Below are 46,158 nucleotides of genomic sequence, written 5' to 3'. Positions count from 1 at the left end.
CCGTCATTCAGCCAATGGCTGGGTATCACCTGAACAATATGAACAACAATATTACCAAAACGAAAAAATGATAGAGGTGGGCACTGTCTAATATTTTTGCGAGAAACACTTATCATACTTAAACAAAGTAAAAAGTGTCGGGAAAAGCAATAACTGAAAGTTTTTCATAGTTTGGAATATAATAAATTTGCCAACAGATAGGCTAAAGCGTAAAATGCCCATCCTATTTTGCTTAACCTATTACTTATAAGTAATACTGACCTGAAATCAGAGGCATTTTTAATGACAAATTTATATGCAAAACCAGAATTACTTTCTCCTGCCGGTTCTTTAAAAAATATGCGTTATGCTTTCGCATATGGTGCAGATGCTGTTTATGCCGGCCAACCGCGATATAGTTTACGAGTTCGTAATAATGAATTTAATCATGAAAATCTAGCAATTGGTATTAACGAAGCACATGCTCAAGGTAAGAAGTTTTATGTAGTTGTGAATATAGCACCGCATAACTCGAAGTTAAAAACTTTTATTCGTGATTTAGAACCCATTGTAAATATGAAACCTGATGCTTTTATCATGTCAGATCCAGGTTTAATCATGTTAGTTCGCGAACATTTTCCTGATATGGAAATTCACTTATCTGTACAATCGAATGCTGTTAACTGGGCAACAGTAAAATTTTGGCATCAAATGGGATTAACTCGAGTCGTTTTATCGCGCGAATTATCACTTGATGAAATTGCTGAAATCCGTGAAAAAGTTCCTGAAATGGAGTTAGAAGTGTTTATCCATGGTGCATTGTGTATGGCATATTCTGGGCGCTGCCTGCTTTCGGGCTATATTAATAAGCGTGATTCAAATCAAGGAACATGCACTAATGCCTGCCGTTGGAAATATAAAGTTGCTGAGGGTAAAGAAGACGAAGTGGGGCAAATTGTACATAAATGTGAACCGATCTCGGTAAAACAAGTTGAACCAACATTAGGAATTGGTCAAACTACTAGTAAAGTATTTATGCTTGAAGAATCAGGTCGCTCAGGTGAATATATGCAAGCTTACGAAGATGAGCATGGTACATATATTATGAACTCAAAGGATTTAAGAGCAGTGGAACTAGTAGATGATTTAACAAAAATTGGTGTACATTCGCTCAAGATTGAAGGAAGAACTAAATCTTTTTATTATTGTGCAAGAACAGCACAAGTGTATCGCCAAGCTATTGATGCGGCGAGTGAAGGTAAACCTTTTGATCCTCGCTTGTTACAAGAGCTTAATGCACTTGCTCATCGAGGGTATACGGAAGGATTTTTACGTCGCCATAAGCATGAAGAAATGCAAAACTACGAACATAGCCATTCAGTTTCGGAAAGGCAACAATTTGTTGGTGAGTTTAGTGGTGAGCGATTAAATGGATTGGCTGAAGTTATCGTAAAAAATAAATTCTCTGTTGGGGATAGCGTTGAAATGATGACACCGAAAGGTAATAAAACTTTCACGATTGAGCGAATGGAAAACAAAAAAGGGCAACCTGTTCCTGCTGGTTTAGGTGATGGTCATATTGTTTATATTCCGATTCCTGAAGAAATCGATTTAAATTATGCTTTATTAATGCGTAATTTTGATTAGTTTGGTTAAGCATAAAAACTGTTCGGGATGTCCGAACAGTTATATTAAACAGAATTTTATTATTGACGAATTAAATTGTCTCCATAACCTATCCATTTATAGGTAGTTAAAGCTTCGAGTCCCATTGGTCCGCGTGCATGTAGTTTTTGTGTACTAACTGCTACTTCTGCACCTAATCCAAATTGCCCACCATCAGTAAAACGTGTTGATGCATTGACATAAACTGCAGCTGCATCAACCTGATTTACGAACTGTTCTGCATTAAGCAAGTTACGCGTGAGAATGGATTCCGAATGCCCCGTACCATACTCGCGGATATGCTCTACAGCCAATTCAAGTGAATCAACAATGATCACGTTTAAATCTTTTGATAACCATTCTTGCCGTAATTCTTCATTTTTTACTGGTAGGATAGTTGCATTACCTGTTTTTAATATGTCATAACAGTTTTGGTCAGTATGTAATACGACGTTATTATCTGCCATGACCTGACAAAGTTTTGGTAAAAACTGCTCCGCAATATTTCGGTGGACTAGTAACGTTTCAAGCGTATTACAAGTGCTTGGACGCTGAGTTTTGGCATTGACAATAATTGGTAGAGCATTATCAACATCAGCACTTTCATCAACAAAAATGTGACAGACTCCAATACCACCTGTAATGACAGGTATTGTTGAATGTTCACGGCATAATTTATGTAAAGATGCACCACCTCGGGGGATAATCATATCGATATACTTATCGAGTTTAAGTAACTCATGAATATATTTACGATCAGGATTATTAATACATTGAACAGCTGTCTGGGGTAAACCAACTTGTTTTAACGCTTTTTGAATAACAGAAATTGTGGCCATATTAGTATTGATTGTTTCTTTACCCCCGCGAAGTATTGCGGCATTGCCTGTTTTTAAACAAAGAGCTGTAATATCAATTGTTACATTTGGTCGAGCCTCGTAAATCGCACCAATAACGCCAAGTGGTACTCTGTGACGGTGTAACTTTAAGCCGTTTTCTAAAGTAGAACCATCAATGATTTGACCAATAGGATCAGTTAATGAAATGATTTTACGGACATCATTGGCAATAGATGATAATCGTTTGGGTGTTAAGAGTAGACGATCTAAAATGGCTTCGTTTAAATTTTGTTTTTTTGCCGCTTGGATGTCCTTTTCATTTGCAATGAGTATACTTGCGCTATGCTGTTCTAATAAATCAGCAATAACCATCAACATGTTGTTTTTCATTGCGGTAGGACATTGTGCTAGTTGATATGAAGCAAGTTTAGCAGTTTTACCCATTTGCTGTAACATTGTTATCACCACGATTTTATATTACTATTTAGTTGTTTTATATTATTTATTTATTTTTTTTAATAATGATTGCTTATCATCATCAGTCATATAATTTAAATCTATCTACTGCTAACCAATTAGCAATTATACCTCCAATAGCTAATCCCATGATTTTCCTTCCTTGTTTATTATTTATTTTATTATCATATCATCACGATGAACAGCAACGTGACCATATTCATAGCCAATAATTTGACTAATTTCTTGAGAATGATGCCCAGCAATTTGCCTTAAAGCATCACTATTATAACGACTGACACCGCGCGCAATGCGTTTGCCAAATTTGTCGCAAATATCAATAACTTCGCCGCGAGAAAAATCTTTCTCTACGCTGATAATTCCTTTAGGTAATAGCGAACTACCATTATTTAAAATCGCATTAACAGCACCATCATCTAATAACACTTTGCCTGCTTTTGGTGCGCCAAACAACCAGTGTTTACGATGTTCTAGTGGTGTTTTTTGTGGTAAAAAATGTGTTCCAATCGGTTTATTATTGACAATATCAATAATAACATTTGGTTTATTTCCTGCAGCGATAATAACTTCTATACCCGCACTTCCTGCTACTTCAGCTGCTTGTAATTTTGTGCTCATACCACCCGTGCCAAGCCCTGAAACACTACCACCGGCGATACTTCGTAAATTATCGTCAATATGATCAATTTCATGAATTAACTTGGCACTTTTATCAGATCTTGGATCGGCTGTATAAAGACCTTCAATATCGGTTAATAAAATCAACTTATCTGCTTCAGCTAAAATGGCAGCTAGCGCTGATAAGTTATCATTATCGCCAACTTTAATTTCTGCGGTTGCAACAGCATCATTTTCATTGATGACAGGAACAATATGATTATCTAACATTGCTTTTAAAACGTCTTGGGCATTTAAAAATCTTTCACGATCTTCAAGGTCTGCACGGGTAAGTAACATTTGACCAATATAGATCTTATAGATAGAAAATAGCTGTTCCCAAAGTTGAATAAGCTTACTTTGTCCAACAGAAGCGAGTAATTGCTTTGAAGCAACAGTATTAGGTAGGGTAGGGAAGTTAAGATATTCGCGTCCAGCTGAAATTGCACCAGATGTAACAATGATAATTTTATGTCCATCTTGATGTAGACTTGCGCATTGTCTTATCAACTCAACTATTTGTGCTCGATCAAGTTGTTTTGTTCCACCTGTTAGTACACTGGTACCTAATTTAACAACCACGGTTTGTTGTTTTTTAATAGTCATAGCATATTCTTATTTTTTCACGTTATATAACAGACTTCATCCAATTTACTGATTGTGTTAACGCCTGATGCAAACTTTTTTGTAACTGTGTTTTAGGTACAGTTATTACTTTATTTTGTTTGATTGAATGAATTAATTTTGCTTCACAAAGATCACTTAACTTATCATCCTCAAAGATGATATTCATAACAGGCACATGACAAGCATGAGTTAAAAGTCCTTGATTTTTTATTGAAAAATAATTTAATTCTGCTGCCAATTGTTGGTTGGATATTGAAGGCAATCCCAAACGGCTAGCTAACATATCTTTATAACTATTCGGTAGATTTTTTTGCAGATCTTTATCAACAAAGATTTGATGAATAAACGGAGTAAAGTTAAATACGCCTTTTATTTTATTTGGCATCAAATAAGCTAAACGTGTGGCAATATGCGAACCAAACCTAAATCCAGCAACAATAATCCGATGATCATCTATCCATGGAACAGAAGACAACTGCTCTAATATAGCTTGATGAATTTGGCTACTATTTTGTGATAAAGCAAAGTTACGGCTATAACCAACAGTTGGTAGATCAACAGTTAGCATGGCAAATCCATGCGGCGCTAAAAATTCACTAAAATAACGATAATAATCGATCTGCAAATTGCCTAACGCATTACAAATCAACACAACAGGGCAAGTCCCTTCGCATTTTGGCAAATGTAAAATTGTTTTGACACTACGATTATCGACTTTAAATTCCAGTTCTTTTATCAAAAATGGCGAAAATTGAAGAGCTTTTGCATAATACTGATAAGCGCATGTTTGGGCATACATTGCTAGTTGGTCATTTTTAAAATGAGGATAACTAGCAATACTTGCATATATGCTGGCTATGAGATAATAATTGTGTAAATTATTTTTATTTTCATCTATAAGATTTGCTTCATCAATTGATTCAGCTTTAGCTTGCCATACTGCCGCTTGATTTAAAAATTCATAGACCCAGTTGCCAGATTGATAACCAGCAACAGTGTCTAGCCAGGTATCATTTGTGTGGCGTCGAGTTGAAGCGGCAATTTTTGATAAAACCGCTTCAGCCTCTAATTTGGGTAATCCACGCCAATGCCACAAAATGGGATTAATAATTCGATACCATCTGGAGTCAACTTCCCCATCTAAGGCGCTAATGCTACTACCATTACTATTATCAATGCGATTGATAAGTGTTGAAGTTTCAGGATAATCAAATTGTGGTTTAAATATCTGTTCAGTTAGATTTTCGGTAGTTGCCATAACAACCTTAACTTCCTTATCAATTATTTATGATCGCTAATAGGTTTAACAAACATAACACCGGTATCCCATGGCTGTTCAATCCAAGTATCTTGTGCAATATCGACAACATAATCATCAACAAGTGGTTTACCAGCAGGTTTTGCAAAAATAGTTACGAAGTGAGCTTTAGGGTACATTTCGCGAATTGTATGAGCAGTGTTACCAGTGTCAACTAAATCATCAACAACAATAAAACCTTCACCATCGCCATTAGCTTGTTTTAATATTAGTTTTTCACGTTGATGATCATGATCATAACTTGAAATACAAACGGTATCGACATAACGAATACTTAATTCGCGCGCTAAAATTGCCGCTGGAACTAATCCACCACGACTAACGGCAATAATACCTTTCCATTGATTTGCAGGTAATAAGCGTTCAGAAAGTTGGCGCCCATAGGATTGCAACATTTCCCAAGTAACATTGAATTTTTTCTTTTCAGCAATAAGTTCTGCTTTATGTTGTTTTTTGGCTTGGATTTCTTCTTCTGTTAATAAAATTTGATCTGTTGACATTGAGTAACCTGCAATTTTAATCGATTGTATGAATAAATAAATATTAATGAACTAAAAATAGATGTAAAATTGCACCTTATTATAATGTGATTCAATAAAAAAAACCACTCATTAATTTATTACATACTTAATATTGAGGTTATATTATGCTTTCTACCTTAACGCCTAAATTTGTTTGGCAGATTTTTAATGATATCTGTAAAATTCCGCACCCATCTCACCATGAACAAATGATAACTAAATATATCGTCGATTTTGCTAAAACTCATGGTATTGATTGCAAACTTGATAAAGTAGGTAATATTTTGTTAAGTAAACCTGCTACCAAAGGTATGGAAGAGTGCCCATCAATTGCATTACAGGCTCATATGGATATGGTGCCACAAAAAAATGAAGGTACTAGTCACGACTTTTTAACTGACCCAATTCAAGCTTATGTTGATGGCGAATGGGTAAAAGCCAAAGGAACGACATTAGGTGCTGATAATGGCGTTGGGTTAGCATCTGCATTAGCTGTTTTAATTGATCCTGCTGTTGAACATGGAGCAATTGAAGTATTGATAACAGTATCAGAAGAAACTGGTATGCACGGAGCCTTTGGTTTACAACCTAATTGGCTAAAAAGTCACTATCTAATTAATACTGATTCTGAAGATGAAGGCGAAATATTTACAGGTTGTGCTGGCGGCGTTGACTTTACTACAACCTTTGCTGTTACTTATGCAGTAATGCCAGAAAAGCATGATTGTTATATGAACATTTCACTTAAAGGATTAAAAGGGGGGCATTCAGGTTGTGATATTCATCTTGGCCGTGGAAATGCAATTAAATTGATGGCTCGCTTTTTAGCGCAATATGCACAAGATATCTCGTTTAGATTAGCTGATATAAAAGGTGGTTCACTACGTAATGCGATCCCAAGAGAAGCCTTTATTGAAATTACACTAAATAAACAAGATCTGCCAAAATTAGAAGCCATTGTTAAACAGTATCAAACAATTTTACACAGTGAGTTAGGTTATGTAGAACCTGCTATCGAAATAACGTTATCGAAAGTTGAATCAAACAAAGTAAAACGCGTATTAACTACAGAGCATCAAAATAAAATCATAAGCTGGTTAAATTCAGCGCCTAATGGTGTAGTTAGAATGAGCGATCAACTTCATGGTGTGGTTGAAACATCGCTCAATTTAGGTATTGTTAGTATTGAGGACAATCAACTGAATGTCCATTTTCTTATTCGTTCTCAAGTCGATAGTGCTAAAGATGCGGTTGTATCAACATTGACATCACTTAGCCAATTAGTGGATGCTAATTATGAAATAAGTGGCGGTTATTCAGGTTGGGAACCTAATTTAGATTCACAGCTTTTAAAGCTTGCTAAAGATAAATATCACGAAATTTTTTCTCAGAAAGCCAAAATAATGGTGATTCATGCAGGCCTTGAATGTGGTTTATTTAAACAAAGTTACCCAAATCTGGATATGATATCAATTGGACCAACGATTGTTTCGCCACATTCACCAGATGAAAAAGTTAACATTCAAAGTGTTTATCGTTATTGGGAATTATTGATAGCGATATTAAAATCAGCAACTTTATTAAAATAATCCAACACCTCACCTGCCGATCTTTATCGGCAGGCATTTCGAACAGATTACTCGTGTTTATATTTACTAAAAAATAATTTAATACAACATAATACGTTAGAATATTTGGGTGTCTGCAAAAAATCTTTGAAATTAAATTCACAAAAAGTGAATAAAAATTCATTTTGTGCTTGTAATAGCCTTATAAATAACCTACTATATGCACATTATTGCATAAAAAATAGATAAGGGTAGGGTATGTTAAAAGCAATTATTGTTGGTGCAAGTGGTTATGCAGGGGCAAAATTAGCTCATTATTTACACAAGCATCCGCATATACAACTTATTGCTTTAACTGTGTCTGAAAACAGCCAAGACGGTGGTAAGCTTATTTCTGATTATGATTTACACCCTCAATTAAAAAGTGTTGTTGACTTACCACTTATTGCCACTGCAGATTATTCTGCCTATATCAATGATCTTGATATAGTTTTTTTAGCTACTGAACATGCAGTCAGCCACAATATAGCTCCTTATTTTTTAGAACATGGTTGTACAGTTTTTGATTTGTCGGGTGCGTTTAGAGTTAACTCTGCTTCTTTTTATACCGATTATTATGGTTTTATCCATCAGCACCCAAAATGGTTAGATAAAGCAGTTTATGGCTTAGCAGAATGGAATAGTGAACAAATCAAACAGGCACAACTGATTGCTGTACCAGGATGTTATCCTACAGCATCACAATTACCATTAAAACCATTAATCGAGGAGGGGCTATTAGATAATTCACAATGGCCTGTTATTAATGCTGTGAGTGGGGTGAGTGGAGCAGGGCGAAAACCTTCGCATAATAATATATTTTGTGAAGTAAGTTTACATGCCTATGGACTTTTTACTCATCGGCACCAACCCGAAATTGCAACACACTTAGGTCAAGAAGTGATCTTTACACCTCATTTAGGCAGTTTTAAACAAGGTATCCACGCCACAATTACTTGCCGAGTAAATGAAGGTGTTACATCACAAGATATCCTCAAAGCTCTAAATAAATATTACAAAAATAAGCCTTTGATTAGAATTTATCAAAAAGATTGGCCAGCATTAAAATCTGTCATTGGTTTGCCTTATTGTGATATTGGATTTGTATTAAAAGATCGTCATTTAATATTAATTTCTGTTGAAGATAACTTATTAAAAGGCGCAGCAGCACAAGCTGTGCAGTGTATGAACATTCGATATAATTTTGATGAAACCACGTCATTATTATAAAAATGAGTGAATTATTTCAAAAGCTCTGTACAAAATTTTTAATGAATTAAAAGTAGGTTAAATTAATAGGAAACTAAAATGAAACCATTAATTATAAAACTTGGAGGCGTATTGCTCGACAATAAAGATGCCTTAAGTAAATTATTTGACGTTATTAGTGAGTACAAAAAAAATTTTCAACGATCATTAATTATTGTTCATGGTGGTGGTACGGTAGTTGATTCATTAATGGATAGGCTTTCTTTACCCGTAGTCCGTCGCAATGGATTACGGGTAACTCCTGCTGATCAAATTGATGTTATTGTTGGTAGCCTTGCTGGCAGTGCCAATACTACTTTATTGTCAGAAGCAAAAAAACAGCAAATAGCAAGTGTAGGACTCTGTTTAGCTGATGGTAATAGTGTAGAAGTTAAACAAATTTCAGAAGATTTAGGTTATGTTGGTGAAGCCAAAGCTGGCGATCCTACATTAATCAATCTACTTATTAATTCGGGTTACCTTCCCATTATTAGCTCGATTGGTATTACTCAAGCGGGACAAATGATGAATGTTAATGCCGATCACGCAGCGGTAGCACTAGCTAAGACCTTAAATGCAGATTTAATATTATTGTCTGATGTAGTTGGCGTACTTGACGAAAACAAACAACGCATTGAATCATTAACTCAATCACAAGCGGAGCAACTGATTGCTACAGGTGTTATTACAGACGGTATGGTTGTTAAAGTGAATTCAGCTTTCGAAGCCGCCAAGGCCTTAGGACGACCAATTGATATTGCTAGTTGGAAAGAATCCCACCAACTCATCGAATTATTTAATGGGCAATCAGGCACTACAGGCACAAGAATCATTGCTTAGATATTGAGCAGCTATTATATTAAGCTAGTTATCTATATCTAACAATTAATAAAAAAATGTCTTTAACTCATTTTTATCGTCAGTTAATTTAGAAAGGGTATAACATGAAAAAAAGTGGAACAAAAAAGGTTGTGTTGGCTTATTCGGGTGGCTTGGATACATCAGCAATTATTCCTTGGTTGAAAGAAAATTATGGTGGATGTGAAGTTTATGCCTTTGTTGCTAATGTAGGTCAAGATCCAAAAGAACTAAAAGATGTAGAAAAAAAGGCTAAAGCATCGGGTGCAGTTGCATGTAAAGTTGTTGATTTAAGAGAAGAATTTGTTAAAGATTACGTATATCCGGTCTTAAAAACAGGAGCCTTATACGAAGGAACTTATTATCTTGGTACCTCAATGGCTCGTCCAATTATTGCAAAGGCGCAAGTTGAATATGCGTTAGAAGTTGGGGCTGATACACTCTGTCACGGAGCGACAGGTAAAGGCAATGACCAAGTGCGTTTTGAAACAACCTATACTGCACTTGCACCACAACTTAAAGTGATTGCTCCTTGGCGTGAATGGGATCTGCGTTCACGCGAAGCATTAATTGATTATTTAAAAGTCCGTAAAATTCCAACAACTGCAACCGTTGAAAAAATTTACAGCCGTGACGAAAACGCATGGCATATCTCCACTGAAGGTGGTGTGTTAGAAAGCACATGGAACCAAGCTAATACAGATTGCTGGGCTTGGACTGTTTCGCCTGAAGATGCTCCAAACCAACCAGAATTAGTAACCATTGGTATTGAAAAAGGCGAAGTGGTTTCAGTAAATGGGAAAAAATTATCACCATATAACTGTGTTGCAACATTAAATAAAATTGGTGCAAAACATGGTGTTGGTCGAGTTGATATCATTGAAAATCGCTTAGTCGGTATCAAATCGCGTGGTTGTTATGAAACGCCTGGCGGCACAATAATGATGACAGCATTACGTGGTTTAGAACAATTAATATTAGACCGTGACAGCTTTAAATGGCGTGAACAGCTAGGTATTGAAATGGCTTATGTTGTTTATGATGGGCGCTGGTTTGCACCATATCGTCGATCAATTCAAGCTGCGGCTGAAGTTTTGGCACAAGACATGACGGGTGAAGTAGTGGTTAAACTTTATAAAGGTAATGCAACTGCCGTGCAAAAGAAATCACCAAATAGCCTATATAATGAAGAATTTGCTACATTTGGTGAAGATGAAGTTTATGATCATAGCCATGCAGGAGGATTCATTCGTCTATTCTCATTATCATCACGTATACGTGCTTTAAATGAGGAACAGCAAAAACAAACTGCCAAAAAAGCGAAAAAGTAAACGCCAATTTGCAAATAAAATAGCGATAATAATAAATATATACAGGCAATGTCCTGTATATATTATTTTTATTCTTGATTAAATTTAATTTTATTATAAAAATAAATATATAAAACGAAAATTGAAATTGTACAGCTAATCATTAAGATAACATTTATTTAAGATAATATTGAGGTAATTATGGCATTATGGGGTGGGCGTTTTAGCCAAGAAGCAGATCAACGATTTAAGCATTTTAATGATTCATTACGCTTTGATTATCGTCTTGCAGAGCAAGATATCATTGGCTCAATTGCTTGGTCAAAAGCATTGGTGACGGTTAACGTTATATCTTATGATGAACAAAAAAAATTAGAAAAAGCCTTAAATGAATTGTTGCTATTGGTTAAACAAGATCCTAACCAAATTTTACAAAGTGATGTCGAAGATATACACAGTTGGGTTGAACAAAAACTGATTGAAAAAATTGGCGACTTAGGTAAAAAATTACACACAGGACGAAGCCGTAATGACCAATCAACAACCGACTTAAAATTATGGTGTAAAGACAAAATTCCTCATTTAATTAATGCGATAAATCACTTACGCCAATTACTAGTTACAACCGCTGAACAGCACCAAAAAGCTATTATGCCTGGTTACACCCACTTGCAACGAGCACAACCAATTACATTTGCGCATTGGTGCCTGGCTTATTTTGAAATGCTAAGTCGTGATGTCAGCCGTTTAGAAGATACATTGCAACGTTTAGATGTTAGTCCATTAGGCTCAGGTGCATTAGCCGGAACTGCCTATCCAATGGATCGTGAACAATTAGCGCATTGGTTAGGATTTGCTCAAGCAACTAACAATAGTTTGGATTCGGTGTCTGATCGTGATCACATTCTTGAACTATTAAATAATGCCTCAATAGGTATGATACACCTATCGCGTTTTGCTGAAGATCTTATTATTTTTAATAGTGGTGAAGCCAATTTTGTTGAACTATCAGATCGAGTGAGTTCAGGATCTTCACTCATGCCACAAAAAAAGAATCCAGATGCATTAGAACTGATTCGTGGTAAAGTAGGGCGGGTTGCGGGTGCATTAACAGGTGCCTTAATGACCTTCAAAGGTTTACCGCTTGCTTATAATAAAGATTTACAAGAAGACAAAGAGCACCTATTTGATGCACTTGATACTTGGCAAGAATGCTTAGATATGGCAACACTAGTACTAGAGGATATTAAAATTAACTACACAAATTGCCAAGAAGCTGCCAAACAAGGTTATTCTAATGCAACTGAACTGGCTGATTATTTAGTAGCCAAAGGCATACCGTTCCGTGAGGCACACCACATTGTTGGTGAAGCAGTTGTTGATGCTATTGCAAAGCAAAAAGCGCTCGAAGAACTTTCGCTTGAAGAACTACAAAAATTTAGCCCAGTTATTGATAATGATGTTTATCCAATATTATCGTTAGAATCATGCCTAGCTAAACGATGTGCCAAAGGTGGGGTTTCACCACAACAGGTAAAATCAGCGATTGAAGTTGCCAAGCAACAACTTTATAAACGGCTATATTAATCTAATACAACTATACTGGCGTTAGCCGGTATTTTTATACTGAAACACATAGTTACCGGAGACTTTTTAACAAAAATCTGATTGTATATCTGTTTATACAGTGTAAAAATAGAATTCTTTTTTGAATGGATTAAAGTGAAGTATAATGAGTAAAAGTTATAATTTTAGTGCAGGTCCAGCAAAATTGCCTGCTGAAGTATTAAAACAAGTTCAAACTGAATTATTAAATTGGCATAATACAGGCGCATCAGTCATGGAATTAAGCCATAGAGGTAAAGATTTTGACGCCTGTGCTATTGAGGCCACCAACGACCTACGAGAAATCTTAAACGTTCCAAACAATTACAAAATTCTTTATTGCCAAGGTGGAGCTAGAGCACAATTTGCTGCAGTTCCATTAAATATTTTAGGAAATAAAACCAATGCCGACTATATTAACAGTGGTTATTGGAGCCAATGCGCAATCAAAGAAGCCAGCAAATATTGCCAAGTGAATGAACAAAATGTTGTTATCAAACAAAACGGACTAACGGCTGTTAAATCTATGTCAGAATGGCAATTAAATGATAATTCTGCCTATGTACACTATTGTCCAAACGAAACAATTGATGGCGTTCAAATCTTTGAAGACCCCAACTTTGGTGATAAAACCGTTGTAGCTGACTTATCATCATGTATATTATCGCAACCTATTGACATAAACCGATATGGCATAATTTATGCGGGTGCTCAAAAAAATATTGGTCCATCAGGTATTACCATTATCATTGTGCGAGAAGATCTAATTGGCCATGCAAAAAAAATGTTACCATCAGTACTAGATTACAAAATCTTAATGGACAACGATTCAATGTTTAACACTCCACCTACATTTGCATGGTATTTGTCGGGGCTAGTGTTTAAATGGATAAAAAGTCTTGGTGGACTAAAAGCAATGCAGCAACGAAACCAAGCTAAAGCACAATCACTATATCAATTCATCGACCAATCTAATTTTTATCGAAATAATGTTGCAGTAGCTAATCGGTCAATTATGAATGTTACTTTTTTATCACCAAATGAAGAGTTGGATAAAAAATTTGTAAGCGAAGCAACTCAAGCTAACATTATTGGCATTAAAGGTCACCGAATTGCAGGAGGCATGCGAGCATCAATTTATAATGCTATGGATCAAGAAGGCGTTAATTATTTAATTGATTTTATGCAGCGATTTGAAAAACAAAATAGCTAAATTAACTCAAAATATTACAAGTCATTACTATCAGCAAAAAGGGAAGGAAAAACTTCCCTTTTTCATTTAATCAGCATTATTTACAGCTATAAACCTCACCAACCATAACCGCATCTGTTGGTGCAATATCAGAAATATATTGCATTGAAGTATCCTGTGCATTATAAATCACATTACCACCCATTGCAGCAGCTTTATTCATCAGGTCAGAAGCCGCATCACGAATAAGCTCACTATGTGTTTTAAGACCAGAAAAAAAACTACTACGACGTCCCTCTGCTTTACCTAATAACTGACAAGAAGCAGCTGGTTTAGTATCAATAAACTGAACTTGACTACCGGCAGAAGTAGTTTGATAGTTAGAACTACTACAAGCACCTAAAAGCAAAGTCGCAACCATCGCAACACTAATAAATAATAATTTTTTTATAAACATAATATTTCCTCAACCAATAAAACAACAATCAATAATAAACTAAATTATTGTAGCAGTTTAATTAAACAAAAAATATCAGTAATTAAACTTGTATAAAATCCAACAAATCACAGGACAATAAATAATCAAACCGACCTATTTTATTAATTAACTATAGCAAATTCGATTTAACTCTATTATAATCGCAAGCCTACTAACTAAGTAGCACATCCAAATGGCCCCTTAGCTCAGTTGGTCAGAGCAGTCGACTCATAATCGATTGGTCACTGGTTCAAGTCCAGTAGGGGCCACCATTAAACACTATGATTTATATAAGCTTTTAACCATCTTTAACGTTTCTCATTGTGTCGTTGAGCGAGCCTTGTGCCGTAAATGTGACATTGTTTGCAAATTCAAGCATATGATCTGCGTTTAGATGAGCGTATTTATTCACCATCTCTAACGTTTCCCATCCGCCAAGATTTTTGAGCGTATAGAGCGGTGTACCTGCTTGAACGTGCCAGCTTGCCCAAGTGTGGCGTAAATCATGAAAGTGAAAATTATCTATTCCTGATAATTGACAGGCTTGTTTAAAATCTCGCCGATCAATATCACGCACTCGCTTTTTAGTTGAACGAGTGAATACATATTCACAATTATTCCTGAATCTTAACTTACGTACTAACTCCATTGCGTCATGATTTAGTAATAACGCTCTTGCTTTTCCTGATTTTGCGTTTTCGTTAGTGACGGTTGCTACACGATTAACAAGATCAACATTGTGCCACGTTAGCGTAAATATCTCACTCATACGCGCACCTGTTGATAGCGCAAAAAAACAAACGTCTTTCATCCATTGTAATTTTAGATTCTGTATGAGTAAGCTTGCTTTTTCCTTTGTGATCCACCTTACTCTGACTTTAGGCTCACCATAACGAGGAATGTAGGGAACAGCATCAATCCAGTTCATTTTATGAGCTAAACTAAACGCCCTGAGAATCGTAGAGCGATAACGGTTTTTTGTACCATTTGCTATTGGTTTCTTAGTTTTTGCATGAAATGTTGGTATACTGTTCGTTAACTCCTCACCAGTTATACTTGATAAATCTCTGCCCGAAAAGATATTTAAAAAATATTCTGCGTGAGCCTGTTTATAGTCAAATCTTGCTTGATGTTCTCCATCTTTTAACATCAATATAATAGCTTCCTCAAAAAGCCTAGTTGGCTTTTTGTTGATTCTTGACGTTTCCCACAATTCTACTTTTAGTCTATCGTGATATTCTAACGCCTGCTTTTTGTCTGCCGTACCAGTAGAGCGCCTAATTCTTGAGCCATCTGGCGCGACGATGTCAATATGCCAAACTTCTCCCCGTTTTTTAATTGACATTTTTTTACCTCCTTAATTTCAGAGGTTAGCCGATTTGCATTATGATTCGCTTTGAACTTTTCTTCAAACTCTTTTTTATCAGCTAACCATTTTCCAACTCTATTTTTTGATTTAGATTGAAAAGAAAATCCGTATTCTTTTCTTTTGTCATAAAGATACGTGTAAGATAATTTTGTCATTCTTGCCGCATCTTTTAATGTAATCATTTCCATAATTACCTCTGATTTTCATCTCTCGCTGTGCTTTAGTGTAGTTAGTCATGTTTGCCTCTACTAATAAAGCAATGTTATAATTTCAGTCACATCATCTAAATTCATAGCCCACTCTACAAAATCATTCGAATGCATAGCAGGCACAAAATAGCCGTCGCTTTCTTTACTAATTAAAGCGCAACTGATAATTAACTTATCTTCACCACTTTTTACATATGCGAAACCATTGTGATTTATAAGAATCTTTTTTAATTGTTTAGTCATTATTGTTTCCTTGAGATATTGGTTATCGCACGCCAAATAATCAGCGTGATTATTTTCTTTTGATTACAGCTTTTACTGGTTCGACCATACAGTTATCAGCAAACACTTCTCCTTGACCGCTAATAAGATTGATTGCGCATCCGTTAGTTATTTCGTGTACACCTTTAGATGAGCATTTGAAAACAAACGACAGAATAATCGGGTCTAATTCAATCTTCATATAAAGCTCGTTATCAAACAAGAAAACATAACCATAGTCGATATGTTGAAATTCGATTTTGCCGTGGTTAAATACGGATTCATCAATTTGCATAATTATTCCCATAAAGTATCTACGCCAAATAATCAGCGCAGATATTTGTAATAAATTAATAGAATAGGGTGGTTGTTCAGTGAGTTATTAACAGATTTTGTTGGTAACTTTGTAACTTATTGATTAAAAAGGAATCTCATCATCTATAAACTCATTTTGCTGAGCTGATGTTTGTGGTTTGGATTGTTGTTCTGACTGATTACTGCTTTTATCGAACGTTAACGCTTCAAAATCATCAACTATAAAATAAATAGCTGTTTTGTTGTTGCCTTGTTGGTCCTGCCATTTATCTGTTTTGTATCGAGTTGTAACACGAATAAAAGCACCTTTGCCTTTATCTCGCACTTTCTCAGCAATCTTACCGAATGCTCGTAAGTTAGCCCAGTCTGTGACGTTTTCGTAGTTATCACCATTCTTCTTGTAGCTACCGATTGCCATAGTGAAATTAACGATTAACTTGTTATCAGAGGTGTAACGCTCCTCGATTTTCCCGATTCTGCCAGTGAATAGACACTGATTTAAATTATTTGCCATTTTCTTGCTCCAGTTGTTTATCAATTTGTTTTTGCATTTTTTCAATTTCTTTAACGCAAGCAATAGCCTCTTTTAATAGTTCAGTTCGTGTTAATGGGTTTTTATCTTTAATCATAATTACTCCGTTTTTTCAGCCCAATAACATGCTGAATAATAGCCATTATTCGAGCTTTCACAATGCACATAACCTGTAACGCCAAGTTTTTTATTAACAATAGCGATCCTGTCTTCACCGTCTATATTGCTTAAATCTGGAAATTCGCAAAACTCCCAATCAGTTAGATCATCATCTGTTATATTCTTACCGTTATTATCATGAACAGTTATACTTGCCCAGTCACAACAGCAACCACCACAATCATAGCCGACTAAATACTTATTTTTATCATCTATTAAATTGTTGTCTATCCATTGCATATTATTTAACCTCTTTTAACTCAAGCACTGCATCATTTGAATACACAGACTCTTTTATCTCACCCCAACAAATATCAACGAAATCATGATTGTCGTTTTGCAAATAAAAATCCAAGCATTGTTCAGCATAGCTTTTTGCTTCTTCTTCTGTGTTGTGATATTCAAAACCATCGCCGTTGTGGTCATACGTAAAATATTTCATAATTACTCCTCCGGTAGCGGTAGCTCATCTGCATAAATCCAGTGAGTTATTTCATCGTGATGTATATCCCATTCATTTTTATTGTTGTCGTACCAGTCATAACAGATTGTCCGACATAGTTCGCCCAGACTGTTTTTAAACTGAATTACAACAAAACACAATTTACTGCCGATCCCACCATCATTTTCGGGAGATTCTTTGCTAGCATCACGCCAATTAATCATCACCCACCTCCGTTAAATCAGTTTCTGGTACTAATTGAATGCTAATAAAATCGCCCATAAGGACAGGAACGTGATACCACGGGCACATAACACCCGATTCATCATATGCATAATAAATATCATTATTTGCGATTTCTGTTCTCATGCCGTTATATAAAACAGGGTCGAATAAACTAAATTTTGGTATCGGTAAATCAACGTCATATACTTTTTCGCTCACTTAAACCTCGCTTATAATTAACTCTTACATTCCCACAGCGAAACGGAACAAGCAGAATTAGACACGTATCAAAATTACAGTTATTTACAGACTTTTCACCGCTCGGCAATAGATACTGATAACGACCATCCGGAACATAAATAATACAGTTTTGTCCGTGTACGTTGTCACTCCATGCTTTTGTTGCAGGAGTGTAGGGCAGGACCATTAATACTTGTTTGCTAAATTTGTTTACTTGTTCAATCGCTTTTTGGAAAAACCCCCATTTCCGTGAAAAAGGAGGGTTGCAAAATGAGGTATTACTTGGATAACTAGCTAAAAACCATAAATTACTCTCTAACGCATTGTCAGATTCTGTTATATAACAAGTTGCGCTATTTATTTTCACATCTTCACTTGAGCAACATACATCAGTATCAAAGCCTTTTATATTCAGCAGTGTTAACGCATCATTGATCAATAATTCTGACGTTCGCCAGTAATCTTTATTCTGCTTCTCTGTTTGTGATTTGTTTAGAATAGCCATTATTTTTCCTCTAAAATTAATGTCACTCTGTCGCCAACGGCGTGACTACCGTCATGTCAAACAATATGACTTGTATATTTCAAACTAGTGCGCTAACTGCAATTGCGGACAGTGTCTCTGCTAACACTAATCATCAACGCATATACCAGACGTTATTTTTTTAGCTTGTTGTTATGCTTCGACTACAGAAAAATCAGCATCTAAAATCATTTCATTATCTTGACTTATGCCAGCTTCTGCTTTTTCGTCAAGAATTACAGCTTGCTGAATTTCAATTGAAACAGGTAAATACTTAAATAATCGTCGAATGACTGTTTTCTTTGCCATTTCTTCCCAGTGAGTTATCCAAGGTCCTTTATCACCAGCTTTACTTTGTTTGCGAACCGATTCAATTTGGTTGAATGTCATTACTTCAAACTGAGAACCGCCATCTTTCAAGCGGGCAACAGCATAAACATAGGTGATTTGTGCTGATTCGTCGGCTTTTGGAGTGTGTTTTAAATCTTCATTTAAACCATACTCATAATGAAAATCATCGCCCTCTCGAACAGTTCTTGCTGATATGCTGATGATTTGCCCTGAACGTCTGGCAAGATCAATCATGCCTCTATAACCAATAATTAACTGTACGTTAGATTTTCCATCCTTCGCTTTACCGTTACCAAATGGGAGTAGGTAGGCATGCCCAAGTGCACCTCCCGGTTCTAAACCCAATTGCGAGCATTGAACAACTGCTCCTAAAAAACTTTGAATGTTTGAATCTGCTAATGCTGGTGTTTTCCGAATTTCTGTTGTAACGATTCTTGCCATTCTGTCGGGGTTCATGTGTTTTGGAAGTGCCATGGCAAGTTGGTTTTTAATTTTTGGAGAGTTAACTAATTCAGCTAATGTTGCTGGCTTTTTGTCTTGATTTGTTAGTTGAGTTTTTTCTAGGTCAGATTTAGCAATAGGTGGTTGATTTTGTTCACTCATTTTTTAATTCCTTAGCCCAATAAGGCAATGATAATGTTTGAAGTGCTGGAAAATTGTTGTCTTCTGTACATTGTTTGAATCTAAATAAATTAGCTTTATAAGCTTGACGGCCAATGTTTTTAGCGACCTCATCTAACATGAAAGTTTTTACAGGGTATCTTCCACAATTGATAGTTGTGCTAACTACCAAGAAAACAAAAGTAGGTTTTTCTCCAGTAATAGATTGAACGCCGTCGCTATAAAACGAGTCTTGCACATGATAACGATAGTCATATGAATGAGCATAAAAGCGATCAATATCAGCAGATGTTTTTATATCCGCTACCCAGTTAAATTTTTCTATAAATTTATCAGGTCGGCATCGGCATAAAATATCTGTATCAATATCATTCCAATATATAGATGATTCTGTATACCCCCGCTCTTCAATAATCCATTTCGCTAATGGATGAGCCATTGCACTATCACGCATTAGAAGCAGCTTTCTGTAATCTTCATTGGTGATGATTGCTTGATTAAATTCTTCGGCTTCTTTGAGTAACTCTTGGTACTCGGCTTTTCCTGCGTTGGTTCTTAAATTGATTGGCTTTGGTATTATGAAACGCCTTTTAAATTCTTCAGGCTCTAATAGTAAACAATGAAAAGCTGTCCCCATGTCCAGTGATGACATTTTACTTTTATCAACTGGCGCATTTTTTACCCACTGATAAAGAGCGGGACTTTCTTCAATAAAATCTAGTTGCGATTTACTAATACCTGCGCCATTGTGATAATCTTCGTTAGATATATCGTAATAAATACCTTGTTTCATTATCTTTACTCCGTCGCCACTTCTAACATCCATCGAATCAGCATAAACAATCCGCCGAATGTCACAATTAAGACACAAAAAAGGGCGTATAGTTGTTCGCCCTTTGTCATTCTGTAATTAATATTAAATCGGTCTGTGTCATGTACATTACAGCCAACATGATCAATCGGTATTGTGTTCATGCTATTTCCTCAGCTCTTCGAAAAACCAATCTGTTATGTCACTATAGTGCTTAAAATATTCATCAGTTAAATCGCTACAAAACCACAAGCCGTTACTCCAACGGCGAGATGAACGCCCATTAATATGGGGACAGGGATACTACATCTAAGACTTACTACACTCTTTTTATTAGTCCAACCTACATTTGCATCAAGACACGCATTTAACAATAATGCTAGTTCATGCTCAGTTTCACACTTAACAAACCAATCTTTTTGCTGTAACCGCTCAATAATCTTTTTACTTGTCATTGTTTAATCCTCATGAATTCTAGCCGCTAAATCTGTAAAAAAGCCCGTTACTCAATTCACGGGCAAAGGATTTGCATGTACTCGTCTTTCCGAGTTGTCAGAATCTTTTGTTATACTCAGCTTTAGCTTGTGAGTAACACATATCGGTTATAAACTGATTGTAAATATCAGCGTCAATGCTTTTACTTTCTAGCTTTATTTTTAACAGCTCTACTATTTGCCAATCGTTGTCGTTACTGAAATTTTTAAGCAATTCTTCGGCTCTAGCTTCAATCCAATCATCTTTAGCGTCTTGCATTTCGACATCGCTCATCATGTTGCAATATGCTCTTTCGTAACCGTTCTCTACAGTTCTATGTAATTGCATAACTCACCTCTATTATTCTTATCAACCTCAAACTCAAGCGCACTTGTTTAAATGCGCTTTGATTTGAATACTGGTACATACCCCAGTAGGTGTTGCGCTCCCTTACTCCGTGTCATCCTTTCATCAGCTTAGAGGGAGCTAGGCATTTCGTTCTAAGATGAGCTTCGCTTTCACACTGTCTACTTGAATAACACTTTATAAGTTGTTCCGACTTTCCGAGTTTTTAAAGAGCTTCAACTTTTTGGTTAAGTTGATTTGTTTTGATGTGATTATTACAACATAAGTTGTTATTAATATCAACACCTAAAGTTGTTATTATTTTTGATTAAGTTGTTAAGTTGTTGTTTTTGTGTGATTGATTGTTATTCGTTTGCTTATTTTTTAATCAATGAATTGTTTTAAAGCTGTGGTGGGGATTTTAGATGTGAAAAAAGCCCCGAAAGGGACTTTGTTATTTTTGGTATATATTAAGCGACTTTAGCTAAGCTTAATGCAAATTTATACCCATCATTGTATGCGGTAAAAGCATCTTTGTGTCTGACGCTACCAGCTTGACTGTACGGGATGCTATCTAAAACTGAATCATCAGTCGCTTTAGGTATTCCATTTACTGCATGAAAATACCCTAACTCAAATGCACAGCCAGCGCATTTATGTCGGCTAAATGTACCTTGATATTCAGGTAATGATTCGAAGTGAACATCGTAACGGTGTGCCTTATAGCATATAGGTGAATAACCCATTTTTAATACCTCTCTGAGTGATAAGCATTAAATAGGGCTTTACTTAAAAAGAAAACGAATATAGAATAACTATCGAGATCTCGCAATAAAGCCCATAATGCTTTATTTTTTTGTATTAGCCCGATACGCCAATATCGGGCTTTCCCATATCTAGTAGTTTATTATGTTGCCAACCACTAAATATAGATCAAATTATACCCAATAAAATAAAAAGCTTCAATAAAAAGATCAGCTTAAAGAGGTCTATTATCGATAATAAGGCTATTTTTTATTTTTTGCTGAACAGGTCATGTGGAAAATAAGAAACATCCTTAGAATGTGATTAATGAATGATTAGCGGTATGTAAAAAAGTACAGTTAATTTTTAGATAAGTATGAAAAAACCCGCTTAGCGGGTGATATTGATTTTGTATAATAAATAATGAAAATAACCTGGATAGTAAATAATTAAACTTAGTTAGAAAAAGTTTATCAATTGTTAATAGCGTTGGTAACTAAAGACTTGATGGTCTTTTCTCTTAATGTTCGTTCTTTTAAATTGTTAACCCCTTCTTTTGCAGCTAGTTTATATTCTTCCGATGGTTCAAAATTATTTAAAATGTTTTTAAGCTTTTCAATATTAAATGTCTCACCTATTTTTATTAAATTAGCTAACACCAGGAAAAGAGAAAAAAAGTTTGCCTTTTTGTGCCAGATGGATTTTTTTGTGAGCTTAAGTTGATTAAATATAATAGACGTTTTCTCAAACACCTTAACCACATCATCTTTTTCTTTAAATCTATCTTTATATATGTCTGCAAACTCCCATGCTCTTTCGTTTCTGTTATAAATTCCGCACAAAAATGTTGTAACCAAATTAATTGTGTACATTAGGTTTACTTTTTTAGCCATTTCATTTGGGGTAAATATCGAATCGTTAGTAATAATCTTTTTATAATTAGATATTTTTATAGTTTTACTCCAGGATTTAAAATCATCAGTTATATAAGGATTTGATCTAATATTGACTATTTCTTCATCCTCATCCTCATCCTCATTTTCAATATAATTCAAATGATCAGTTAATAATTGACACACAAGCATATATTCTGATGAATTATATTCAGAAGCTTTCTTTTCAATACCAGTTAATGAATTTGATGTTCTATTTATTCTTTGAAATATTTCTTGAACCTGGGGGGAATCATTTTCAAGATCTAATTCTATAAAAGCAATTTCATACTTGTAAAATGACTCTCTCTCTGCATCTGTTAACTCCGAAAAAAATTTTCCATTAACATTGAATTTATCTTCCAGAAATTCTGTTATCGCATTAGTTCTTTGTTGTCCATCTACTATGGATGCAACACTAATTTTTTTCTCTAAATCTATTTTCCCTTTTGATAAAAATATTTGAGGGAATGGATAGCCGAGTAATATTGTTTCAATAAATTCTTTTTTATGGATTTCTCTCCACACCAAGTTTCTTTGAAAAAATGGATTGGTCACTAATCTTCCTGCATTGATATCATTGACATAATTTAATAGTTGATTTGCTCTTATTTTATAATCTATTTTCTTTAACATATTAATTTCCTCGAGGTTGTTGGGATTTAAAATATTTAATATTATATTCTTGTTTCAATCTAAAGCATTCTTCAGATAAAAATATACATGCGGTTATCTTTTGAAAGATGTCGGTATGTTTGAATGTAATCTCATAAAAAAATTTATCCCAACTTTCTTTTGTCTCTCCAATTGGAAAATATCTGGGATGAATGATTCCTTTGGCTAGATTTTCTTTGTAGGATTTGAAGTCACTATATTCTTTCTTTTCGCCATCTATGATTTCATGACGAATTTTAAACCCCTGCTGTTTTTTGTAATAATTAGTTTCTTCTAATATAGCAATCATATATTTATTGAATAAATGTTGATCAACAATTGCAACGTCTAAATCAGAAACCCCTTTATTAAACGGATGATTATCCTTTATACTAAATCCCATATGGGCTGAACCTACAGTGTATATGTGTCTAAATGGGACGGTTAATTTTTTACTAATTGAGTCAAAAATTGAATGAATATTATTAATATATTTCTGGGCTGTTACAGCAGAATTAATAAGATATAATTTTTCTACCATTATCTTATGAGAATCGCTTGTATAATCATAATACATTTTATTTTTATTTTCGTTTTTCATTGGCAATTTATTATCCTGGATAATTTACATTATTATTAATTACAAACAGCAGTTACCAAAAACGCTACAACATAATTTCCTATCATGATTAGAAAATTAAACTGTTCAGGTTATCTATTTTTTATTTTCAAAAAATCGCCGAAGCGGTTGTTACGGATAATCTTTACCGCCATTTGGTGGTTTACATCTCATTAATCTACCTAGTGTCATTTTCCATCCTTTAAATACGCCATATTTTTCTATTGCTAATAAGGCATATTCTGAGCAAGATGGCTCAAATCTACATGCAGAGCGAATGCGATTGGGGGCTATCGCTCTATATAGATATATTAATTTAAAACTAAGCCACTTCACGTCTAAAGATAATCACATAATAAATAGAATATTCTTCTTTCTTTCCTAAAAGAGATGCAAGACACCCTGGGGATGTTCTTACTCCAACGCTTTCAACGCTTACAAATTCCCAATTATCGTTGGCTTTGTTATTTATTATTTCACGCAAATAAGCTCCAGCTTCATTGCCTTTATCCTTTTTTCCGACATTAATATTTGGTGGAATTTGAACTGTTTCATAAATATAACGCATTGTTTTCTCCTTGAATTATTATTTAATATATATCTAATCATGGTTATCTGTTTTATTCACTAGAATAACCTCTAAGCGGTTAGCCGTGTTTTCTTAATAGCATTGATTACATTTCAAACGAACAATGAAATACTCGCCCGATTATTTGTATATTTTTTGCATCATCGATTTCATCAGGAAATTCTTCAGAGTTGTAAGAAACAATTCTTATTTTTCCTGCTGGTAATAAATACAATCTTTTTAGCCGACACAATCCGTCTTGGCATATTGCATAAACATCGCCATCACGAATATCTTTTTGTAGTGTGTTTACAGCGACCGTTGCACCATTTGGAATAACTGGCTCCATGCTGTTTCCTTTAGCTGGAAAACAAATGACAAATTCTTTTTGTGCGTTTTTTCTTCTAAAAAAAGATTTGCTAAATCTGAGCTTATATCCGTTGTGATCTTCCGTGCTTGAACAACCATGTCCTGCTGCAAGTTCAATTGATTTGAAATATGGAACTTCAACTTCATCATCATTTAATGGGGTTTTATCATCCCATTCGTCTACGTCTCTTGTTGATAATTCATCCATCGGCGTTCCGTCTCGTTGCTGTTTAAGCTGAGGACCTTCTCCTTTAGCTAACCATTCAACCGAAACACCTAAATAATCAGCGATCTTCAATAGATTTCTATTTGATTTTGTTTTGCCTGTCATTAATTTCCATATTGTGGTTTGAGACATACCAATAGCCTCTCCCAATTTCGCTTGAGAAATCTTCTTTTCTTTCATTATTGAGGTTAGTCGATCTGCTAATGTCATTTTTTAAGCTCCTTTTTCATTTAAATAAAATACAACCAAAGTTGTATAAAGTAAAACATCTTAAGTTGTTGACACAAGCAAAAACAAAAGATAATATTCACAACATAAGTTGTTAAAAGAGAGTTTGTATGAAAAATAAAGCAATTGAGAAAGCTATTTTAATTACGGGAAGCCAGAAAAAATTAGCTGATGCGTGTGGGAAAACTCAGACATCAGTATGGAAGTGGCTGCACGGATTGTCTGATGTTAGTCCTGAACATGTTCATTTAATAGTAAAAGCAACCAATGGGGAAGTTGCAGCTTGCGATATTAGACCTGATTTACCAGAACTTTTCCCAAGAAAGAGGGTAAGCAATGAACGCAGTTGAAATATTAAAACTAATAGGGCGTCCGAATGCCTATTATCCTAAGCTAGCTAAGCCACTGGGTGGTGTGAGTCCTGCTGTTTTATTCTCACAATTATTTTATTGGCAAGACAAGGCTACGTCTGATTTAGGTGTGTATAAAACACGTGATGAGCTTGAAGATGAAACTGGTTTATCTCATAACGAACAAAGAACGGCTATCAAAAAACTAAAAGAAAAAGGCGTGTTAATTGTTACAGAAAAGAGGTTAGAGCATAAGACTTTTTACAAGATTGATAATGAAAAAGTTAATCAAGTTTTAAGCGATTTCGCCAACTCTATAACTCAATCATCACGACAAATGAAAAGTAGTTACCCCGATCTCTACAATGTAGATGTCGAGACGACTACAAAATCAAGTTCGTTATATCAAGAGAATACTACAAAGACTACTACAGAGAATACTACAAATATTATTGCGAATAAATCGCAACAGCCAAAGCGACCTTGTCAGTTTCCTGATGAATTTAAACCGAACGATCATCATCGAGATATAGCGATGAATGAAAACATCAATTTGGATAATGAGTTTGTTAAATTCAGGGATTACTGCTTGGCGAATGGCAAAAAATATATTGATTGGAATGCGGCTTTTAACAACTGGTTACGCAATGCTAACGGTTATAAAAAATCAAATAAACCACCATCTAAATTCATGACCCTTGCCGAGCGTAACAGGGCAGTTTTAGAGAGTATGAGGGCTTAACCATGGCAAAGATTACAGATGAATTTTTAGCGGTTATTGGTGGATTACTTGAGGTTTACGGACAGCAAGCAAGCACAGTCAAGGTTAATATTTACTGGTCAACACTTGGGCAATATCCGATTCAATCGTTAAAAGCCGCTGCACATGCTTGGGTGCTTAAAAGTCAATTTATGCCTAAGCCTGCGGATTTAATCAAGCTAATGGGTGGTTCAAGTAATCATTTATCACCAGATGAAGCGTGGTCGATTGCAATACTTGCTAGCGATGAAACCAATACGGTTGTTTGGACTAATGAAATAGCAAAAGCGTGGGCACAAGCTGAAATTGTCTACCGAAATGGCGACAAAATTGGAGCAAGACGAACGTTTATTGATGCATATGAGCGAATGGTTGATGAATCGATGATGTACGGGCGTACCGTTGAAGTGTTTGTTTCGCCTGGTAGCGATAAAGCAAAGCGTGCTGATGCTATAAACCATGCTGTTTTTACTGGGCTATTAACACAAGAGCGAGCTAATCATTATCTACCAAAACCAGAGAATACGTTTGCAATGTTGGAATGCAAAACTGAGCAGGGAGCATCAAGTAAAAGCATGATGCATATTGCTAGCATTAAGCAAATGTTAAAAACGGGTAGAGCTTGTGTTGCGGAGAGTTAACCACTGCCCACTCGGTATTAATCACATGCTCGACAAAATAGCATACGACTATGTGAGAGCGATACGAGAACCAGGAGCAAATACGGCAAAGATTAAACAGCAATTAGCAGAACGAGTTAAAAAATATTCAGAAGAAGATAAGGCAAAATTGAGGGAGTTGATACAGAAATGGCTTACAAAATAACAGCAACAGTACAAGTAGGGCTTCAGGAGCAAGTAAACATTACCATGTTTCGTGTTAACAAGATAACTGAATCAGACATCAAGAAGATATACAAAGGCGCGACAGTTGATAATTATTCTTGTGTAAAGGTGGCATAAATATGGATTATTTTTTTGCTGTAATGATTTTTATAGCTTTAACTTTAAATTTTACTTTACTGTGCGGATTAGTTGGATCAGGTGCAAGTTCATCAATTCTTGATTTATTTGACAAAAAATTTAAGCAGTATCGATTAGCGGGAACGTGTGGCGTAGGTATGAAACCGAATGATTTGCAGGGCGCATGGGCGTGCTCAGCTTGTCATGATGAAATCGACCGCAGAACACGAGTATTTGAGCATGATTTTGTTAGATTAGCTCACGCTGAGGGAATAATTAGAACTCAGGACATGCTAATCAAAGAGGGGAAGATTAAATTATGAGACCAGCAACTTTTGCGCTCGGTAGATTGAAATCTGGGCAAATGAATAAAACTGAAACTGAATACTATCAGTATCTAAAAACACTTGAACAAGCTAACGAAATAATTTGGTTTAAATTCGAGGGCTTAAAATTCAAATTAGCAAATAACACAACATACACGCCTGATTTCGTAGTGATGAATAAAGATGGATTAATTGAATTACACGAAGTAAAGGGTTTTTGGATGGATGATGCAAGAGTAAAAATAAAAGTGGCTGCCGATATGTATCCGTTTAAGTTTTTAGCGATAAAAAAGAAAGCGAAAAAACTAGGTGGCGGTTGGGAAATTGAAGAGTTTTAAGGATAACAAATGCTAGCAGAATATGTATACGTTGATGATGAGCCAGATGTTAAGCAATTTGAAAATTATCTCAATAGTAAAAATTTATTTATTGAGAAAGCTAATGAGAACAATTTACTAGCCAAAGCTATTGATTTGTTAAAAATGTGGGGTGCATGCAATGCATATTCTAGCAGATGTGGCTATAAAAATGTTAGCGCTATGTTTTCAGAATTATACCCTAAACATAACCTTGTTTATATAGAAAACGAGCTAGAATTTATTGATGAATGCATGAAAGAGGCGAAAAACTCAAAAGATGCAGCAATGAGAGAGAAGCAAGAGCTGGCCGAACTGTATTATCGAGGTGTTGATATTGTTGCTGAGGGCACAGATTGGAGTGAAAGACTAACATTAAGAGATATCGCACACATGAAAGATATGTCTAAAAATTCAGTTGATAGAAGACTAAAATCTTTTGAAAGTTTTATTGTTGCTAAATTGTCGAAAAGAAATGATATCTTTTATTAAAAAGTGTTGACGTGGGACAGAAACTGTACTAAATTAACCATGATAGGATTTTTATATATAAAGCTCGCAATTGCGGGCTTTTTTATTTTCATTTTGTAATTTTTTATATTAAACTGCGTGATTTTTAAACGCAGGTAATATTAAATTATGAAAAAAATAGCTTTAATTTTGGTTTTATTTTTATTATTCCCGTCGATTTCAAATGCTAAGAATTGCAGAAAAGGCATACCATGCGGTAATTCTTGCATATCAGCGTCTAAAACATGTCGAATTGGAACGTACTCAGTAGCACCGACATCTAAGCCGAAAAAGTCAAAATCAGTGCCGACAGCCGAGCAGGTTGCAATTAGTAAGCAAAATTTTGACAATGCAAAAACTCAGCTTACTAAGCTATACAAATCAAATCCCGCGCAAACCGAATTTTATTGCGGATGTGAATTCAGTTTTAACAATAAAAAAGGTATTGTTGATTTCAGTAAATGCGGTTATAAGTCAAGAAAAAATCAGGCTAGGGCTGAACGCATTGAGTGGGAGCATGTCATGCCAGCCGAAAACTTCGGTCGTCATCTACAATGTTGGCGAGACGGTGGGCGTAAAGCGTGTAAAAAAGATGTTACGTTCAACTTGATGGAGGGGGATATGCACAATCTACAGCCCGCTATCGGTGAAGTAAACGGTGACAGGTCTAATTATCGCTATTCGCAATTCACTAAAGAATTTAATCAATATGGGCAATGTAAAACTGCTGTAGATTTCAAAGAAAGAAAATTTCAGCCGCGCGATGAAATTCGAGGGGTGATAGCACGCACATATCTATATATGTCTGATAAATACAAAATTAATTTATCTAATCAAGAAGAAAAATTGATGGCGGCGTGGGATAAAATGCTTCCGCCTGAAAAATGGGAATGCGAGCGCAACAAGCTAATAGAAAAAATTCAGGGTAATGATAATAAATTCATTACTCAACAGTGTAAATAGTTACATATAAGCCTCAATTAAGAGGCTTTTTTGTTTTCTCTGTAGAATTTAATTGCTTCTACTACAAGTTTGGCTTCTGATATATTTAAGTCTAAAGCCGTTTGTTTAATCATTGCGATATCGTCTATATTTAATTTAAAGGCTTTATTTTTAATGCCTCGTTTTTCATTGCTTCGTTCGTTAATTTCGGCTCTTGTTAATGCCATATAACCACCTTGATTTATTAAATAATAGTTGATATATTTAAGGTCATCGGAGAGGTTTCCCTCTCCTTTGAACTACTTTAGAATGCTGGCGAGCTAATCAAAAGTAGCAGAATTAAAATGAGTATTTTGAACTTCATTTTACTTCTCCTTAAGCCCTCGTCTTAGGTCGGGGGTTTACCTTATCAAGTCCCTTACTTGATGGTTATTATTGTAAGGTATCCTACAGTAAAAGTCAACACTATTTATCAAAAAATATTGTTTTTTTATATATTTATTACCGAATAGAATTATTAAATGAAGCCGCTTAATTGCGGTTTTTTCATGTCCAAATTTCATGCATGTCGGCGACATTGATGTCGTCGAGTCGTGACCGTGCCTAAACCTCTGTAATCATGTTTAGGTCTATTTATTTCTACAGAATCGACAGCAAAGCTAGACACACATATAACTAACATTTAGCTAGTACGCTGTCACATCATTAACTAACAAGAAGAATTAATTATGGAAAGATACTCATCACCGATATCTTATTTCTGGGGTGTTTTATGCACGCTTTTAGGTGCGCTTAGCTTAAATGATATTGCCATTATTGTCGGTATTATTTTATCAATAGCGACATTTATCATTAACTGGTTGTATAAACGCCGAGATTTTTATCATAAAAAGAATTTGAGAGAACAATACTATGAAAAACACAACAAAAATAGCGACGAGTGCGATTTGTAGTGTTTCGGTAATCATTGGTATTGTTATTGCTAATTACTCAGACGAAATCAGAACGAGCAAAGCAGGGCTTGAAATAATCGGCAACGCTGAATCATGCGTACGGGAGCCGTATTATTGTCCTGCTAATGTATTAACGGTTGGTATTGGTTCAACGGGTAACATTCAACAAAAAGTCTACGCAGACGAGGAAATAGCTCAGCGTTGGGTAGATGATATCAAAAAAGCAGAAATGTGTGTTAATCGTTACGCTAATGGTTTTCATATACCACAGCATGTTTTTGATGCTGTTACTTCGATTACATTTAACGTTGGGTGCACAAAGATGCGTACTTCAACAATGTATAAACATCTGAACAATGGCGATTATAAAGCGGCTTGTAATGAGTTCCCAAGGTGGAATAAAGCAGGCGGTAAAGTTTTGAATGGCTTAGTAATCAGACGAGAAAAGGAGAAAGCGTTATGTCTATCTTATGCTTCATCATCGCTTCAATAATGGCTGTTAATGATGTGAATGGCTGGGGTTGGTTTTTATTTGTATCGTTATTGTTGAGTGATTCGTCATGTTCAAATTGTCTAAAGTAAAAAGAGGTAAGTATGAATATAAAAATGAGTAAGTTCGATGATTTATATAGAGCTATTATTTTGTTTCTCATATGTCTTGGTTTGTTTGTGTTTGGTTCGGGGTTATTTATTGGTTGGTTAATCTGGGGTTAGCTCTATGTCTAATATGTCCAAGCTGAACGCATCGCTTTTGGTGATTCTTGTTTTAATTAGTTATTTTGCATACAACAATTATCAAGAGAAAAAGCAGCTCAAAAAAGATAAAGCTGAACTGTTCGGAAAAATCGAACGGTTAGAGCAGAACATTGCTAAAAACAATCAAATCATAGCAGATAATGAGCAAAGCAAACGCGAGCTAGAAAACCAATCACTAGAACGTCAGGAGCGAATCAATGAGCAACTCAAGAATAATGACTGTGCTAATCAGTTTGTGCCTGTGTCTATTTCTAGTAGCCTGTACAACCGAGCGAAAAGTTTACGTCAATCGACCGATACCAGCAAATCTATTAAATGACTGTTTACCGAATTTACCACCCAAATCGATGACGTTCGGCGATAGTCTCAGATATAACGAGCATTTGCTAAATGTTATTGAAAAGTGCAATGCGGATAAAAGGGCGATAAGGGAAATTAATAAATAATTATTCACTTTTACCGCATAAAGTATAAAAAACCCTGGGCGGTTATAAAAAATAACTGCATATTTAATCAAATTAATGTAATTAGTAAATTGCAAAAACATATTATTGATATTAAAAAATAAAGTATAATCTTCCTCTATTAATTAAAACTATGAGAGGAAAAAATGAAACAAGAAAATAATTTTTTATTTAATTTAGCTGAAAATGTTATTAATATTTTTAATAAATTATTTAATTTATCTTTTATATTAGCTTTATTCATTTCGTTGTCGGAAATTCTGGATAATAAAAAATTATACGTTTTAGCTATATTAATATACGTTTTAATTGCATTTTATATAATCCGTTCTAGCTATTGTTTATACGCAATAAAAGAAAAGAAATTAAACTTTAAAGGTTTTATCAAAAGCGTGAGAGAACATTTTAGAGAGCTTTGTGGTTTTCTTTTATGCATACTTTTCAGCATGGCTCTTTTAAGTTTAACCTTTTCTGCAACAGCTTTTCTCAATATGCTATCTTTTAGCTCATAGCATTTTAATGTTGCTAATATAAAATTTGCTAAACCGCCTCGTGCGGTTTTTTTATATCTAAAATGTTTGAAACACCACAAACCCAATTCAATTTTCAATCAATCATAATGCCATCACACGGCAAATATTAACCAAGAGCTTTACAGAATGAGCCTAAGAGAATGACAGCTAATGTCTGAACTCTTGGGGCTGTTTATTCTGTGTGACTTAGGCTCATTCTATAGAGAGACATAATATGACTATAACTCAATTCAAATTTGAAAACATGGTTACTTTACAAGGTAATCAAGTGATGACCACATCTTTAAAAGTTGCCAAATATTTTGGAAGAAAGCATAAAACAATATTAAGGGCAATTAGAAATCTAAATTGCTCGAAGAAGTTTAACGAGCGCAATTTTGTGCCCGTTAATTATATTGATGAAAAAGGCGAGGCTAGGGAAATGTACAACCTTACCAAAGATGGCTGCATATTTTTAATTATGGGGTTTACTGGAGAGAAAGCTGCGCAAATTAAAGAGGCTTACATCGACGCATTTAATTGGATGTCTGAACAACTTACTAAAATGCAACATAGCTACATGAAACAACATAACGACTTAATGCTTGAGTACATGAAAGAAAAAGATGTAGCTAGTATGTCAGGTCGCTTATTAAGACGCTGGGGTAAAGAGAAAAAGCCAGAGTTAACAAATAGGATGCAAAAACTACAAGAACAATCACAAATTCAATTATTGATTTAAGGAAAGATTATGATAAAGCCAGACTGGGAGGCTATCGAATCAGCCTACAGGGCTGGTTTGTTGTCCATAAGAGAGATAGCAAGCAAAAACGGGATAACCGACGGAGCTATCAGGAAAAGGGCAAAAAAAGAAAATTGGTCCAGAGACTTATCAGAAAAGATTAAAAATAAATCTGATGAATTGGTACGCACTAAAGAGGTACGCACAAAGGTACGCACGGAAAACTCATTATCAGAAAGGGTATTAATTGAAGCTAACGCCGAAGTAATAGCCAATATTCGCATGGAACACCGAGGCGATATTCGTAAAGCTCGTAATATTACCAACGCCTTATTTGAAGAGCTTGGCGCTGAATGTGCAGATATAGAGGCATTCAAAAAACTTGGTGAGTTATTAGCAAATCCAGACCAAAACGGTAGGGACAAACTCAATGAAGTTTATATGTCCGTCATATCAATGCCAGAAAGAGTGAAATCAATGAAAGCATTAAGTGAAACACTTAAAAACTTAATCACTTTAGAGCGACAAGCTTACAACATAGATGACATACCAAAGGACAACTCGATTAATCAGCTATCTGACTTAATGGATAAATTATCGAGGGAGGGGTAATGTTATCCCCTGAACATTTAAGAAAACTCAGCAATAAGCTTTGGCGTTTAAATAATCTCTACCGAATCACAGATAAAACAGGTAAACAAATTCGTTTCACAATGACACCTGAGCAGCTTGAATACTTCAAAGGTATGCACACTCGAAATATCATCCTAAAGGCTCGTCAATTAGGATTTACTACCGAGGTGTGCATTATTCAGCTAGACGCGGCATTATTTGAATCAGCCAAGTGTGCGTTGATTGCTCATACTCTAAATGATGCTAAACGATTATTTAGAGAAAAAGTAAAATATGCGTATGACAGGTTGCCAGAAGAAATAAAGCAAGCGAATCCTGCTAGTAATGATGCCGCAGGTGAGTTGGTATTTAAAAAAGGTGGCTCGCTTTATGTATCAACTTCATTCCGTGGAGGCACGCTCCGTTATCTGCATGTTTCTGAGTTCGGTAAAATTTGTGCAAAGTTCCCAGATAAAGCTAAAGAAATTATCACCGGTGCTTTTGAAGCTGTTGCTACCGGGTGTTTCATTACAATAGAAAGCACCGCAGAGGGTAAAAGCGGTTATTTTTATGATTACTGTAATACCGCAGAAAAAGCGCATATTCAAGGCAAGCCGTTATCATCACTTGATTGGAAATTCTTCTTTTTTTCATGGTGGAAAAATCCGTTATACGCAATCCCCCCAGTTGAGCAATTACCATCTAGGTTGGAAGAATATTTTAGCGAGATAAAAGCTAAGCATGGCATTACATTGACCGAACAGCAAAAAGCTTGGTATCACGCAAAAGAGAAAACACTTGGTGATGATATGAAGCGTGAGTATCCATCCATTCCAAGTGAAGCCTTTGAGCAATCAATCGAGGGTGCTTACTATGCAAGGCAATTCAGAGAGCTATACAAAGAAAAACGCATTACCGTACTACCTGATAATAGTCATTTACCAGTTTATACCTATTGGGACTTAGGTATTGGTGACTCAACCGCTATTTGGTTTGTGCGCAAAGTGGGTGAAGAATTTCACATCATCGACTACTACGAAAATAGTGGCGAGGGTCTCAGGCACTACATGAAGGTCCTAAAAGACAAATCACAAAATCTTGGCTATGAATATGCCGAGCACTGGGCACCGCACGATATTGATAATCGTGAATTATCGGGTGATGGTAAGAGCCGTAAACAGATAGCAAAAGAAGGCTATGAAATTGACGGTGAGAAATACAGCATTAAATTTAATGTAGCACCAAGGCTAAGTGTTGATGATGGCATCGAATCAGTTCGTGAAATTCTTCCTCTTTGCGCATTTGATTCTAGCAGGTGCGAACAAGGTATTGCTTATTTAGAAGCCTATCGAAAAGCATGGGATGATAAAAACGGCTGTTGGCGAGATAAACCGCTACATGATCACACATCGCACGGCGCGGATGCGTTTAGATATTTTGCTGTGGCTAATCGAAATAAACGCAAACGCTCAGCAGGATTATTTATGAGGTAACAATGGGTTATTCGAATTTAACAGACAAGCAGTTATTAAACGCTGCTCAAACCGCAATTAATAGCAATCAGGATATAAGCCGACAACGGTTAGCGTATGCATCACAAGGATTGGTTAATAACACCAAAAGGGCATTTATCGATCGCGAGTTTGGTTATCCAGAAAATCTCACTTTCTCAGATTTCTATAAACTATATAAGCGAAACAGTGCAGCCCGTGGCTTTGTTGAACGATTAAGTGATATTTGTTGGCTAGATTACCCTAAATTTATTGATGGCGACATCCGAGAGCAAGATTCAAAGCTAACAACGTGGGAGCAAATAGTTACTGATTTATTTAACGATAAATTGTGGTCAGCTATCACCGAAGCGGACAAGCGTGGAATTGTCGGTAGATATTCAGGACTCATTATTCAATTACGAGACGGTAAAAAATGGGAAGAGCCAGTTGATACGGTCGTATTGAACCGACTTGAACCAAAAGATGCCATTGTTAAGCTAATCCCTGCTTGGGAAGCTCAGTTAACGGCTTGCGAATGGAATAATGACGAAGCCGACGAAAACTATGGCCAAGTCACAATGTACCAATTTAATGAAATAGCGGTAGGTGACAAGTCAGGTAAGCCCAATATCTCTCGCAGAATACATCCAGACAGGGTGATCATACTCAATGAAACATCCGTTATTAATTCAATGGATGATGGCGAATCACAGCTTGAGGTTGGCTATAACGATTTAATCGACATGATGAAATACTCAGGCGGTAGCGCAGAGGGCTTCCTAAAAAATGCTAGTAGGCAAGTTCATCTGAATTATGACATTGATACTGACATGGAGGAGCTGGAGAAAGAGTTAAGAAAGCGAGGCTTTGAAAAGCCTGCTGATGCATTAAATCGACAAATAGCATTGTTAAATTCTGGCACTGATAGCGCGTTAATTACAGCAGGTGCGACAGCTAATATTCTATCGGTTGCTCCCGCTGACCCTAGCGCTGGATGGTCAGTATCCGCAAATAGCTTTGCTGCCTCCGCTAGAATACCATTTACCATTATTTTTGGCCAACAAACGGGGCGGTTAGCATCAGATGAAGATAAGACAGATTACGCAAAACGAGGAATGTCTCGACGTAATGGTTTTTTGAGCACATTAATCAAAGAGTTTGTTAATCAGCTTATTACGCTAAAAGTTATTCAGCCACTAGTTAACGGTACGCTCACTCTTAAATGGTCCGACTTGTTAGCACCGAGCCAAGCTGAAAAAATCGAATTAATGCTCAAAATGTCAGACGTGAACGTCAAAGCGCAACAATCTATAGGCATTCCTGTGTTTACACCAAATGAAATACGAGAAGTTGGTGGTTATGAGCCCGATCCTGATTTAGAGGATATCGATATTGAAAAGACCGAAGATAATAAAGCCGATTCCAAAGAATCCGATACTACCGAAAAGTAAAAACAACCCTACACTCACCAACAAACAAATTCTCCAAATGCGTAGCGAAATACAAAAACGCTACAAAACAATCAAACAATCAATTATTGAGCATATCGAATTAAGCTTAGGCTACTATGCTAAAGAGCCGATTAAAACAGCGATATTCGTTGATAATACACTCTATGTCGTTAATGCCAGTGTTAATTACACTGTTGACGGCAATCAACTTGCTAGGGTGTTAACTCGCATTCAAGAAATTGTTGATGAAAACTTAATTGATGGCGGTATTGAGAAGTTTTGGGCAGGTAAGTTTGTTGCTGATATGTATCAAATGGGGACTAATCGCACTTTTCATAATCTATCTACTCAATCAACACTCTATTCACAAGCTACATCACTGGAATCATTGTTATTTAGTGATGCTTATATTCGCCGAATCGGGCTTGCATATACAGCAACATTCAACGACTGGAAAGGGCTTGCGGATAATCTAAAAAGTGATTTAGGTACGGTTTTAAGTAGCGCTGTAGCCCGAGGGATTAACCCACGAGAAACAGCCGATATTATCAGTAAGCGTATTGATGTTTCATATAGCAGAGCTAAAGCCATAGCGCAGACTGAACAAGTAGGCGCTCTTCGTCAAGCAACGTGGGATGAAACTAAACGAACGCAAGAAGAGTTAGGGTTAAAAACAGGCTTATTACATATGTCTGCTTTAAAGCCTAATTCTAGGTCAACACATGTCGATAGGCACGGTAAGGTTTATACTGTTGAGCAAGTGGCTGATTGGTATGAAGAGAATGGCAACCGATTTAATTGTTATTGCGCTCAAGTAACGGTACTGCTTAATGAAAAAGGTGAGCCATATAATCAAGCTAGTATTGATAGATTATTAAAAGAATCTGATGACTGGCGTGAGCAAAACAGACCGAAACAACAAAGTTTAAATTCTGTCGAAGAGGCTAATGAGTGGGCAAGAAAACACATTACTGAAACCTCAAACCTACCACAGGATATTGATACTAAAGAATTGGCGCCGTGCTTACAGTTGGTATCAGAAATACAGAAACGATTTGATTTACCTCAATTTAGATACACAGGCTCGATAACAGGGGATGTCTATAAATATAGAGAGCCTCCTAAAGAAATGCTAGCCGCATACTCACACGAAGCTAAAGCGCTTCTTATTACATCAGATAGTGTTGATAAAAAAGCATTGCTAGAATCTGATTTACACAGCAAAACGAAAGGGTATAAGCGAAGTTCTATGCTGATAGCCATCAAAGGTAAGAATGAGCAATTAGCTAAAATAATTCACGAAATGGATTATATGCCGTGGAGTGCTGTATCCACACCAAGAGGTATTTATGCTCACGAGATGGGACATGCATTGCATTATCATTATCGAGAAGAAATTGACGACATCATCTGGAAAGCGTGGGATCGCGGTTGGGCGCATGCAATTAGTAAGTACGCTCAATATAATAAAATGGAGTTTGTTGCCGAGTCGTTTTCGTTGTATATTGAAAATCCATTTGAAGCAAAAAAACGTTTATATCCAGAATTATTTAAGTTTTTTGAGTCATTAGATAAGGGGTTAAAGTGAAAGACGATGAATCATTAGTAGATATTGCCTCTGAACTCATTAATATGGAACCACTTCCAGATGACGCCGAGGAGCAATTAAAGCGTTTAATTGAGCAGGCAAGCACTAGTTACGGAAGATATCAACTAGGCTGTTTAGCGGAAGCGCTTTTCGTTATCAGGCATTCATAACCGAATCACCCAAACCGCTTCGGCGGTTTTTTTACATCTAAAATCCACACGAGGTAAAGCATGACACTTAAAAGTGTAAATGTTTTATCTGTCGTTAATAGTAAATCCAAAATATCAACACAAATCATCGACGGTAAAGAGCACATTGTTATTAATGATGTGGTCCCTATCGTGGATGATATTGTCATGAATGGAATTTTCTACCCGGCAGATGAAATTAACAAATCGTACATGACATTGAATGATAATTTAATGCCACTTGACCATCCACGAATAAATAACGAGCACGTTTCCGCATTAAATCCTCAGGCTATCAATAACTTCTATATCGGTGCTTGGGGTAGAAATGTTCGCAAATCTAACGATAGGGTACTCATGGATGCGTATATCGATAGGAAATTTGCTGAAAGTACCGAGAAAGGTCGAATGCTTGTGAATCGGCTTGATGACATGATGAGCGGGAAAAACACTACACCAATTCATGTATCAACGGGGCTAACTTACACGCCCGATAATCAATCAGGCACATCAAAAGGCAAACGGTATAAGTCAATAGCTCGAAATATGAAGTTCGATCATGTCGCAATACTACCCGATAAACAAGGTGCTGCCACGCCAGATGACGGAGTGGGCATTTTTGTTAACTCCAACGGTGAAAAATCGCCAATTGAAAATGTAAGTCTTATTGAGTGTTCAGAAGATTCAATAAGCAATGTAATTAGTAAAACCATTAAAGAGGTTTTAAGCGTATTTAAATTTAATCAAAAAGAGGAAGAAGACTTAATGAAAGAAAAAATCTTACTAGCTCTAAATGCTGCAGGTATTAAGACTGACGGCTTATCAGATGAGCAACTGTTAAAAGCCTATAACGAGCAAACAACCAAAGAAGCAATTGGAAAAAAGAAAACTTCTGAGGAAGAAGAAAAGAAAAAAGCTGAACAGGAGAAGAAAAATGCAACTAATGCCGAAGATGCACCAGCATGGGCTAAAGCATTGATGAACAAGGTTACAAGTCTTGAATTAGCAGTAAATGCAAACACAGAAAAAGAACTCTCAGTTAAGCGAGAAGCAGTAAAAAACAAGTTCAACATGACACAAACCGCAGTCAATGCGCTATCTGGTGAGCCGTTAGATGCCTTATACGCACAGTGCGTTAAAACAGCACCTATTAGCGGCGGTTTTGCTAATAATTCAGATAATTCACTATTAAACATGGAGGCTCCAGAGTAATGATTCGATTTAAAACAGTGATTGGTGGTCCTGCACGCAAAAACGACCCACAAACAATTGACTTAAAAACAGGTGAAGCGATTGCGCCATGCTCTTTGGTTGCTGTGGTTAACAATAAGTTAATGAAACACTCAGCAGCAGGTGAGCAAACCCAAGCTTTAGTCATCACAAATGATTATCTAGGTGGTCATGATATCCGTGACAATGTACCGAATGACACATCAGGTATCGCCATTATTTGTGAGGATGATGTTACTTACCATGTTTTAGTAAAAGCAGGTGAAGCGTTAACAGTTGGTGACAAATTAGCATCTAACGGTGACGGAACACTAAAAAAAACAAGCGGTACTGATGCGGTGCTGTTCTATGCATTTGAAACCTATACCGTTGGCGCAACCGCTGAACAAGTTCGAGTTCGTAAAGCTTAAGGAGCAATAATGAAGAACGAAAAGATTATTTTTAATAAAAAATTAATTACCAACTCTGCCCAAGTGGCACAGGCTTGGAATCAGTTAAAAGCAAGCCGTCAAATCTTTAACAATGCTCAAAACCAAATGAGCGCAACACACGGCAATGCTATTGAAGTTAATCAAGCCGCAATCTTAACCCACGATTACTGGCGTGAAGTAGATAACGTGACCACCCGTGTTATCCGTGATGACGAGGGCGCACCATTACTTGATGATTTGTTATCGTTAGGTACGCCTATCTCCATTGGTAAAACAGCTGCGCTATACCGTGTTTCAAGCGATGCAGGATATGTTAATCGTTCAATGTCAGGGCAAGAGCCAGAAACGCTAGATAAGGTTGTTTATGACCATTACGGCGACCCTGTACCAATCTTTAAAACAGGTTATGCTCGTGAATGGCGTGAATGGTTAGGTTTACAAACGGAAAACATCGACGCAATGTCAGATGACCAAGAAGCGGCAGTGGCAGCATTACGCCAAGATATGGCGCAATACATTTTAACAGGTGATGAAAAAATCAAAGTACAAAACTTTGAGGGTAAGGGTATTACTAATCATCCGCACACCAATCAAGTAGATTTAAGTGCATCTGGTTTGAATATTGACTTAACATCAACAGCCACAAGTAACGACGATATTATTAATTTCTTCACAAAAGACCTTGTTGTTATTCTTGATGCTAATTTAGTGTCAGAACAATTAAAAGTCTTTATCTCTCCCGAAATTGAGCGCCGTCTAAATCTTCCGTACTCTAATTCAAATGGATTTAAAGAGGGGACAGTAAAAGACTATATTTTACGTTACTCAGCGCACATTGGTTCATTCACTAAAACATTTGAGTTAAAAGGCAACCACTTCATTGGTTACGTTCGCAATGCTCAGTACATTAAAACCCGTATTGCTGCGCCGATTGGCTCGTTTATGAAGCAACGAATCAACCCGCATGACAACTATCAAACATTGGTTTGGTCGGCATTTGGCTTGCAAATCAAACGTGACTTTAACGGTAAAAGCAAAGTCTTTAACGCTCGGGGGTAATTGATGAAATTACGGGTAACTAAACGCGGCTGTTTCGGCCGCATTGATGGCGCGGTAACTGAACTACCTATTGGGTATGAATTCCATGCTACAGACATTCCTACTGCTTTTATGGGGCGTGTAATTGTGTTAGAGCAGCAATCTGTTGAAGTTGAAGCAGACAAAAAGAAAAAGGGTAAATAATCATGTCAGTACAGGTAACCGCAGAAGACGTTAATCAAATGTTATCAGAGCTTGGTTATTCTGTACCGAGCATTGTTATTAACGCAATCCTTAACAAGGTGAATTCAATCAGTGATTGCTTGGTTACTCATGGTTATTCAGAAGCCGACCAACTTTTGATACTGATTTACTCAGCTTGTTTACTGGCTCAAATGCAAGGAGCAAGAAAAATCGCATCACAATCAGCACCAAGCGGTGCGTCAAGGTCATTTAAATATGATGATGTGGGCTTTAAATCTATGTACTCATTACTAAAAAATCTTGATGTTCACGGATGTACTGATTGTCTAGGTATTTCTTGCTCAAAAAAACCATTTTTTTTAGTTGTTGGAGGTAGGGATGAGTAATACCGCGAATTGGAGCTATACAAATGTTGCAACAGTATATCCTCACATGGGATACGACGGAGAAAACAATGTTGATACTTACGGTCAACCTTATTTGGTGAAATGCACATGGAAAGATGAAGTACCAAACGCACTGGGTGCTTACATTGATTCTCTAGGTGTTGAAAGGGTAAGAAAAACAACTTTTTACACCGAAGATAACCGAATTAAACAGGGCGACTTCATAGCAAAAGGTGATAAAACTTCGTTATCGTTAGAAGCCTCAAACGCTGAAAAAGTAGAGTTTGTGCTTGAATATGATATGAGCGCTTTCGGTGAAATCCCTGATTACGAGGTGGTTACATAATGGCAGTTAAAGGCGTTTCAAAGGTGAATAGAAATATTCACAGAATAACTAATGAAATTGCCAACATCAGAACTCAAAGGATTATCCAGCAAGTTATGATTGTTGGTATGTCTTTTGTTGCTCCACTTACTCCAATCGACACGTCCAATCTTATTAACTCGCAGTATAGAGAGCTAAAACCAATCTCAAAAGGTTGGGTTGGTCGAGTTGGTTATACGGCTAATTATGCTGCTTTCGTTAATAGCGCTAAAGCAAAATTAAGAGGGAAACCGAGAACGGGTAAAAAATCAAAGGGTAATTACTGGTCTCCTAATGCTGAGCCTGATTTTATCAAAAAAGGGTTTGAACGGGACGGTAAGGATGTCATACAGCAGGTTATTAGGGAGAGTTACAAAATATGATTTCTGATACATATAACTCAATAAAAAGCTGGCTGAATTCACATAATTTACTTGATGATTACATTTTACAATTTCGGAAGTGGGTTGAAGTAAAAAACACAAAATCCAATAGATATATTGTGATTGTCCCTGCTGGTGGCGGTAATGCTAGTGAGGCGATAACGCGAGATTATTTCAGGATTGTAATTATTTCAGCGATCAATGATTCGAATATCGTAGCGGTTAACGATAAAGCAGATGAAATCAGGCAGTTTATGCTAGATGATTTTGAATCCAACAATGTTATTTCAATGAGTCCAGTCGGAGGAATAACCCAAGCAAATACAGAAGAGGGGCGGTTTATTTTCGAATTTACCGCTCAAATGATTATATCAAGATAAGAGGTACATTTATGGCTAAAAGTAATGCAGGAACTGGTCGAAAGGTCGGTGTTTATTATTCAATTGGTAATCCAGACAAAAAACCAAATGATACGGATTATAAACGACTTGGCATGATTCGGGGTAAATCACGTGGTGTCAACTGGAACACAATTGATGTTACAGCCGATACATCCGAAGATGGTACAACTGAATCAATGGTTACAACCAAGGAAAAGACGGTGTCATTTGACGGTATTTCTAGAGGTGATGACATCCAGACTCAAAGCGCTTTATTAGATCACATCGAAAGCCCGTCTCAGGACACCGATGGACAACCGTACGCTTGGATTAAAATTGTCAATCCAACTATTAACAGGGTGATCGAGGGATGTTATTTGTTGTCATCATTAACCGAAGAATACCCGTATGATGATGTTTGCACATGGTCAATTGAGGGCACAAGTGCAGGTAATGTAACAAGAACCGTTATCCCAGAAGTAGGATCAAGGAAGGCGTAAATGAAACCAGTAATAACAGAAGTTGGGGAATTTGTTATTTATGTCAATAATGAGGCTTTTATTTTTATTCCGTCATTTTTGAATATGACAAAAATAGGCAATTCCAAAGAGATAGTAGAGTCTTTCGCTATTCTTTTTGGTGCTGAACATATCGATTCGGAGCAATTAATTATTGATACCGCAGATAAGGTTCTAAATGCATGTTGTGAAGCGGACTGTTCTGTTATTACTGGGTATTTGAAGGGTGATGAAAACAATTTAGCGGAAATCGATGGGGTTATACCCATTCAGGACAGAATTATACTAGCTCAGCATTTATTAAAACACGGCTTAATAGGTGATGTTCCGCCTAAAAAAACTAGCGAAGATGCAGACTATAGTAATGAATTTCATGCCAAAAAATTTGTTTATCTAGCCGTGGCCCATTTGGGGATGAGAGAGCTTGACGCGTGGAATATGTCAATGACAGCATTTCAAGAGGCGATGGAAGCAAAGTTCCCAGCTAACGATAAAGATATCATCTCACAAGATGATTACGATTCTGCCATGTCTTATGCGGATTCTGTTGTCGGATTAATCAGCTAATAATAACTGTCAAGCCGCTTTTGGTGGCTTTCGCGTTTAGATTTCTATAAGAGGTTTTTATGTCATTTGAAGCAGGAAGTATATATTACACAATAGAGGCGAAAACTGGTGATTTATTAACGGCAGATAAGCAAGTGTCTAGTTTTAATAAAAGAGCACAGGAGGGGTTCGATCGGACAGCCGCGTCAATGAGCAAGATAACACAGATTGCCAAGGCTATATCTGCTGCTTTAGTTTCTAGCCAAATCATTGCATATGCTCAAAGTTGGAATGAGCTAGAGGATCGTATACAAAATACAGGTGCTACGGCATCACAAACTAAAGACATTTTAGACCAACTTTTGGCAACTTCTGATCGAAACGGTCGTACAATTGAAGAATCATCAGAGTTATATATTCGCCTTTCAAATTCGATGGGCGAGCTAGGATATAGTACTCAGAGTACATTGTCTTACATCGATACGTTATCTAACTTGATGACAATTAATAAAACTAACGCGTTAAGCGCAGAATCAGCCATAAACGCCCTCACCAAAGCACAAATGAAAGGCAAGCTAGCCGGTATTGATGCGATGTCTGTTTTTAATGCAATGCCTAGCGTACTTAAAACCCTCGGAAAGCAGTTAAAGAAAACTGAGGCAGAAGTTAGACAAATGGCTTCTGATGGCAAGTTATCTATGTCAGACTTTACTGATGCAATGATAGCCGCACAAGAAGAAACTGCTGCGCTTGCTGATAACATGCGCAACACAGTAACCGATGGTATTAACCGTGTTACCAACAATCTTAAAAAGTACCTTGGCGAGCTTAATAACTCAACGGGCGCAACCAAAGTTTTAGTTGATTCGTTGATTCTAATGTCTCAGCATGTCGATATATTGATGACCGGTGTTGGTGCGCTTGCCGCTATTTATGCAGGTAAATATATCACATCATTAGCTAATGCGACTAAGCAGAGTGCTGAGAAAGTGATTAATGATATAAAACTTGCTCAAGCTGAAAAAGCGGCAGCACAAGCAGCGCTACAGCAAGCACAAGCGGAGGTTGTTCATTTAAGAGCTGTACAACAATCATTATCTGCACAGCTAAAACTTGCACAAACAGAAAAAACTAGAAACGCAATTAGAAAACAGTTAAAAGCTAACACTGACGCCTTGACTGCTGCTACAAATCAGCAGACAGCAGCGCAAGCAAGACTTGATGTAGCAATGAAAGCAACATCTTTTGCCGCAAAAGGTTTGCGTTCAGCTATGGCTTTACTGGGTGGTCCTGCTGGTATGTTGTTTCTCGCGGCAGGTGCATTGACAATGTGGTCGAATAAAGCCTCTGAAGCTCGACAAAAAGCATTGGATTTTTCAGATTCTGTTGATTCAATGAGCGATTCATTAAAGAGTTTAACGTTAAATCAGTTGCTAGATAAGCAGCAAGATTATTGCGATAACTTAGAAAATATTGAAGATCAGATTGATAGTGTTAAAAGTGAAATTAAAAGACTTAATCAAGAAATTATTGCGCAGGAAGCTGAGCTTGGCGGTTCTATACAAATAATCGAGGAAAATCGGAAAAAAATTGTAAAACTAAACGCATCTTTAGATACATTAATTCAGAAAAAAGAAAATGCATCAAAAATAATTAGCTATATCAATACGTTGTTAATAAACACAAGCGCAGGAGCAGAACAAGCTGCTACAGGAGTTGACGGCTTTGCTAAAGCGTTAGAAAAACTCGGCAAAAACAAAGTTGACGATAAAGTCAAATCGCTTTCTACGCAACTCGAAATAGTTCAAATGAAAACCAAAGGAGCGAAAAGAGAAGCTTATATCTATGAAAATGCGTTAAATGAGCTTGGTGATGCTGGCGAGCAGTACAAAACAACAATTTTGGGGTTAATCGATAAAACAAAAAAATGGTCAGAAGTATCTGAAGAAGTTCGAAAAGTGCTACAACCATTATTTGATACTCTTGGTAAAATTTATGACGAAAACGAAAAGCTAAACGCTAGTAAAAAGAAAGGTACAGGCACAACAAAATCATACGCCGAAGAAGTCAAAGAGCTTAGTGATAAATTGGAAGTTGCTAAACTTGAAGCAAAAG

Annotated in this window: 63 protein-coding genes and 1 tRNA gene; 36 read left to right on the top strand and 28 right to left on the bottom strand. The window is 36.2% G+C overall.

Features of this window, described 5'->3' with window-relative positions; genetic code table 11:
- The first annotated feature begins 282 nt into the window (after positions 1-282).
- Complete coding sequence (yegQ, locus tag J6569_RS07205) at positions 283-1,626, top strand: tRNA 5-hydroxyuridine modification protein YegQ (protein ID WP_296318144.1); 1,344 nt, start codon at positions 283-285, stop codon at positions 1,624-1,626.
- Between the two features lie 59 nt (positions 1,627-1,685).
- Here the strand turns inward: yegQ and proA are convergent, their stop codons facing one another.
- From proA to gpt, 4 genes are all read right to left on the bottom strand, one after another.
- Positions 1,686-2,939: a glutamate-5-semialdehyde dehydrogenase gene (gene proA / locus J6569_RS07200; protein WP_296318143.1), complete on the bottom strand. Its 1,254-nt coding sequence runs from the start codon at positions 2,937-2,939 to the stop codon at positions 1,686-1,688.
- Between the two features lie 174 nt (positions 2,940-3,113).
- Entirely contained in the window at positions 3,114-4,217 is a 1,104-nt protein-coding gene (gene proB / locus J6569_RS07195; protein ID WP_174798573.1) for a glutamate 5-kinase, read from the bottom strand.
- Between the two features lie 28 nt (positions 4,218-4,245).
- Positions 4,246-5,502 carry an alpha/beta hydrolase gene (locus tag J6569_RS07190; RefSeq protein WP_296318142.1) on the bottom strand — a complete coding sequence of 419 codons (1,257 nt, stop codon included), beginning with the start codon at positions 5,500-5,502 and terminating at the stop codon, positions 4,246-4,248.
- A 23-nt stretch (positions 5,503-5,525) separates the two neighbouring features.
- Positions 5,526-6,062, bottom strand: coding sequence for a xanthine phosphoribosyltransferase (gpt, locus tag J6569_RS07185; protein WP_081296839.1), 537 nt, complete (start codon positions 6,060-6,062; stop codon positions 5,526-5,528).
- A gap of 146 nt (positions 6,063-6,208) precedes the next feature.
- Here gpt and J6569_RS07180 point away from each other — a divergent pair, with 146 nt between their 5' ends.
- The 6 genes from J6569_RS07180 (at position 6,209) to serC (ending at position 13,924) form a co-directional block, all read left to right on the top strand.
- Positions 6,209-7,672, top strand: a complete 1,464-nt coding sequence (locus tag J6569_RS07180) for an aminoacyl-histidine dipeptidase (protein ID WP_296318141.1) — start codon at positions 6,209-6,211, stop codon at positions 7,670-7,672.
- A 237-nt stretch (positions 7,673-7,909) separates the two neighbouring features.
- Positions 7,910-8,920 carry an N-acetyl-gamma-glutamyl-phosphate reductase gene (gene argC, locus J6569_RS07175; protein ID WP_296318140.1) on the top strand — a complete coding sequence of 337 codons (1,011 nt, stop codon included), beginning with the start codon at positions 7,910-7,912 and terminating at the stop codon, positions 8,918-8,920.
- 78 nt (positions 8,921-8,998) lie between these two features.
- Positions 8,999-9,778, top strand: coding sequence for an acetylglutamate kinase (argB, locus tag J6569_RS07170; RefSeq protein ID WP_065590521.1), 780 nt, complete (start codon positions 8,999-9,001; stop codon positions 9,776-9,778).
- 104 nt (positions 9,779-9,882) lie between these two features.
- Positions 9,883-11,127 (top strand): argininosuccinate synthase, encoded by a 1,245-nt coding sequence (locus J6569_RS07165; protein WP_034912769.1) that lies wholly within the window; start codon positions 9,883-9,885, stop codon positions 11,125-11,127.
- A 180-nt stretch (positions 11,128-11,307) separates the two neighbouring features.
- Positions 11,308-12,693 (top strand): argininosuccinate lyase, encoded by a 1,386-nt coding sequence (argH, locus tag J6569_RS07160; RefSeq protein ID WP_296318139.1) that lies wholly within the window; start codon positions 11,308-11,310, stop codon positions 12,691-12,693.
- A gap of 145 nt (positions 12,694-12,838) precedes the next feature.
- Complete coding sequence (gene serC / locus J6569_RS07155) at positions 12,839-13,924, top strand: 3-phosphoserine/phosphohydroxythreonine transaminase (protein ID WP_296318138.1); 1,086 nt, start codon at positions 12,839-12,841, stop codon at positions 13,922-13,924.
- Positions 13,925-14,000: 76 nt separating this feature from the next.
- Here serC and J6569_RS07150 read toward each other — a convergent pair whose 3' ends face one another.
- On the bottom strand, positions 14,001-14,360 hold the full coding sequence (locus J6569_RS07150; protein WP_296301375.1) for a DUF4156 domain-containing protein: 360 nt from the start codon (positions 14,358-14,360) through the stop codon (positions 14,001-14,003).
- A gap of 216 nt (positions 14,361-14,576) precedes the next feature.
- Here J6569_RS07150 and J6569_RS07145 point away from each other — a divergent pair.
- Positions 14,577-14,653, top strand: a tRNA-Ile gene (locus J6569_RS07145).
- Positions 14,654-14,679: 26 nt separating this feature from the next.
- Here the strand turns inward: J6569_RS07145 and J6569_RS07140 are convergent.
- The 22 genes from J6569_RS07140 to J6569_RS07035 all read right to left on the bottom strand — a co-directional run bounded on the left by J6569_RS07140 (position 14,680) and on the right by J6569_RS07035 (position 25,580).
- A complete protein-coding gene (locus J6569_RS07140) occupies positions 14,680-15,726 on the bottom strand; it encodes a site-specific integrase (RefSeq protein WP_366941248.1) in 1,047 nt (348 codons plus the stop codon).
- A complete protein-coding gene (locus tag J6569_RS07135) occupies positions 15,621-15,932 on the bottom strand; it encodes a hypothetical protein (protein ID WP_296318136.1) in 312 nt (103 codons plus the stop codon). The genes J6569_RS07140 and J6569_RS07135 overlap by 106 nt, the downstream gene beginning before the upstream one ends.
- A gap of 66 nt (positions 15,933-15,998) precedes the next feature.
- Positions 15,999-16,202, bottom strand: coding sequence for a hypothetical protein (locus J6569_RS07130; RefSeq protein ID WP_296318135.1), 204 nt, complete (start codon positions 16,200-16,202; stop codon positions 15,999-16,001).
- A gap of 49 nt (positions 16,203-16,251) precedes the next feature.
- Complete coding sequence (locus J6569_RS07125; protein ID WP_065609673.1) at positions 16,252-16,527, bottom strand: hypothetical protein; 276 nt, start codon at positions 16,525-16,527, stop codon at positions 16,252-16,254.
- Between the two features lie 111 nt (positions 16,528-16,638).
- Entirely contained in the window at positions 16,639-17,049 is a 411-nt protein-coding gene (locus J6569_RS07120) for a single-stranded DNA-binding protein (protein ID WP_296318134.1), read from the bottom strand.
- The gene (locus J6569_RS07115; RefSeq protein ID WP_296318133.1) at positions 17,039-17,164 is read right to left on the bottom strand and encodes a hypothetical protein; all 126 of its coding nucleotides are present in this window, start codon (positions 17,162-17,164) and stop codon (positions 17,039-17,041) included. Before J6569_RS07115 ends, J6569_RS07120 begins: the two co-directional genes overlap by 11 nt.
- 2 nt (positions 17,165-17,166) lie before the next feature.
- The gene (locus J6569_RS07110; protein WP_174798449.1) at positions 17,167-17,466 is read right to left on the bottom strand and encodes a hypothetical protein; all 300 of its coding nucleotides are present in this window, start codon (positions 17,464-17,466) and stop codon (positions 17,167-17,169) included.
- Position 17,467: 1 nt separating this feature from the next.
- On the bottom strand, positions 17,468-17,668 hold the full coding sequence (locus J6569_RS07105) for a hypothetical protein (RefSeq protein ID WP_296318132.1): 201 nt from the start codon (positions 17,666-17,668) through the stop codon (positions 17,468-17,470).
- A gap of 2 nt (positions 17,669-17,670) precedes the next feature.
- Positions 17,671-17,892, bottom strand: a complete 222-nt coding sequence (locus J6569_RS07100) for a hypothetical protein (RefSeq protein WP_296318131.1) — start codon at positions 17,890-17,892, stop codon at positions 17,671-17,673.
- Entirely contained in the window at positions 17,885-18,112 is a 228-nt protein-coding gene (locus J6569_RS07095) for a hypothetical protein (RefSeq protein ID WP_296318130.1), read from the bottom strand. Before J6569_RS07095 ends, J6569_RS07100 begins: the two co-directional genes overlap by 8 nt.
- Positions 18,093-18,638 (bottom strand): DNA N-6-adenine-methyltransferase, encoded by a 546-nt coding sequence (locus J6569_RS07090; RefSeq protein ID WP_296318129.1) that lies wholly within the window; start codon positions 18,636-18,638, stop codon positions 18,093-18,095. Before J6569_RS07090 ends, J6569_RS07095 begins: the two co-directional genes overlap by 20 nt.
- 171 nt (positions 18,639-18,809) lie before the next feature.
- Positions 18,810-19,610, bottom strand: a complete 801-nt coding sequence (gene recT, locus J6569_RS07085) for a recombination protein RecT (RefSeq protein ID WP_174798442.1) — start codon at positions 19,608-19,610, stop codon at positions 18,810-18,812.
- On the bottom strand, positions 19,603-20,421 hold the full coding sequence (locus tag J6569_RS07080) for a PD-(D/E)XK nuclease-like domain-containing protein (protein ID WP_296318128.1): 819 nt from the start codon (positions 20,419-20,421) through the stop codon (positions 19,603-19,605). Before J6569_RS07080 ends, recT begins: the two co-directional genes overlap by 8 nt.
- A 5-nt stretch (positions 20,422-20,426) precedes the next feature.
- Positions 20,427-20,603, bottom strand: a complete 177-nt coding sequence (locus tag J6569_RS07075) for a hypothetical protein (RefSeq protein WP_296318127.1) — start codon at positions 20,601-20,603, stop codon at positions 20,427-20,429.
- A 66-nt stretch (positions 20,604-20,669) separates the two neighbouring features.
- A complete protein-coding gene (locus J6569_RS07070; protein WP_296318126.1) occupies positions 20,670-20,894 on the bottom strand; it encodes a hypothetical protein in 225 nt (74 codons plus the stop codon).
- Between the two features lie 97 nt (positions 20,895-20,991).
- Positions 20,992-21,261, bottom strand: a complete 270-nt coding sequence (locus tag J6569_RS07065) for a hypothetical protein (RefSeq protein WP_296318125.1) — start codon at positions 21,259-21,261, stop codon at positions 20,992-20,994.
- A gap of 467 nt (positions 21,262-21,728) precedes the next feature.
- Positions 21,729-22,004, bottom strand: a complete 276-nt coding sequence (locus J6569_RS07060) for a hypothetical protein (protein ID WP_296318124.1) — start codon at positions 22,002-22,004, stop codon at positions 21,729-21,731.
- Between the two features lie 471 nt (positions 22,005-22,475).
- On the bottom strand, positions 22,476-23,570 hold the full coding sequence (locus J6569_RS07055) for a DUF262 domain-containing protein (RefSeq protein ID WP_296318123.1): 1,095 nt from the start codon (positions 23,568-23,570) through the stop codon (positions 22,476-22,478).
- Position 23,571: 1 nt separating this feature from the next.
- Positions 23,572-24,189: a hypothetical protein gene (locus tag J6569_RS07050; RefSeq protein WP_296318122.1), complete on the bottom strand. Its 618-nt coding sequence runs from the start codon at positions 24,187-24,189 to the stop codon at positions 23,572-23,574.
- A gap of 150 nt (positions 24,190-24,339) precedes the next feature.
- Positions 24,340-24,543 (bottom strand): membrane protein insertion efficiency factor YidD, encoded by a 204-nt coding sequence (yidD, locus tag J6569_RS07045; protein WP_080702292.1) that lies wholly within the window; start codon positions 24,541-24,543, stop codon positions 24,340-24,342.
- Positions 24,530-24,775: a hypothetical protein gene (locus J6569_RS07040; RefSeq protein ID WP_034910092.1), complete on the bottom strand. Its 246-nt coding sequence runs from the start codon at positions 24,773-24,775 to the stop codon at positions 24,530-24,532. The genes yidD and J6569_RS07040 overlap by 14 nt, the downstream gene beginning before the upstream one ends.
- 106 nt (positions 24,776-24,881) lie before the next feature.
- Entirely contained in the window at positions 24,882-25,580 is a 699-nt protein-coding gene (locus J6569_RS07035) for a helix-turn-helix transcriptional regulator (RefSeq protein ID WP_296318121.1), read from the bottom strand.
- Positions 25,581-25,708: 128 nt separating this feature from the next.
- Between J6569_RS07035 and J6569_RS07030 the strand changes: the two genes are divergently transcribed.
- From J6569_RS07030 to J6569_RS07000, 7 genes are all read left to right on the top strand, one after another.
- Positions 25,709-25,948, top strand: coding sequence for a helix-turn-helix domain-containing protein (locus J6569_RS07030; RefSeq protein ID WP_034910089.1), 240 nt, complete (start codon positions 25,709-25,711; stop codon positions 25,946-25,948).
- Positions 25,935-26,690 (top strand): hypothetical protein, encoded by a 756-nt coding sequence (locus tag J6569_RS07025; protein ID WP_065610566.1) that lies wholly within the window; start codon positions 25,935-25,937, stop codon positions 26,688-26,690. Before J6569_RS07030 ends, J6569_RS07025 begins: the two co-directional genes overlap by 14 nt.
- 2 nt (positions 26,691-26,692) lie before the next feature.
- Positions 26,693-27,349, top strand: a complete 657-nt coding sequence (locus tag J6569_RS07020; protein ID WP_296318120.1) for a hypothetical protein — start codon at positions 26,693-26,695, stop codon at positions 27,347-27,349.
- 323 nt (positions 27,350-27,672) lie between these two features.
- On the top strand, positions 27,673-27,993 hold the full coding sequence (locus tag J6569_RS07015; protein ID WP_296318119.1) for a nuclease domain-containing protein: 321 nt from the start codon (positions 27,673-27,675) through the stop codon (positions 27,991-27,993).
- Entirely contained in the window at positions 27,990-28,334 is a 345-nt protein-coding gene (locus tag J6569_RS07010; RefSeq protein WP_065575894.1) for a DUF1064 domain-containing protein, read from the top strand. The genes J6569_RS07015 and J6569_RS07010 overlap by 4 nt, the downstream gene beginning before the upstream one ends.
- Before the next feature lie 9 nt (positions 28,335-28,343).
- The gene (locus J6569_RS07005; protein WP_296318118.1) at positions 28,344-28,844 is read left to right on the top strand and encodes a hypothetical protein; all 501 of its coding nucleotides are present in this window, start codon (positions 28,344-28,346) and stop codon (positions 28,842-28,844) included.
- Positions 28,845-28,991: 147 nt separating this feature from the next.
- Positions 28,992-29,825 (top strand): endonuclease, encoded by an 834-nt coding sequence (locus J6569_RS07000; RefSeq protein WP_296318117.1) that lies wholly within the window; start codon positions 28,992-28,994, stop codon positions 29,823-29,825.
- Positions 29,826-29,842: 17 nt separating this feature from the next.
- Here the strand turns inward: J6569_RS07000 and J6569_RS06995 are convergent, their stop codons facing one another.
- The gene (locus J6569_RS06995; RefSeq protein ID WP_160413105.1) at positions 29,843-30,031 is read right to left on the bottom strand and encodes a ribbon-helix-helix protein, CopG family; all 189 of its coding nucleotides are present in this window, start codon (positions 30,029-30,031) and stop codon (positions 29,843-29,845) included.
- Positions 30,032-30,532: 501 nt separating this feature from the next.
- On the opposite strand from J6569_RS06995, the gene J6569_RS06990 reads away from it, so the two are divergent.
- The 21 genes from J6569_RS06990 to J6569_RS06890 form a co-directional block, all read left to right on the top strand.
- Positions 30,533-30,757 carry a phage holin family protein gene (locus J6569_RS06990; RefSeq protein WP_091123748.1) on the top strand — a complete coding sequence of 75 codons (225 nt, stop codon included), beginning with the start codon at positions 30,533-30,535 and terminating at the stop codon, positions 30,755-30,757.
- The gene (locus J6569_RS06985; protein ID WP_296318116.1) at positions 30,717-31,250 is read left to right on the top strand and encodes a lysozyme; all 534 of its coding nucleotides are present in this window, start codon (positions 30,717-30,719) and stop codon (positions 31,248-31,250) included. Before J6569_RS06990 ends, J6569_RS06985 begins: the two co-directional genes overlap by 41 nt.
- Before the next feature lie 225 nt (positions 31,251-31,475).
- Complete coding sequence (locus J6569_RS06980) at positions 31,476-31,832, top strand: hypothetical protein (protein ID WP_296318115.1); 357 nt, start codon at positions 31,476-31,478, stop codon at positions 31,830-31,832.
- Between the two features lie 291 nt (positions 31,833-32,123).
- Positions 32,124-32,489: a hypothetical protein gene (locus tag J6569_RS06975; RefSeq protein ID WP_296318114.1), complete on the top strand. Its 366-nt coding sequence runs from the start codon at positions 32,124-32,126 to the stop codon at positions 32,487-32,489.
- Positions 32,490-32,724: 235 nt separating this feature from the next.
- Entirely contained in the window at positions 32,725-33,231 is a 507-nt protein-coding gene (locus J6569_RS06970) for a Rha family transcriptional regulator (protein ID WP_296318113.1), read from the top strand.
- A 9-nt stretch (positions 33,232-33,240) separates the two neighbouring features.
- A complete protein-coding gene (locus J6569_RS06965) occupies positions 33,241-33,843 on the top strand; it encodes a hypothetical protein (protein WP_366941247.1) in 603 nt (200 codons plus the stop codon).
- The gene (locus J6569_RS06960; protein ID WP_296318111.1) at positions 33,843-35,336 is read left to right on the top strand and encodes a hypothetical protein; all 1,494 of its coding nucleotides are present in this window, start codon (positions 33,843-33,845) and stop codon (positions 35,334-35,336) included. Before J6569_RS06965 ends, J6569_RS06960 begins: the two co-directional genes overlap by 1 nt.
- A gap of 2 nt (positions 35,337-35,338) precedes the next feature.
- A complete protein-coding gene (locus tag J6569_RS06955; RefSeq protein ID WP_296318110.1) occupies positions 35,339-36,787 on the top strand; it encodes a phage portal protein in 1,449 nt (482 codons plus the stop codon).
- The gene (locus J6569_RS06950) at positions 36,729-38,375 is read left to right on the top strand and encodes a phage minor head protein (RefSeq protein ID WP_296318109.1); all 1,647 of its coding nucleotides are present in this window, start codon (positions 36,729-36,731) and stop codon (positions 38,373-38,375) included. The genes J6569_RS06955 and J6569_RS06950 overlap by 59 nt, the downstream gene beginning before the upstream one ends.
- The gene (locus J6569_RS06945) at positions 38,372-38,545 is read left to right on the top strand and encodes a hypothetical protein (RefSeq protein ID WP_167349246.1); all 174 of its coding nucleotides are present in this window, start codon (positions 38,372-38,374) and stop codon (positions 38,543-38,545) included. Before J6569_RS06950 ends, J6569_RS06945 begins: the two co-directional genes overlap by 4 nt.
- A 231-nt stretch (positions 38,546-38,776) precedes the next feature.
- On the top strand, positions 38,777-39,775 hold the full coding sequence (locus tag J6569_RS06940) for a DUF2213 domain-containing protein (RefSeq protein ID WP_296318108.1): 999 nt from the start codon (positions 38,777-38,779) through the stop codon (positions 39,773-39,775).
- The gene (locus J6569_RS06935; RefSeq protein ID WP_296318107.1) at positions 39,775-40,203 is read left to right on the top strand and encodes a hypothetical protein; all 429 of its coding nucleotides are present in this window, start codon (positions 39,775-39,777) and stop codon (positions 40,201-40,203) included. The genes J6569_RS06940 and J6569_RS06935 overlap by 1 nt, the downstream gene beginning before the upstream one ends.
- 9 nt (positions 40,204-40,212) lie before the next feature.
- On the top strand, positions 40,213-41,283 hold the full coding sequence (locus J6569_RS06930) for a major capsid protein (protein WP_296318106.1): 1,071 nt from the start codon (positions 40,213-40,215) through the stop codon (positions 41,281-41,283).
- A 3-nt stretch (positions 41,284-41,286) separates the two neighbouring features.
- A complete protein-coding gene (locus tag J6569_RS06925; protein ID WP_296318105.1) occupies positions 41,287-41,466 on the top strand; it encodes a hypothetical protein in 180 nt (59 codons plus the stop codon).
- Positions 41,467-41,468: 2 nt separating this feature from the next.
- Positions 41,469-41,852 carry a hypothetical protein gene (locus tag J6569_RS06920; RefSeq protein ID WP_296318104.1) on the top strand — a complete coding sequence of 128 codons (384 nt, stop codon included), beginning with the start codon at positions 41,469-41,471 and terminating at the stop codon, positions 41,850-41,852.
- A complete protein-coding gene (locus J6569_RS06915) occupies positions 41,845-42,198 on the top strand; it encodes a hypothetical protein (RefSeq protein ID WP_296318103.1) in 354 nt (117 codons plus the stop codon). Before J6569_RS06920 ends, J6569_RS06915 begins: the two co-directional genes overlap by 8 nt.
- A gap of 23 nt (positions 42,199-42,221) precedes the next feature.
- On the top strand, positions 42,222-42,599 hold the full coding sequence (locus J6569_RS06910) for a hypothetical protein (RefSeq protein WP_296318102.1): 378 nt from the start codon (positions 42,222-42,224) through the stop codon (positions 42,597-42,599).
- Entirely contained in the window at positions 42,596-42,979 is a 384-nt protein-coding gene (locus J6569_RS06905; protein ID WP_296318101.1) for a hypothetical protein, read from the top strand. The genes J6569_RS06910 and J6569_RS06905 overlap by 4 nt, the downstream gene beginning before the upstream one ends.
- A gap of 11 nt (positions 42,980-42,990) precedes the next feature.
- Positions 42,991-43,479, top strand: coding sequence for a phage tail tube protein (locus J6569_RS06900; RefSeq protein ID WP_296318100.1), 489 nt, complete (start codon positions 42,991-42,993; stop codon positions 43,477-43,479).
- Positions 43,480-44,064 (top strand): DUF6246 family protein, encoded by a 585-nt coding sequence (locus J6569_RS06895; RefSeq protein WP_296318099.1) that lies wholly within the window; start codon positions 43,480-43,482, stop codon positions 44,062-44,064. It begins immediately after the preceding gene.
- A gap of 59 nt (positions 44,065-44,123) precedes the next feature.
- The coding region (locus J6569_RS06890; RefSeq protein ID WP_296318098.1) for a tape measure protein at positions 44,124-46,158 on the top strand (2,035 nt) is incomplete at its 3' end.

Source organism: Gilliamella sp. (assembly GCF_024104075.1).
Classification (GTDB): Bacteria; Pseudomonadota; Gammaproteobacteria; order Enterobacterales; family Orbaceae; genus Gilliamella; species Gilliamella bombi.
The sequence above is the reverse complement of the archived record's forward strand: the minus strand, read 5'-3'. Positions and strand labels throughout refer to the sequence as shown.

What these genes read in the sequence shown, in the direction of transcription:
- J6569_RS07065 (WP_296318125.1), bottom strand. Translation starts at nt 21,261, where the DNA reads ATGCAATTACATAGAACTGTAGAGAACGGTTACGAAAGAGCATATTGC.
- serC (WP_296318138.1), top strand. Translation starts at nt 12,839, where the DNA reads ATGAGTAAAAGTTATAATTTTAGTGCAGGTCCAGCAAAATTGCCTGCT.
- argH (WP_296318139.1), top strand. Translation starts at nt 11,308, where the DNA reads ATGGCATTATGGGGTGGGCGTTTTAGCCAAGAAGCAGATCAACGATTT.
- J6569_RS06995 (WP_160413105.1), bottom strand. Translation starts at nt 30,031, where the DNA reads ATGGCATTAACAAGAGCCGAAATTAACGAACGAAGCAATGAAAAACGA.
- J6569_RS07070 (WP_296318126.1), bottom strand. Translation starts at nt 20,894, where the DNA reads ATGACAAGTAAAAAGATTATTGAGCGGTTACAGCAAAAAGATTGGTTT.
- J6569_RS07055 (WP_296318123.1), bottom strand. Translation starts at nt 23,570, where the DNA reads ATGTTAAAGAAAATAGATTATAAAATAAGAGCAAATCAACTATTAAAT.
- J6569_RS07015 (WP_296318119.1), top strand. Translation starts at nt 27,673, where the DNA reads ATGGATTATTTTTTTGCTGTAATGATTTTTATAGCTTTAACTTTAAAT.
- J6569_RS06960 (WP_296318111.1), top strand. Translation starts at nt 33,843, where the DNA reads ATGTTATCCCCTGAACATTTAAGAAAACTCAGCAATAAGCTTTGGCGT.
- recT (WP_174798442.1), bottom strand. Translation starts at nt 19,610, where the DNA reads ATGAGTGAACAAAATCAACCACCTATTGCTAAATCTGACCTAGAAAAA.
- J6569_RS07030 (WP_034910089.1), top strand. Translation starts at nt 25,709, where the DNA reads ATGAAAAATAAAGCAATTGAGAAAGCTATTTTAATTACGGGAAGCCAG.
- J6569_RS07120 (WP_296318134.1), bottom strand. Translation starts at nt 17,049, where the DNA reads ATGGCAAATAATTTAAATCAGTGTCTATTCACTGGCAGAATCGGGAAA.
- J6569_RS07090 (WP_296318129.1), bottom strand. Translation starts at nt 18,638, where the DNA reads ATGGCTATTCTAAACAAATCACAAACAGAGAAGCAGAATAAAGATTAC.
- argB (WP_065590521.1), top strand. Translation starts at nt 8,999, where the DNA reads ATGAAACCATTAATTATAAAACTTGGAGGCGTATTGCTCGACAATAAA.
- J6569_RS07080 (WP_296318128.1), bottom strand. Translation starts at nt 20,421, where the DNA reads ATGAAACAAGGTATTTATTACGATATATCTAACGAAGATTATCACAAT.
- J6569_RS07180 (WP_296318141.1), top strand. Translation starts at nt 6,209, where the DNA reads ATGCTTTCTACCTTAACGCCTAAATTTGTTTGGCAGATTTTTAATGAT.
- J6569_RS07000 (WP_296318117.1), top strand. Translation starts at nt 28,992, where the DNA reads ATGAAAAAAATAGCTTTAATTTTGGTTTTATTTTTATTATTCCCGTCG.
- J6569_RS07060 (WP_296318124.1), bottom strand. Translation starts at nt 22,004, where the DNA reads ATGGGTTATTCACCTATATGCTATAAGGCACACCGTTACGATGTTCAC.
- J6569_RS07190 (WP_296318142.1), bottom strand. Translation starts at nt 5,502, where the DNA reads ATGGCAACTACCGAAAATCTAACTGAACAGATATTTAAACCACAATTT.
- J6569_RS07110 (WP_174798449.1), bottom strand. Translation starts at nt 17,466, where the DNA reads ATGCAATGGATAGACAACAATTTAATAGATGATAAAAATAAGTATTTA.
- J6569_RS06930 (WP_296318106.1), top strand. Translation starts at nt 40,213, where the DNA reads ATGAAGAACGAAAAGATTATTTTTAATAAAAAATTAATTACCAACTCT.
- J6569_RS07010 (WP_065575894.1), top strand. Translation starts at nt 27,990, where the DNA reads ATGAGACCAGCAACTTTTGCGCTCGGTAGATTGAAATCTGGGCAAATG.
- yegQ (WP_296318144.1), top strand. Translation starts at nt 283, where the DNA reads ATGACAAATTTATATGCAAAACCAGAATTACTTTCTCCTGCCGGTTCT.
- J6569_RS07165 (WP_034912769.1), top strand. Translation starts at nt 9,883, where the DNA reads ATGAAAAAAAGTGGAACAAAAAAGGTTGTGTTGGCTTATTCGGGTGGC.
- J6569_RS06980 (WP_296318115.1), top strand. Translation starts at nt 31,476, where the DNA reads ATGTCTAATATGTCCAAGCTGAACGCATCGCTTTTGGTGATTCTTGTT.
- J6569_RS07135 (WP_296318136.1), bottom strand. Translation starts at nt 15,932, where the DNA reads ATGATTACATTAAAAGATGCGGCAAGAATGACAAAATTATCTTACACG.
- J6569_RS06935 (WP_296318107.1), top strand. Translation starts at nt 39,775, where the DNA reads ATGATTCGATTTAAAACAGTGATTGGTGGTCCTGCACGCAAAAACGAC.
- J6569_RS06985 (WP_296318116.1), top strand. Translation starts at nt 30,717, where the DNA reads ATGAAAAACACAACAAAAATAGCGACGAGTGCGATTTGTAGTGTTTCG.
- J6569_RS07100 (WP_296318131.1), bottom strand. Translation starts at nt 17,892, where the DNA reads ATGATTAATTGGCGTGATGCTAGCAAAGAATCTCCCGAAAATGATGGT.
- J6569_RS06925 (WP_296318105.1), top strand. Translation starts at nt 41,287, where the DNA reads ATGAAATTACGGGTAACTAAACGCGGCTGTTTCGGCCGCATTGATGGC.
- J6569_RS07140 (WP_366941248.1), bottom strand. Translation starts at nt 15,726, where the DNA reads ATGTCAATTAAAAAACGGGGAGAAGTTTGGCATATTGACATCGTCGCG.
- proA (WP_296318143.1), bottom strand. Translation starts at nt 2,939, where the DNA reads ATGTTACAGCAAATGGGTAAAACTGCTAAACTTGCTTCATATCAACTA.
- J6569_RS06915 (WP_296318103.1), top strand. Translation starts at nt 41,845, where the DNA reads ATGAGTAATACCGCGAATTGGAGCTATACAAATGTTGCAACAGTATAT.
- J6569_RS07130 (WP_296318135.1), bottom strand. Translation starts at nt 16,202, where the DNA reads ATGACTAAACAATTAAAAAAGATTCTTATAAATCACAATGGTTTCGCA.
- J6569_RS07105 (WP_296318132.1), bottom strand. Translation starts at nt 17,668, where the DNA reads ATGAAATATTTTACGTATGACCACAACGGCGATGGTTTTGAATATCAC.
- J6569_RS06955 (WP_296318110.1), top strand. Translation starts at nt 35,339, where the DNA reads ATGGGTTATTCGAATTTAACAGACAAGCAGTTATTAAACGCTGCTCAA.
- J6569_RS07050 (WP_296318122.1), bottom strand. Translation starts at nt 24,189, where the DNA reads ATGAAAAACGAAAATAAAAATAAAATGTATTATGATTATACAAGCGAT.
- J6569_RS06965 (WP_366941247.1), top strand. Translation starts at nt 33,241, where the DNA reads ATGATAAAGCCAGACTGGGAGGCTATCGAATCAGCCTACAGGGCTGGT.
- J6569_RS06975 (WP_296318114.1), top strand. Translation starts at nt 32,124, where the DNA reads ATGAAACAAGAAAATAATTTTTTATTTAATTTAGCTGAAAATGTTATT.
- argC (WP_296318140.1), top strand. Translation starts at nt 7,910, where the DNA reads ATGTTAAAAGCAATTATTGTTGGTGCAAGTGGTTATGCAGGGGCAAAA.
- J6569_RS06895 (WP_296318099.1), top strand. Translation starts at nt 43,480, where the DNA reads ATGAAACCAGTAATAACAGAAGTTGGGGAATTTGTTATTTATGTCAAT.
- J6569_RS07025 (WP_065610566.1), top strand. Translation starts at nt 25,935, where the DNA reads ATGAACGCAGTTGAAATATTAAAACTAATAGGGCGTCCGAATGCCTAT.
- J6569_RS07115 (WP_296318133.1), bottom strand. Translation starts at nt 17,164, where the DNA reads ATGATTAAAGATAAAAACCCATTAACACGAACTGAACTATTAAAAGAG.
- J6569_RS07075 (WP_296318127.1), bottom strand. Translation starts at nt 20,603, where the DNA reads ATGAACACAATACCGATTGATCATGTTGGCTGTAATGTACATGACACA.
- J6569_RS06920 (WP_296318104.1), top strand. Translation starts at nt 41,469, where the DNA reads ATGTCAGTACAGGTAACCGCAGAAGACGTTAATCAAATGTTATCAGAG.
- J6569_RS07150 (WP_296301375.1), bottom strand. Translation starts at nt 14,360, where the DNA reads ATGTTTATAAAAAAATTATTATTTATTAGTGTTGCGATGGTTGCGACT.
- J6569_RS07005 (WP_296318118.1), top strand. Translation starts at nt 28,344, where the DNA reads ATGCTAGCAGAATATGTATACGTTGATGATGAGCCAGATGTTAAGCAA.
- J6569_RS06970 (WP_296318113.1), top strand. Translation starts at nt 32,725, where the DNA reads ATGACTATAACTCAATTCAAATTTGAAAACATGGTTACTTTACAAGGT.
- J6569_RS07035 (WP_296318121.1), bottom strand. Translation starts at nt 25,580, where the DNA reads ATGACATTAGCAGATCGACTAACCTCAATAATGAAAGAAAAGAAGATT.
- J6569_RS06905 (WP_296318101.1), top strand. Translation starts at nt 42,596, where the DNA reads ATGATTTCTGATACATATAACTCAATAAAAAGCTGGCTGAATTCACAT.
- J6569_RS07040 (WP_034910092.1), bottom strand. Translation starts at nt 24,775, where the DNA reads ATGCGTTATATTTATGAAACAGTTCAAATTCCACCAAATATTAATGTC.
- gpt (WP_081296839.1), bottom strand. Translation starts at nt 6,062, where the DNA reads ATGTCAACAGATCAAATTTTATTAACAGAAGAAGAAATCCAAGCCAAA.
- J6569_RS06990 (WP_091123748.1), top strand. Translation starts at nt 30,533, where the DNA reads ATGGAAAGATACTCATCACCGATATCTTATTTCTGGGGTGTTTTATGC.
- J6569_RS06940 (WP_296318108.1), top strand. Translation starts at nt 38,777, where the DNA reads ATGACATTGAATGATAATTTAATGCCACTTGACCATCCACGAATAAAT.
- J6569_RS06900 (WP_296318100.1), top strand. Translation starts at nt 42,991, where the DNA reads ATGGCTAAAAGTAATGCAGGAACTGGTCGAAAGGTCGGTGTTTATTAT.
- J6569_RS07020 (WP_296318120.1), top strand. Translation starts at nt 26,693, where the DNA reads ATGGCAAAGATTACAGATGAATTTTTAGCGGTTATTGGTGGATTACTT.
- J6569_RS07125 (WP_065609673.1), bottom strand. Translation starts at nt 16,527, where the DNA reads ATGGGAATAATTATGCAAATTGATGAATCCGTATTTAACCACGGCAAA.